The sequence below is a fragment of the Massilia eburnea genome (assembly GCF_050709955.1).
Classification (GTDB): Bacteria; Pseudomonadota; Gammaproteobacteria; order Burkholderiales; family Burkholderiaceae_D; genus Rugamonas; species Rugamonas eburnea_A.
The window spans coordinates 223,135-278,823 of the sequence record NZ_JBNZFX010000032.1; the positions used below are offsets into that span (position 1 = coordinate 223,135).

At 61.4% G+C, this 55,689-nt stretch carries 51 protein-coding genes, 1 tRNA gene and 3 pseudogenes (1 of these 55 only partly in view); 21 read left to right on the forward strand and 34 right to left on the reverse strand.

Translation table 11 applies throughout. The features are described 5' to 3' along the window. The first annotated feature begins 24 nt into the window (after positions 1-24). From ACQ4MM_RS19490 to ACQ4MM_RS19500, 3 genes are all read left to right on the forward strand, one after another. Positions 25-885 (forward strand): DMT family transporter, encoded by an 861-nt coding sequence (locus ACQ4MM_RS19490; protein ID WP_431478898.1) that lies wholly within the window; start codon positions 25-27, stop codon positions 883-885. 9 nt (positions 886-894) lie between these two features. Beyond that, positions 895-1,590: a nitroreductase gene (locus tag ACQ4MM_RS19495; RefSeq protein ID WP_431478899.1), complete on the forward strand. Its 696-nt coding sequence runs from the start codon at positions 895-897 to the stop codon at positions 1,588-1,590. 153 nt (positions 1,591-1,743) lie between these two features. Beyond that, positions 1,744-2,790, forward strand: a complete 1,047-nt coding sequence (locus ACQ4MM_RS19500; protein WP_431478900.1) for a serine hydrolase — start codon at positions 1,744-1,746, stop codon at positions 2,788-2,790. On the opposite strand, the gene ACQ4MM_RS19505 is transcribed toward ACQ4MM_RS19500, so the two are convergent. Continuing rightward, entirely contained in the window at positions 2,775-3,557 is a 783-nt protein-coding gene (locus ACQ4MM_RS19505) for an IclR family transcriptional regulator (protein ID WP_090441755.1), read from the reverse strand. The genes ACQ4MM_RS19500 and ACQ4MM_RS19505 overlap by 16 nt on opposite strands. An 87-nt stretch (positions 3,558-3,644) precedes the next feature. Here ACQ4MM_RS19505 and ACQ4MM_RS19510 point away from each other — a divergent pair, with 87 nt between their 5' ends. From ACQ4MM_RS19510 to ACQ4MM_RS19525, 4 genes are all read left to right on the forward strand, one after another. Then, entirely contained in the window at positions 3,645-4,028 is a 384-nt protein-coding gene (locus tag ACQ4MM_RS19510; RefSeq protein WP_431478901.1) for a diacylglycerol kinase, read from the forward strand. A gap of 93 nt (positions 4,029-4,121) precedes the next feature. Next, entirely contained in the window at positions 4,122-5,135 is a 1,014-nt protein-coding gene (locus ACQ4MM_RS19515; RefSeq protein WP_431478902.1) for a sulfate ABC transporter substrate-binding protein, read from the forward strand. 19 nt (positions 5,136-5,154) lie between these two features. Continuing rightward, positions 5,155-5,790: an RBBP9/YdeN family alpha/beta hydrolase gene (locus ACQ4MM_RS19520; RefSeq protein ID WP_431478903.1), complete on the forward strand. Its 636-nt coding sequence runs from the start codon at positions 5,155-5,157 to the stop codon at positions 5,788-5,790. After that, the gene (locus tag ACQ4MM_RS19525) at positions 5,717-6,355 is read left to right on the forward strand and encodes a peroxiredoxin (protein ID WP_431478904.1); all 639 of its coding nucleotides are present in this window, start codon (positions 5,717-5,719) and stop codon (positions 6,353-6,355) included. The genes ACQ4MM_RS19520 and ACQ4MM_RS19525 overlap by 74 nt, the downstream gene beginning before the upstream one ends. 70 nt (positions 6,356-6,425) lie before the next feature. Here ACQ4MM_RS19525 and ACQ4MM_RS19530 read toward each other — a convergent pair whose 3' ends face one another. After that, a complete protein-coding gene (locus ACQ4MM_RS19530) occupies positions 6,426-6,752 on the reverse strand; it encodes a hypothetical protein (RefSeq protein ID WP_431478905.1) in 327 nt (108 codons plus the stop codon). Positions 6,753-6,954: 202 nt separating this feature from the next. Between ACQ4MM_RS19530 and ACQ4MM_RS19535 the strand changes: the two genes are divergently transcribed. The 6 genes from ACQ4MM_RS19535 to ACQ4MM_RS19560 all read left to right on the forward strand — a co-directional run bounded on the left by ACQ4MM_RS19535 (position 6,955) and on the right by ACQ4MM_RS19560 (position 14,132). Then, entirely contained in the window at positions 6,955-9,366 is a 2,412-nt protein-coding gene (locus tag ACQ4MM_RS19535) for a TonB-dependent receptor plug domain-containing protein (protein WP_431478906.1), read from the forward strand. A gap of 120 nt (positions 9,367-9,486) precedes the next feature. Next, positions 9,487-10,260 (forward strand): sulfite exporter TauE/SafE family protein, encoded by a 774-nt coding sequence (locus ACQ4MM_RS19540; protein ID WP_431478907.1) that lies wholly within the window; start codon positions 9,487-9,489, stop codon positions 10,258-10,260. Between the two features lie 189 nt (positions 10,261-10,449). Then, positions 10,450-11,256, forward strand: a complete 807-nt coding sequence (gene cysT, locus ACQ4MM_RS19545) for a sulfate ABC transporter permease subunit CysT (RefSeq protein ID WP_431479056.1) — start codon at positions 10,450-10,452, stop codon at positions 11,254-11,256. Further along, the gene (cysW, locus tag ACQ4MM_RS19550) at positions 11,253-12,137 is read left to right on the forward strand and encodes a sulfate ABC transporter permease subunit CysW (protein WP_431478908.1); all 885 of its coding nucleotides are present in this window, start codon (positions 11,253-11,255) and stop codon (positions 12,135-12,137) included. The genes cysT and cysW overlap by 4 nt, the downstream gene beginning before the upstream one ends. Position 12,138: 1 nt before the next feature. Next, complete coding sequence (locus tag ACQ4MM_RS19555) at positions 12,139-13,203, forward strand: sulfate/molybdate ABC transporter ATP-binding protein (protein ID WP_431478909.1); 1,065 nt, start codon at positions 12,139-12,141, stop codon at positions 13,201-13,203. Next, complete coding sequence (locus ACQ4MM_RS19560) at positions 13,200-14,132, forward strand: CysB family HTH-type transcriptional regulator (protein ID WP_431478910.1); 933 nt, start codon at positions 13,200-13,202, stop codon at positions 14,130-14,132. Before ACQ4MM_RS19555 ends, ACQ4MM_RS19560 begins: the two co-directional genes overlap by 4 nt. On the opposite strand, the gene ACQ4MM_RS19565 is transcribed toward ACQ4MM_RS19560, so the two are convergent. From ACQ4MM_RS19565 to ACQ4MM_RS19580, 4 genes are all read right to left on the reverse strand, one after another. Beyond that, entirely contained in the window at positions 14,129-15,763 is a 1,635-nt protein-coding gene (locus ACQ4MM_RS19565; RefSeq protein ID WP_431478911.1) for a methyl-accepting chemotaxis protein, read from the reverse strand. The genes ACQ4MM_RS19560 and ACQ4MM_RS19565 overlap by 4 nt on opposite strands. Positions 15,764-15,904: 141 nt before the next feature. Beyond that, a complete protein-coding gene (locus ACQ4MM_RS19570; protein WP_431478912.1) occupies positions 15,905-17,341 on the reverse strand; it encodes a Tar ligand binding domain-containing protein in 1,437 nt (478 codons plus the stop codon). 164 nt (positions 17,342-17,505) lie between these two features. Next, on the reverse strand, positions 17,506-18,552 hold the full coding sequence (locus ACQ4MM_RS19575) for an aldo/keto reductase (RefSeq protein ID WP_431478913.1): 1,047 nt from the start codon (positions 18,550-18,552) through the stop codon (positions 17,506-17,508). 2 nt (positions 18,553-18,554) lie between these two features. Then, a complete protein-coding gene (locus tag ACQ4MM_RS19580; protein ID WP_431478914.1) occupies positions 18,555-19,595 on the reverse strand; it encodes a quinone-dependent dihydroorotate dehydrogenase in 1,041 nt (346 codons plus the stop codon). Between the two features lie 60 nt (positions 19,596-19,655). Between ACQ4MM_RS19580 and ACQ4MM_RS19585 the strand changes: the two genes are divergently transcribed. Beyond that, positions 19,656-20,969 carry an amidohydrolase gene (locus ACQ4MM_RS19585; RefSeq protein ID WP_431478915.1) on the forward strand — a complete coding sequence of 438 codons (1,314 nt, stop codon included), beginning with the start codon at positions 19,656-19,658 and terminating at the stop codon, positions 20,967-20,969. Here ACQ4MM_RS19585 and ACQ4MM_RS19590 read toward each other — a convergent pair. From ACQ4MM_RS19590 to ACQ4MM_RS19600, 3 genes are read right to left on the reverse strand one after another with little or no spacing between them, the layout of a single operon-like run. Next, positions 20,935-21,687: an arginyltransferase gene (locus ACQ4MM_RS19590; RefSeq protein WP_431478916.1), complete on the reverse strand. Its 753-nt coding sequence runs from the start codon at positions 21,685-21,687 to the stop codon at positions 20,935-20,937. The two genes, ACQ4MM_RS19585 and ACQ4MM_RS19590, sit on opposite strands and share 35 nt — an antisense overlap. A gap of 26 nt (positions 21,688-21,713) precedes the next feature. Beyond that, positions 21,714-22,421, reverse strand: coding sequence for a leucyl/phenylalanyl-tRNA--protein transferase (gene aat / locus ACQ4MM_RS19595; RefSeq protein ID WP_431478917.1), 708 nt, complete (start codon positions 22,419-22,421; stop codon positions 21,714-21,716). Next, positions 22,418-22,996: an NUDIX hydrolase gene (locus ACQ4MM_RS19600; protein ID WP_431478918.1), complete on the reverse strand. Its 579-nt coding sequence runs from the start codon at positions 22,994-22,996 to the stop codon at positions 22,418-22,420. The genes aat and ACQ4MM_RS19600 overlap by 4 nt, the downstream gene beginning before the upstream one ends. A 124-nt stretch (positions 22,997-23,120) precedes the next feature. Here ACQ4MM_RS19600 and ACQ4MM_RS19605 point away from each other — a divergent pair. Next, positions 23,121-23,197, forward strand: a tRNA-Met gene (locus tag ACQ4MM_RS19605). A gap of 55 nt (positions 23,198-23,252) precedes the next feature. Here ACQ4MM_RS19605 and ACQ4MM_RS19610 read toward each other — a convergent pair. Further along, positions 23,253-24,266, reverse strand: coding sequence for a MerR family transcriptional regulator (locus tag ACQ4MM_RS19610; RefSeq protein WP_431478919.1), 1,014 nt, complete (start codon positions 24,264-24,266; stop codon positions 23,253-23,255). A gap of 116 nt (positions 24,267-24,382) precedes the next feature. On the opposite strand from ACQ4MM_RS19610, the gene ACQ4MM_RS19615 reads away from it, so the two are divergent. Further along, positions 24,383-25,123 (forward strand): hypothetical protein, encoded by a 741-nt coding sequence (locus tag ACQ4MM_RS19615; RefSeq protein ID WP_431478920.1) that lies wholly within the window; start codon positions 24,383-24,385, stop codon positions 25,121-25,123. Between the two features lie 2 nt (positions 25,124-25,125). On the opposite strand, the gene ACQ4MM_RS19620 is transcribed toward ACQ4MM_RS19615, so the two are convergent. The 19 genes and pseudogenes from ACQ4MM_RS19620 to ACQ4MM_RS19710 form a co-directional block, all read right to left on the reverse strand. Beyond that, on the reverse strand, positions 25,126-26,037 hold the full coding sequence (locus ACQ4MM_RS19620; protein ID WP_431478921.1) for a DNA-3-methyladenine glycosylase 2: 912 nt from the start codon (positions 26,035-26,037) through the stop codon (positions 25,126-25,128). Then, entirely contained in the window at positions 26,034-26,933 is a 900-nt protein-coding gene (locus ACQ4MM_RS19625) for a DMT family transporter (RefSeq protein ID WP_431478922.1), read from the reverse strand. The genes ACQ4MM_RS19620 and ACQ4MM_RS19625 overlap by 4 nt, the downstream gene beginning before the upstream one ends. 148 nt (positions 26,934-27,081) lie before the next feature. After that, complete coding sequence (locus tag ACQ4MM_RS19630; protein WP_431478923.1) at positions 27,082-28,089, reverse strand: XdhC family protein; 1,008 nt, start codon at positions 28,087-28,089, stop codon at positions 27,082-27,084. A 20-nt stretch (positions 28,090-28,109) separates the two neighbouring features. Next, the gene (locus tag ACQ4MM_RS19635) at positions 28,110-28,499 is read right to left on the reverse strand and encodes a surface-adhesin E family protein (protein WP_431478924.1); all 390 of its coding nucleotides are present in this window, start codon (positions 28,497-28,499) and stop codon (positions 28,110-28,112) included. Then, a complete protein-coding gene (locus tag ACQ4MM_RS19640; protein ID WP_431478925.1) occupies positions 28,496-29,605 on the reverse strand; it encodes a M48 family metalloprotease in 1,110 nt (369 codons plus the stop codon). The genes ACQ4MM_RS19635 and ACQ4MM_RS19640 overlap by 4 nt, the downstream gene beginning before the upstream one ends. Positions 29,606-29,615: 10 nt before the next feature. Then, positions 29,616-30,065, reverse strand: coding sequence for a dUTP diphosphatase (gene dut, locus ACQ4MM_RS19645; protein ID WP_431478926.1), 450 nt, complete (start codon positions 30,063-30,065; stop codon positions 29,616-29,618). Continuing rightward, on the reverse strand, positions 30,062-31,282 hold the full coding sequence (gene coaBC, locus ACQ4MM_RS19650; protein ID WP_431478927.1) for a bifunctional phosphopantothenoylcysteine decarboxylase/phosphopantothenate--cysteine ligase CoaBC: 1,221 nt from the start codon (positions 31,280-31,282) through the stop codon (positions 30,062-30,064). Before coaBC ends, dut begins: the two co-directional genes overlap by 4 nt. A 10-nt stretch (positions 31,283-31,292) precedes the next feature. Beyond that, positions 31,293-31,805, reverse strand: coding sequence for a signal peptidase II (lspA, locus tag ACQ4MM_RS19655; RefSeq protein ID WP_431478928.1), 513 nt, complete (start codon positions 31,803-31,805; stop codon positions 31,293-31,295). Between the two features lie 50 nt (positions 31,806-31,855). Next, a complete protein-coding gene (gene ileS / locus ACQ4MM_RS19660) occupies positions 31,856-34,720 on the reverse strand; it encodes an isoleucine--tRNA ligase (RefSeq protein ID WP_431478929.1) in 2,865 nt (954 codons plus the stop codon). Between the two features lie 11 nt (positions 34,721-34,731). After that, positions 34,732-35,682, reverse strand: a complete 951-nt coding sequence (locus tag ACQ4MM_RS19665; RefSeq protein WP_431478930.1) for a bifunctional riboflavin kinase/FAD synthetase — start codon at positions 35,680-35,682, stop codon at positions 34,732-34,734. Between the two features lie 102 nt (positions 35,683-35,784). Further along, on the reverse strand, positions 35,785-36,996 hold the full coding sequence (locus ACQ4MM_RS19670) for a tetratricopeptide repeat protein (RefSeq protein ID WP_431478931.1): 1,212 nt from the start codon (positions 36,994-36,996) through the stop codon (positions 35,785-35,787). 84 nt (positions 36,997-37,080) lie between these two features. Further along, positions 37,081-37,503 (reverse strand): ExbD/TolR family protein, encoded by a 423-nt coding sequence (locus ACQ4MM_RS19675; protein WP_200953793.1) that lies wholly within the window; start codon positions 37,501-37,503, stop codon positions 37,081-37,083. 55 nt (positions 37,504-37,558) lie between these two features. Further along, complete coding sequence (locus ACQ4MM_RS19680; RefSeq protein WP_090441649.1) at positions 37,559-37,984, reverse strand: ExbD/TolR family protein; 426 nt, start codon at positions 37,982-37,984, stop codon at positions 37,559-37,561. A 4-nt stretch (positions 37,985-37,988) separates the two neighbouring features. Beyond that, positions 37,989-38,909, reverse strand: coding sequence for a MotA/TolQ/ExbB proton channel family protein (locus ACQ4MM_RS19685; protein ID WP_431478932.1), 921 nt, complete (start codon positions 38,907-38,909; stop codon positions 37,989-37,991). 87 nt (positions 38,910-38,996) lie between these two features. Then, on the reverse strand, positions 38,997-39,659 hold the full coding sequence (locus ACQ4MM_RS19690) for an energy transducer TonB (protein ID WP_431479057.1): 663 nt from the start codon (positions 39,657-39,659) through the stop codon (positions 38,997-38,999). 366 nt (positions 39,660-40,025) lie between these two features. Continuing rightward, positions 40,026-41,555 (reverse strand): SpoVR family protein, encoded by a 1,530-nt coding sequence (locus ACQ4MM_RS19695; RefSeq protein ID WP_431479058.1) that lies wholly within the window; start codon positions 41,553-41,555, stop codon positions 40,026-40,028. 5 nt (positions 41,556-41,560) lie between these two features. After that, positions 41,561-42,829, reverse strand: a complete 1,269-nt coding sequence (locus tag ACQ4MM_RS19700) for a YeaH/YhbH family protein (RefSeq protein ID WP_431478933.1) — start codon at positions 42,827-42,829, stop codon at positions 41,561-41,563. A 49-nt stretch (positions 42,830-42,878) separates the two neighbouring features. Continuing rightward, a pseudogene (locus ACQ4MM_RS19705) lies at positions 42,879-44,525 on the reverse strand (PrkA family serine protein kinase). A 31-nt stretch (positions 44,526-44,556) separates the two neighbouring features. After that, positions 44,557-44,808, reverse strand: a pseudogene (locus ACQ4MM_RS19710) (PrkA family serine protein kinase); the annotation flags it as partial. Positions 44,809-45,150: 342 nt separating this feature from the next. Between ACQ4MM_RS19710 and ACQ4MM_RS19715 the strand changes: the two are divergent. Together ACQ4MM_RS19715 and ACQ4MM_RS19720 are read left to right on the forward strand one after the other, a co-directional pair. Continuing rightward, positions 45,151-46,166: pseudogene (locus tag ACQ4MM_RS19715) on the forward strand (adenosine deaminase). Between the two features lie 16 nt (positions 46,167-46,182). Then, positions 46,183-48,708, forward strand: coding sequence for an ABC transporter permease (locus ACQ4MM_RS19720; protein WP_431478934.1), 2,526 nt, complete (start codon positions 46,183-46,185; stop codon positions 48,706-48,708). 126 nt (positions 48,709-48,834) lie between these two features. Here the strand turns inward: ACQ4MM_RS19720 and ACQ4MM_RS19725 are convergent, their stop codons facing one another. Both ACQ4MM_RS19725 and ACQ4MM_RS19730 read right to left on the reverse strand, forming a co-directional pair. Beyond that, positions 48,835-49,830, reverse strand: a complete 996-nt coding sequence (locus ACQ4MM_RS19725) for a response regulator (RefSeq protein ID WP_431478935.1) — start codon at positions 49,828-49,830, stop codon at positions 48,835-48,837. 3 nt (positions 49,831-49,833) lie between these two features. Then, a complete protein-coding gene (locus ACQ4MM_RS19730; RefSeq protein WP_431478936.1) occupies positions 49,834-51,063 on the reverse strand; it encodes a sensor histidine kinase in 1,230 nt (409 codons plus the stop codon). A 91-nt stretch (positions 51,064-51,154) separates the two neighbouring features. Between ACQ4MM_RS19730 and ACQ4MM_RS19735 the strand changes: the two genes are divergently transcribed. From ACQ4MM_RS19735 to ACQ4MM_RS19745, 3 genes are read left to right on the forward strand one after another with little or no spacing between them, the layout of a single operon-like run. Next, positions 51,155-51,547 (forward strand): group II truncated hemoglobin, encoded by a 393-nt coding sequence (locus ACQ4MM_RS19735; RefSeq protein WP_431478937.1) that lies wholly within the window; start codon positions 51,155-51,157, stop codon positions 51,545-51,547. Further along, positions 51,547-52,797 (forward strand): DNA recombination protein RmuC, encoded by a 1,251-nt coding sequence (locus tag ACQ4MM_RS19740; protein ID WP_431478938.1) that lies wholly within the window; start codon positions 51,547-51,549, stop codon positions 52,795-52,797. The genes ACQ4MM_RS19735 and ACQ4MM_RS19740 overlap by 1 nt, the downstream gene beginning before the upstream one ends. A 3-nt stretch (positions 52,798-52,800) precedes the next feature. Beyond that, a complete protein-coding gene (locus ACQ4MM_RS19745) occupies positions 52,801-53,136 on the forward strand; it encodes a hypothetical protein (protein WP_431478939.1) in 336 nt (111 codons plus the stop codon). Positions 53,137-53,171: 35 nt separating this feature from the next. Here ACQ4MM_RS19745 and ACQ4MM_RS19750 read toward each other — a convergent pair whose 3' ends face one another. The 3 genes from ACQ4MM_RS19750 to moeA all read right to left on the reverse strand — a co-directional run. Continuing rightward, positions 53,172-53,570: a hypothetical protein gene (locus ACQ4MM_RS19750; protein WP_431478940.1), complete on the reverse strand. Its 399-nt coding sequence runs from the start codon at positions 53,568-53,570 to the stop codon at positions 53,172-53,174. A 142-nt stretch (positions 53,571-53,712) separates the two neighbouring features. Further along, positions 53,713-53,961: a hypothetical protein gene (locus ACQ4MM_RS19755; protein WP_431478941.1), complete on the reverse strand. Its 249-nt coding sequence runs from the start codon at positions 53,959-53,961 to the stop codon at positions 53,713-53,715. Continuing rightward, a protein-coding gene (gene moeA, locus ACQ4MM_RS19760; protein ID WP_431478942.1) for a molybdopterin molybdotransferase MoeA crosses the window boundary here: on the reverse strand, positions 53,961-55,689 show its 3' portion. Its footprint extends 161 nt past the window's final position; the window shows 1,729 of its 1,890 coding nt (coding positions 162-1,890); its start codon lies off the right edge, out of view; its stop codon occupies positions 53,961-53,963. Before moeA ends, ACQ4MM_RS19755 begins: the two co-directional genes overlap by 1 nt.

Genomic DNA, 55,689 nt, shown 5'->3' on the forward strand with positions numbered 1-55,689 from the left:
GATGCGCGGTGCTAGAATCGTTCGATGCGCTCCCTCTTTTCTCCTATCCCACTGTTCTTCGTCGTCCTTTGGAGTACCGGCTTTATTGTGGCGCGCTACGGCTTGCCCTATGCGCCTCCGTTAACCTTCCTGCTGCTGCGCTTCCTCGGTGTGCTGGCGATCCTCGCGCCGATCGTATTGCTGTTGCGTGCGCCATGGCCGAAGGGGAAGGTGGGGCATGTGGCTGTCGCTGGCTTGCTGCTGCAAGCGGGATACCTTAGCGGAGTCTGGTGTGCGATTAAACTGGGCATGCCGGCCGGCTTGTCGGCCTTGATTGTCGGCATGCAGCCTATCCTGACAGCCTTCGCGGCGCCCTTGATTGGCGAGCGGGTGCATCCACGCCAATGGATCGGACTGGCCTTTGGACTGGGCGGCGTAGCCTTGGTTGTTTACGCGAAGATCACATTGGTTGGCCTTAGTTGGCAGGCGATCGCGCTAGCGGCGTTCGCGCTGTTATCGATTACCACCGGCACGCTCTATCAAAAGCATTTTTGTCCCAAGTTCGACCTGCGCACCGGCACCGTGATCCAGTTCGCTGCCTCGTTCATAGTGGTGCTGCCGTTTGCCTGGCTGCTGGAAGACATGGGTTCGATCCAGTGGACGCCGCAATTCCTTGGCGCCTGGGCCTGGTCAGTGTTCGCCCTGTCCATCGGTGCGATCTTCCTCCTGTTTGCGCTGATTCGTCGCAGCGACGCGACCCAGGTCACCAGCCTTCTTTATTTGACGCCGCCCACTACCGCCATCATGGCCTGGGCCATGTTTGGGGAAGTCCTGAACTGGATGGGTATTGCCGGTATGGGGCTGGCGGTGATTGGAGTAATATTTGTGGTTAAGCAACCCAAATAGGCCACAACCATGATCAGCTCCTCAGCACAGCAGGCCGTCGACGCGGCCATCACCTCGCGCCGTTCGATTCGCGCCTTCCTGCCAACCCCGGTAGCGCATGAAGATATCGAAGCGATTCTCGAAGTGGCGTCCCGCGCACCTTCCGGCACCAACACCCAGCCGTGGAACGTCTACGTGCTGACTGGCGCCATGAAGGACGCCTTGTCTTCCAAGATCCTGGCCGCATATACAGATCCAGAACTGAACAAATTGCATACCGAGGAATATGCTTACTATCCGCGTGAATGGGTGTCGCCTTATATCGACCGCCGACGCAAAGTGGGCTGGGATTTGTACGCGCTGCTTGGCCTGACGCGGGAGAACAAGGTTGGCATGGCCGCCCAGCATGGCCGTAATTTTGAATTCTTCGGTGCGCCGGTAGGAATGATCTTCACCATCGACCGCATCATGGAGCAGGGCTCCTGGCTCGATTACGGAATGTTTTTGCAAAATATCATGGTGGCGGCACGTGGCCGCGGCCTCGACACCTGCCCCCAGGCCGCTTTTACCCAGTACCACCGCATCATCAGCGAGGTGCTGGGCCTGCCCGCCAGCGAAACTGTTGTATGCGGGATGTCGCTTGGTTTCGCAGATAGTGGCAAAATTGAAAACACGCTGGTAACGGAGCGCGAGCCGATTGCCAAATTTGTTAAATTTATGGAGTGAACAAGCTTCCGTTGTCGTCACGCGTCACTATAGGAAATGTGTATTGTGGGGCTGAAAACATTGGTGAAGAAAAGTTTGATTTAGCTTGCGCAGGAATCTTATTTTGCTACACTGCAACTAGCGATTCTGCTGTTTCACACCGGGGAATGACGAATGAACAAACTTGCTATCAGCGTGCTTGTGTCCTTGCTTTGTGCATCGGCTTCAATGGGATCTGCACAAGCGGCCGTCAAGAAAGCAGGTACCCGCTATGCCGCCCCGGCTGCGAAAACGCAGATGGTCAAGCGCACGATCAGTCTGCGTGGCCGTAACAAGATCGTTTACCAGCGCGTGACCAAGGTGGCGGACTTCAATCGTCCGACCATGGGCGACCTCGCTGGCCTGAACCTGGTGCGCGATCCGCTGGACCTGAAATCCAATGTGGCCCTGGTCCTGGACCAGGCCAATTCCGAAGTCCTGTTCGAAAAGAACGCCGGCGTAGCTTTGCCTATCGCCTCGATCACCAAGATGATGACCGGCCTGGTGGTGGTGGAAGCCAACCAGGACCTGGATGAACTGCTGACCGTGACCGACGAAGACGTCGATCGCGAGAAATTCAGTTCCTCGCGCCTGAAAGTAGGCGACCGCCTGACCCGCCGCAATATGCTGCACATCGCTCTCATGAGCTCGGAAAACCGGGCCGCATCGGCGCTCGGCCGCAACTACCCGGGCGGCTTGTCGGCCTTCGTGCAGGCGATGAACGAGAAGGCGCAGTCGCTGGGCATGGGCGACACCAACTATGTCGATTCCAGCGGCCTGTCCAAGATGAACGTGGCCAGCGCACGCGACCTGGCCAAGCTGGTGCAGGCTGCCTATGAGCACCCGATCCTGCGCGAATTCTCCACCGACCCGAAAGCCGTGGTGGAAAACAGCGGCCGTTCCGTCACCTTTGGCACCACCAACCGTTTGCTGGCGCCGAATTCCGGCTGGGAGATCGGCCTGCAGAAAACCGGCTTCATCAACGAAGCTGGCCGTTGCATGATCATGCAGGCAATGGTGGAAGGCCGCGCCGTCATCATGGTGCTGCTGGATGCCAAGGGCACCGCAGCACGCGTGGCCGACGCGACCCGCATGAAGAAGTGGCTGGCCGCGCTCAAGCCAACCTTCGGTGACAATGTCAGCGGCGCCAGCACCAGCGCCCAGTCTTACTCGGGTATGTAACCCAGGGTTGCGGAGATCTGGTTGGCAGTATTGACCAGGTCTTCCAGCCAGTCATCCTGCAGCCGGTCCGCCGGTGCGGAAATCGACAAGCCTGCCACCAGTTTGCCGGAATCGTCGCGGATGCCGGCCGCCATGCAGCGCACCCCCAGTTCCAGTTCCTCATTGTCGCGCGCATAGCCGCGCGCACGCACCAGGCTCAGCTCGCGCTCCAGGCGCGCCAGGTCGGTAATCGAATTCTTGTTGTGGCCAGCCAGCCCGGTGCGGGTGGCATAGGCGCGGATCGCCTTTGGTTCGTCGACCGACAGGAACAGCTTGCCGGTCGAAGTCAGGTGCAGCGGGCCGCGGGCGCCAATGGCGCGCACCACCTGCATGCCCGAGCGCTCGGAGTAAGCGCGGTCGATATAGACGATCTCGTCGCCCTGGCGCACCGACAGATTGATGGTCTGCTGCGTCTTCTTGTGCAGGGCGCGCATCGAGTCCAGCGCGGCTTCGCGCACGGACAGGCGGCTCTTCACCACATTCCCCAGTTCCAGCAGGCGCATGCCAAGGCGGTAGGTGCCAGGCTCGACGCGGTCGACAAAGCGGGTCACCACCAGGTCGTTCAGGATGCGGTGGGCGGTGGAAGGGTGCAGGCCCGAAACTTTTGAAAGTTCCTTCAGGCTGACCGGATCCGGATATTTTGCCAGGGCATCAAGCAGGGCCGTCATGCGGTCGATAACCTGGATCGTCGTTTTTGGTTCCTGCGGGGGCAGGGTTTCGCTTTTCATAATGTGGTTGGTGCAGTGCGGTATAGGCAGACTTATTTATACCATGATGTGAAAAAAATAGGAATTCTGTCGCTATAATCCGTGTCCATGGAACCTACTAGTGAATTTAAGAGCAAGAGCGGCCTGAAACGTATCTATTCGGCCTTTTTCTACTCCATCGAAGGCCTGCAGACCGCCATCCGTTCCGAGCACGCCTTCCGCCAGGAGCTGGTCGTATTCGTGATCGGCACCATCGCTGCACTGTTGTTGCCAGTTTCTGCTTTTCAGAAACTGGTGTTGATCGGTAGCATGGTCATCGTGCTGATCGTCGAACTTATCAATTCCGCAATTGAGGCCGTGGTGGACCGTGTTTCACTGGAGCGCCACCCTTTGTCCAAGAACGCCAAGGATTTTGGCAGCGCCGCTGTACTGTTGGCTTGCCTGCTGTCGGGGGCAAGCTGGGCTGTCGTGCTGGTCAATCGCTTCCTTTAATTACTTTCCGGTATAACGAACGTCGAAAGTATTCGTTCGTCTTTATATAAGAGGCAGTTAATCTGGCATCTCCAAACATAAAGGGGAAACCAGATGCTGTCCAAGAAACTGATTGCCGCTGCCTTGTTCGCCACCGCCGCAGTGGCGCAAGCAGCCGACGTGAGCTTGCTCAACGTCTCCTACGATCCAACCCGCGAGCTGTACCAGGACGTCAACGCCGCCTTCGCCAAGGAATGGAAGGCAAAGACTGGCGACAACGTGAAGATCAAGCAGTCGCATGGCGGCTCGGGCAAGCAGGCACGCGCCGTGATCGATGGCCTGGAAGCTGACGTGGTGACCCTGGGCCTGGCCTACGACATCGATGCAGTCGCCGAGCGCGGCCTGGTGGGCAAGGACTGGCAAAAGCGCCTGGCCCATAACGCCACCCCGTACAGTTCCACCATCGTGTTCCTGGTCCGCAAGGGTAATCCGAAAGCCATCAAGGACTGGAACGACCTGGTCAAGCCGGGCGTGGCGGTGATCACCCCGAATCCGAAAACCTCCGGCGGCGCACGCTGGAACCATCTGGCCGCTTACGGCTATGCCTTGCGCCAGCCAGGCGGCAGCGATGCCACCGCGCGCGAATTCCTGAAGAAGCTGTACAAGAATGTGCCGGTGCTGGATTCCGGCGCGCGCGGCGCCACCACCACCTTCGTGGAACGCGGCATCGGCGACGTGCTGATCGCCTGGGAAAACGAAGCCCTGCTGGCGATCAAGGAATTGGGCCCGGACAAGGTTGAAATTGTCGCGCCTTCCGTCTCGATCCTGGCCGAACCTCCGGTGGCCGTGGTCGACAAAGTGGTCGACAAGCGTGGCACCCGCAAGGTGGCCGAGGCTTACCTGAACTTCCTGTACACCGACCAGGCCCAGGCCATCATCGCCAAGAACTACTACCGTCCGAGCATCGAGAAGGAAGCGAAGAAGTATGCCGCTCAATTCCCGAACGTGAAGCTGTTCAAGATCACGGACGTCGCCGGCGACTGGACCACCGCACAGAAAACCCACTTTGCCGACGGTGGCGTGTTCGACCAGATCTACCAGCCTGGCGCGAAAGTCGCAGGCCAATAATCACGCAACGGAGGGCCGCATGGCGATCCAACAACTGAACCAATTCCGCGTCCTGGTCGCACCAGGCCTGCATAACAGCGGGCCCGATCACTGGCAGTCCCGCTGGCAGCGCCTGTACCCGCGTTTCGAGCGGGTAGAGCAGAAACGCTGGAGCGATCCGGTCCTGCTGCGCTGGGCCGACCGCCTGGATGAAGTACTGGACCAGGACCGCCGTCCGACCCTCATCGTTGCACACAGTTTCGGCTGCCTCACCACAGCATTAAGCCTGTCACGTTCAACCTCCCCCCACGTGGCGGGGGTAATGCTGGTGGGGCCTGCCGATCCCGATAAGTTCCAGGTCAGTTCCTTGCTGCCGCACGGCGAACTGCCTTGCCCATCGATCATGGTGGCCAGCACCAACGACCCATGGATGACGGCGAAAAGCGCCGAAACCTGGGCGCAGCGCTGGGGCAGTGACTTCGTCAACGCGGGCGCGCTGGGACATATCAACGCTGAATCGGGATTGGGCGACTGGCGCTTCGGCCAGCGCCTGCTGCAAGTCCTGGCGCAGCGCGCATCGAATTTAACTTTGGAGAAGAAGAATGAGTTTACGCCTTGGCGACACCGCACCGGACTTCGAACAGGATTCCAGCATTGGCAGCATCAAGTTTCATGAGTGGGCCGGCGAATCCTGGGTAGTGCTGTTCTCGCACCCGGCCGACTTCACGCCGGTCTGCACCACGGAACTGGGCCTGACCGCCAAGCTGAAACCGGAATTCGACAAGCGCAACGTCAAGGCAATCGCGCTGTCGGTCGACCCGGCCGACAAGCACAAGGAATGGATCAAGGATATCGAAGAGACCCAGCAGACCGTGGTGGGTTTCCCGATCATCGCCGACGCCGACCGCAAAGTGGCCGAGCTGTACGACATGATCCACCCCAACCAGTCGGCCACCGCGACCGTGCGCTCGCTGTTCGTGATCGACCCGGCCAAGAAGCTGCGCCTGCAAATCACCTATCCGCTTAGCACAGGCCGCAACTTCGACGAAGTGCTGCGCGTGATCGATGCCTTGCAACTGACGGACAAGTACACCGTCGCCACCCCCGGCAACTGGAAAGATGGCGATGACGTGATCATCCCGCTCACCGTGCAGGATCCGGAGGTGATCAAACAGAAGTACCCGGCAGGCTTCAAGGCCCCGCGTCCTTACCTGCGCATCACGCCGCAACCGAACAAGTAACGGTTCTAGGAACGGCGCGCGCGCCTATGCTGGCCAGGAAGGGGAGAAGATCACCAGGTCCCTGGAATGGCTAGTGCAGATGTTCTTGCAGGCGCCCTTCGGGGCGCTTTTTTTCTTTCAGCATTTCGCGCAGCGCGGCGATCTCGTTGCGCGCGGCGACGATGCACTGCGGATTGTTCTTGCCGCCGGGTGGGGCGAATTCGACAGCCGCCAGGATGGCCACCTGGATCGTCGACAGCTTGTCGAAGGCAGCTAGCGGTAGTCCCGCATTTTCGAAGTCTGCCATCAGGTGCTTGGCGGTGCAGTAGACAGTGGCTTTTTCGAACTTGGTATAGGCCTGCAAGGCCATTTCGGTCAGGTCGCACAAACGGTCGGTCAGCAACAGAGCATCAGTCATCACACTTCCTCCCATGAATCGCTTGCAGACAATGTAGCACTTGGTTGAATACAAGCCAATAGCCTTGGGTCTGTTCCATTCATGCAACGTTGGCAGGAGATTCACTTGTCATAAATGAATTATTTCTTTGTGAGTTCAATTGTGCGAGGTTAGTATTTTTTTGCGGCACCAAATAAAAATCGTTAAAGAGATCGGAATACCTATGAAACGCACCCTTATCGCCAGTGCTGTTTTGCTGGCCACCTCGCAAGCTTACGCGCAAACCGCCGCGCAACCCGCCGCAGAAGAACAGCAGACCGTGGTCGTGCTGGGCTCACGCGCCACTGCCAAGACCGCGCTGGATACCGCGGCACCGGTGGGCCTGATCAACGCCAAGGATTTGCAGACGGCCGGCCCGCTGGAACTGGGCAAGCTGCTGCAAACCCTGGACCCGTCGTTCAACTTCTCCACCACCTTCATCAGCGACGGTACCGATATCATCCGCCCGGCGACACTGCGCTCGCTCGGCCCCGACCAATTGCTGGTGCTGGTGAACGGCAAGCGCCGCCACCAACAGGCGCTGGTCAACGTGCAGCAAACCATCGGCCGCGGTTCGGCCGGTACCGACATCAATGCGATTCCGCTGTCGGCTATCCACCACATCGAAGTGCTGCGCGATGGCGCGGCCGCCCAATACGGCTCGGACGCGATTGCCGGCGTGATCAACATCGTGCTGAAGTCGAATGTGAACGAGACCGCCATCAGCGGCCAGGTCGGCACCACCAAGGAAGGCGACGGCGACATGGTTTCCGCCAGCGTGAACCGCGGCTGGTCGCTGGGCGAAGATGGCGGCTACATCAACCTGTCGTTGGAAGGCCGCAAGCGCGATGAAACCAACCGCGCCGGCCCTGACTCGTTGCGTGTCGATCCGCCGCGCGTGACCCAGCGCATCGGCGACAGCGATGCCAAGGATGCCTACCTGTGGTGGAACGCGGCCCTGCCGGTCGATAAAGTGGGTGAGTTTTACAGCTTCGGTGGCGTGTCCAAGCGCAGGGGTGATTCGTCCGGCTTCTTCCGCTCCAAAGGCGATGGCCGCAATGTGCCGGCCGTGTATCCGGAAGGCTTCCTGCCGAATATCCGCACTACCGTGAAAGACGCATCGTTCGCCTTTGGCTACCGCCGCGACCTGCCGAATGACTGGAAGGCCGACATCAGCATCAACCACGGCCGCAGCGAGCTCGATTTCCACGAGAAGCAGACCATCAACGTCTCCTACTGGTATGAGCCGAAACCAGGCGGAGGCATCTATGCCGAGTCGCCGTTCGAAGCCGATACCGGCAAGCTTAAATTTGACCAGACGACCTTTAACGCCGACGTGAAGGGCCCGGTCAAATTCGGCAGCGAAGAAGTGTTCGTGGCCACCGGCTTCGAATACCGCCGTGACAACTACCAGATCGTCGCTGGCGATCCGGTGTCCTACCAATACGGCCGCACCAACAACCCGGCCATTCCGATCATCAACCAGACCGGCGGCGTAGCGGCATCCGGTACCCAGGGCTTCCCTGGCTACACCCCGGCCACTGCGGTGGACGAAGGCCGTCACAATATCGCCCTGTTCCTGGATACCGAATACCATCCGGTCAAGGACCTGCTGCTGGCTGCTGCCGTGCGTTACGAGAAGTACTCCGACTTCGGCAACACCACTACCGGCAAGCTCAGCGCACGCTGGGACCCGACCAAGGAATTCGGCCTGCGCGGCAGCGTGTCGTCCGGCTTCCGCGCGCCGGGCGTGCAGCAGAAGTTCTACAGCTCGGTTTCGACCAACCTGAACCAGGCTGGCCAGCTGACCGAAACCCTGACCGCGCGTGAGGGCAGTGCCGTGACCACCGCGCTGGGCATCAAGCCGCTGAAAGAAGAAACCTCGCGCAACGCTTCGATCGGCATGGTGCTGCGTCCAGCGAAGAATATGTCGCTGACCGCTGACCTGTACCAGATCAAGATCAAGGACCGTATCGTGTTCTCGAGCGAGATCTCGCCGGAAGCAGGCGGCGGCCCGATCGCCGACGTGCTGAACCCGCTGAAGGTAGGCCAGGCCCAGTTCTTCACCAACGCCGTCGATACCAAAACCAAGGGCCTGGACATCGTTGCCGACCACACCACCAAGTTCACCTCATCGACCCTGGTGCTGTCCGGCCAGTTGGGCTTCAACAAGACCGAAGTCACCAAGCGCCACTCGCCATCCAGCCTGCTGACTGGCGAACAGCTGTTCAACCAGGCACAGGTGACCCTGATCGAACGCGGCCAGCCACGCAAGCACCACGTTGTTGCGGCTGACTACACCATCGGCCAGTGGAACGTGAATGCCCGCGCCAACTACTACGGCGAAGTGCAGGGCGAAGGCTTCAGCCCGCTGCAGACCTGGGATGCAAAATGGATCGTGGATTCGAGCATTCGTTACAGCTTTAGCAAGAAAACCACCGTGGCCTTTGGCGTCAACAACCTGTTCGATACCTACCCGTCCGAGTGGACCAATGGCGGCGATTTCCCGAAACTGGGCTTCAAGTATTGCTGGGAAACCTGCCCATTCGGCGTGAACGGCCGTTCCATGTACCTGAAGTTCGATACCGCGTTTTAAGTAGTTACTCCCCCTTTGAAAGCGCCCATCCGGGCGCTTTTTTTCATAAGCAAATAAGGAATTCGTTGTTTGGATTTCATGCTCAACTGGATACCCTAGCGGATCTTGGAAGGATTTCGCATGGATTTGTCGTTCATCGTTTCTGGTTTTGTCGTAGGCGCGCTGGTTGGCCTGACCGGCGTGGGCGGCGGTTCGCTCATGACGCCCATCCTGACGCTGGTGTTCGGCGTTTCGCCCTCGGTAGCCGTGGGCACCGACCTGGCATTTGCCTCCGTGACCAAGACTGCCGGCACATTCACCCATCGCCTGCGCGGCACCGTACGCTGGGACATCGTGCGCCTGCTTTGCTATGGCGCCTTGCCGGCGGCTCTGGTAGCGACCTTGGGCCTGAAGTATTTCGGCGCCCTGGACAAGCAAATCGGCCATCTGATCCGCATCTGCATCGCCGGTTCCGTCATGCTGACCGTGGTGGCCATCCTGTTCCGCGGCAAAATGCTGGCATGGATGCTGGCCCACCCTGAGCGCCAGCTGCAGGGCAGGGCGCTGGAAACCACTACCGTCGTTGCCGGCGCCGTGCTCGGCACACTGGTGACCATTTCCTCCATCGGGGCCGGCGCGGTGGGCGCTACGCTGTTGGTGCTGATGTATCCCCGCCTTACGCCCGCCGAAGTGGCCGGCACCGATATCGCTTATGCCGTGCCCTTGACGGCGATTGCCGCTGCGGGGCATTGGTGGCTGGGTTCCATCGATTGGTCGCTCCTGTTGACCTTGCTGGTGGGTTCGGTGCCCGGCATTACCATCGGCTCCTGGTTTGCGCGTTCCATGCCGGAGCGCTTCCTGCGCGGGGTATTGGCTACGGTGCTGGTTTCCGTGGCTGCCAAACTGGTCGCATGACTGCCGTTTTACCATCTAAGCAAATGAAAAAAGGGTAGTTTGGTTTATAACGCGTGAATGCGAACATGCGCTCCTATTAGTCGAAAATGTAATAAGGGAGCAAGCATGTCTGCAGTTGCTGCATCAGTGCCCACCCCGGCGACAGCGCCGGGAGGAGAGGTCAAGGCCCGCAAAGCGCCATACCGCGTGATGCCCGGCTTTAACCTGTCGCTTGGTTTCACCATCCTGTACCTGACCCTGATCGTCCTGATCCCGCTGTCGGCGATTTTTCTCAAGACCTTTACCATGACCTGGGAAGGCTTCTGGAGCGCCGTCACCTCGGAGCGCGTGATCGCCTCCTACAAGCTGACCTTCGGCGCCTCCTTCATCGGCGCCGTATTCAACGTCTTCTTCGGCGGCATCGTGGCCTGGGTGCTGGTGCGTTACAAATTCCCGGGCAAGCGCATCGTCGACGCGCTGGTCGACCTGCCGTTCGCACTGCCGACCGCCGTCGCCGGCATCACCCTGACCGCCCTGTATTCCTCCAACGGCTGGTTCGGCCGCTTTATTGAAGGCGTGCTTGGCATCAAGGTCGCCTTCACCCCGCTGGGCGTGGTGGTGGCGCTGACCTTCATCGGGCTGCCTTTTGTGGTGCGTACCGTGCAGCCGGTGCTGGAAGACGCCGAGCGTGAACTGGAAGAAGCCGCCGCCAGCCTCGGCGCCTCTGCCTTCCAGACCTTCCGCCGCGTGGTATTCCCGACCATCTTGCCATCGCTGCTGACCGGTTTTGCGCTGGCCTTTGCGCGCGCCACCGGCGAATTCGGTTCGGTGATTTTCATCGCCGGCAATATGCCGCTGGTCTCCGAAATTACGCCGCTGTTCATCATCACCAAGCTGGAACAATACGACTATGCCGGCGCCACCGCCATCGCGGTGGTCATGCTGGTGTCTTCGTTTCTGATGCTGCTGGCAATTAACCTGCTGCAGGCCTGGTCGCGTGGGAGGAATGCGAAATGAGCGGTTCTGCGACTCCAATCCGCCGCGGCGAACTGCCGCAGCGCCATGAAGGGCTGGAACCGCGCTGGGTGCGCTATGTCCTGATCACGGTGGCACTGACCTTCCTGACCTTGTTCCTGTTCGTGCCGCTGGTGGCCGTGTTCACCGAAGCGCTGAAGAAGGGTTGGGACGTGTATGCCAACGCCATCGTGGAAGAGGATTCGATTGCCGCCATCAAGCTCACGCTGCTGACCGCTGCCGTCGCGGTGCCGTTCAACCTGGTGTTTGGCGTGGCTGCCTCCTGGGCCATCACCAAGTTCGAGTTCCGCGGCAAGAGCCTGTTGCTGACGCTGATCGATCTGCCGTTCTCGGTGTCGCCGGTGATCTCGGGCCTGATCTACGTGCTGCTGTTCGGTGCCCAGGGCTGGTTCGGCCCGTGGCTGGCGGAGCACGACATCAAGATCCTGTTTGCCGTGCCGGGCATTGTGCTGGCCACCGTGTTCATTACCTTCCCGTTCGTGGCGCGTGAACTGATTCCGCTGATGCAGTCGCAAGGCAGCGAGGAAGAGGAAGCGGCCGTGGTGCTGGGCGCGAACGGCTGGCAAACCTTCTTCCGCGTGACGCTGCCGAACATCAAATGGGGCCTGCTGTATGGCGTGATCCTGTGTAACGCCCGCGCCATGGGCGAGTTCGGCGCGGTGTCGGTGGTGTCCGGCCATATCCGCGGCGAGACCAACACCATGCCGTTGCAGGTCGAAATCCTCTACAACGAATACAACTTTGCCGCCGCCTTTGCCGTGGCCTCGCTGCTGGCCTTGCTGGCGCTGGTGACCCTGGCAGTGAAAACCTTTATCGAATGGCGCCTGCACGAAAACTACGGCGACGACGCCAAGGAGCATTGAGATGACGATCGCAGTCAAGAACATCAACAAGCGTTTCGGCGACTTCGTCGCCCTGGACAATGTATCGCTCGACTTCCCGCAAGGCGAGCTGACCGCGCTGCTGGGCCCATCGGGCTGCGGCAAGACCACGCTGCTGCGCTGCATCGCCGGCCTGGAACACCCTGATTCGGGCCAGGTGCTGCTGGATGGCCAGGATGCCTCCGATCGCCACGTGCGCGAACGCCAGGTCGGCTTCGTGTTCCAGCACTACGCGCTGTTCAAGCATATGACCGTGTTCGAGAACGTGGCCTTCGGCCTGCGCGTCAAGCCGCGCAAGGAGCGCCCGTCGGAAGACCAGATCCGCCGCAAGGTGAAGGAACTGCTGGAACTGGTGCAGCTGGACTGGCTGGCCGACCGCTACCCGCCGCAGCTGTCCGGCGGCCAACGCCAGCGTATCGCCCTGGCGCGCGCGCTGGCCGTTGAACCGCGCGTGCTGCTGCTGGACGAACCGTTCGGCGCGCTGGACGCCAAGGTGCGCAAGGAACTGCGCCGCTGGCTGCGCCGCCTGCACGACGAACTGCACGTGACCTCTATCTTCGTGACCCATGACCAGGAAGAAGCACTGGAAGTGGCCGATCGCGTGGTGCTGATGAACAAAGGCCACGTCGAGCAACTCGGTTCGCCGGACGAGGTGTACAACCATCCTGCCTCGCCGTTCGTGTACGGCTTCCTCGGCAACGTCAACGTGTTCCACGGCCGCGTGCATGAAGGCGTGCTGGCCAGCGACGGCGTTGAATTCGATGTGGCAGGCCATGGCAGCGGCAAGGGCACGGCCTATATCCGCCCGCACGATCTGGAAGTCGAGCGCTACGTACAGGGAGCGGAAGGCATCGTGGTCAAGCTGCGCCGCGCGCACGCGATCGGTCCGTTGGCCCAGCTCGACCTGGAACGCACCGACAACGCCCAGATCATCGAGGCCACGATTTCCAACGAACGCTATATCCAACTTAACCTGCAAGACGGCGAAACGCTGGTGGTGCGTCCCAAGCGCCTGCGCGTCTTCGTCGATGAAGGGGCACACGCATGAACTTCCAACAACTGCGCTCCGTGCGCGAAGCCGCGCGCCGCAACTACAACCTGACCGAAGTGGCGAATGCGCTGTTTACCTCGCAGCCGGGTGTGAGCCGCCAGATCCGCGAACTGGAAGACGAACTGGGCGTCATCATTTTCGAGCGCAACGGCAAACGCCTGACCGGCCTGACCGAGCCTGGCAAGGGCATCCTGAAGATCGTCGACCGCTTGCTGGTGGAAGCGGAAAACCTGCAGCAGGCCAGCCTGGAGTTCACCGGCCAGAAAAGCGGCACGCTGACCATCGCGGCGACTCACACCCAGGCGCGCTATGCGCTGCCGAAGGCGGTTTCGCATTTCCGCAATGAGTTCCCGGATGTGCGCATCGCCTTGCAGCAAAGCGCCCCTGACCATATCGCGGAATGGGTCCTGTCGGGCAAGGCCGATATCGGCATCGCCACCGAAGGCCTGTCGCAATTCCCCGACCTGGTGTCGTTCCCGTGCTACCGCTGGAGCCACCTGGTGGTGGTGCCGGATGGTCACCCGTTGCTGACGCGTTCCCCGATCCGCCTGGAAGACCTGGCCGAATACCCGCTGATCACTTACGACGTCGGCTTTACCGGCCGTGGCCACATCGACGCCGCCTTCGACAAGGCCGGCGTGCGCCCCGACATCGTGCTGACCGCAATGGATTCGGACGTCATCAAGCAGTACGTGACACTGGGCCTGGGCGTTGGCCTGGTGGCGTCGATGGCCTTCGACCATGGCCGCGACAAGGGCTTGCGCGCCATCGAAGCCTCGCACCTGTTCGCAGCAAATACAACAAGACTGGCATTGCGCAGAGGAGCGTACCTGCGCTCGTACGCCTACGAGTTCATTGCGCAGTTTGCTCCTGACTTGACGCGAGCCGAAGTCGAGCAGGCCTTGCAGGGCGGGGAAGCTGCCTAAGCAAGCTTAAAATTCTTGCCACCCGTCGCGGCGCTTGACGCGCTGCGCGGCTTGAGCCGGGTAACGGTGGCCTGAAGCGCCTCTTCCGGCGCCGAAAGACGGAACACGCTGACAGCTTGCGACAGCGACGCCGCCTGCTCCTGCAGGGCGCCTGCCGCGGCCGCTGCCTGCTCCACCAGCGCCGCGTTCTGCTGCGTCACGTTATCCATCTGTACCACGGCTTCATTGATCTGTTCAATGCCCGAACTCTGTTCGCCGCTGGCTGCGGAGATTTCGGCGATGATATCCGTCACTTGCTGGACGCTGTTGACGACATCGCGCATGGTGCTCCCGGCTTGGTCGACCAGGCGGCTGCCTTCTTCCACTTGCGCTACCGAGCTGTCGATCAACTGCTTGATCTCCTTGGCCGCACCGGCGGCGCGCTGCGCAAGGTTGCGTACTTCCGAAGCGACGACGGCGAAGCCTCGGCCCTGTTCGCCGGCGCGCGCCGCTTCCACTGCGGCGTTCAGCGCCAGGATATTGGTCTGGAACGCAATGCCGTCGATCACCGCAATGATTTCCACGATCTTGTAAGCGGATTCATTGATGGCGCTCATCTTGTCGACCACCTGCGTTACCACATCGCCGCCGCGCCGTGCCACTGCCGACGCGTTGCCGGCCAACTGGTTGGCCTGTTTGGCATTGTCGGCATTCTGGCGTACGGTCGACGTCAGTTCTTCCATCGACGACGCGGTCTCCTCCAGCGAGCTGGCTTGCTGCTCGGTGCGCGAAGACAAATCCAGGTTGCCGCTCGCGATCTCGGAGGACGCCGTGGCAATGGAGTCGGTTGCGTGGCGCACATCGCCGACGATGCCTGCCAGGCTGTTATTCATCTCGCGCAGGGCGGACAGCAGCTTCCCGGTTTCGTCCTGCGAGCCGGACTCGATCTGCTGCGTCAAGTCGCCCGCCGCAACGCCTTGCGCAATGCGGACGGCGCGATTGAGCGGCACGGTAATGCTGCGCACCAGCCACCAGCCTATGCCCGCTGCCAACGCCAGGCCGCCAGCCAGCAATCCTGCAACGATCAGGCGGAAGCTGGCATAACTCGATTGCGAGGCCTGGTATTCCTGCTTGCCGACATCCATTTGAAGCTGGATCAACTCGTTCATGATTTCGCGCACAGCCAGATAGCGTTCATTCATGCGGCCGTGCAGCAGTTCCTTCATTTTTTCCACGTTGGCGGAGCGGGCGGCATCCAGCGCCGGATTCAAGCCTTCGTCCAGGAAAGCTGCGCGCGCAGCAACGAAGCGCTCGACCAGGACTTTTTCTTCCGGCGTCAGCTTGGTCATGGCGTACTCCTGCCATACCTTGCTTACTTTGGACCGCGCTTCCTCCACCGCCTTGACGGCTTCCGGGAGCTTGGCGGGATCGTCACTGACAGCCTTGGCGATCGTGAGCTGGTTACGGTTGATGGTGCGGATTACTTCCTGCAGTTGGCCCAATGCGACGAGACGGTCTTCGTACACCGTCTGCAGCGAAGCATTGGAGTTGGACAGGCTGGTGATGCCGGCCGCACCGATGATCGTCATGGTGACGCAAAGGATTGCCAGGACCGCTACCAGGCGGGTTTTGATTGTCAGGTTGTTCAGCATGCACGGCTCCAGCCCGCGCAAGCGCGGGCAAATTTCGGGATTTGGGAGTTGATCGTGCCGCGTGGGCGGGGCGGCGGGATTTCAGGGCTGGAGGGCCGCCACGCGGCACCCTGGACCACGATGCTAACAATAAGGTTCCCGCTAAGCAAGTGAGATTTGGTGAGTATGTGGCGTATTTAGCGATTGCGCCGAGTGGTGCTTGGGCGCTGTCGTTTTCGCATTCAGCCGGAAAACGCTGACTGCTTTGGACAGTTCAGCCGCTTGCTGCTGCATCAGGGCCGCTGCTGCCGCTGCCTGCCCGGCCATCGCGGTATTCTGCTGCGTTGCCGAATCGATCCGGATCACCTCCGCGTTGACCTGGTCGATGCCGACGCACTGTTCGTGGCTGGCCGCCGTGATCTCGTTGATGACTTGGCTGACGCGGTGAACCGCCTGAACGACTTCGTTCATCGTGGCATGCGCTGCTTCCGCAGAGGCGTTCAAGTCCTGCAGGTGGGTTTGCGAAAGCGTGCCGTTCCGCGACCAATCGGTAACGGCACCGATCTTCTCGATCAACTGGAATACCGCTGCCCCGCCACGCGTCGCCACGTGCGATGCTCCTTGCGCGAACTGGTTGGCCTGCCACGCATTCCCTGCATTGCGCCGCACTGTGGCGGCCAGCTCCTCCATCGATGCGGAGATTTCCTCCAGCGAAGCGGCTTGCACTTCGGTGCGCTCGGACAGGACCATGCTGCCCCTGGCGATGCGCGACGATACGCCGGTGACGGTATCGGCTGCATGCAATACATTGCCGACCATAGCCGCCAGGCTGGAATTCATGTCCTTCAATGCAGCAAGCAGTTTGCCCGTTTCGTCATTGCTGCGGACATCGATGCGCAGCGACAGGTCGCCTTTCGCCACCGCTTGCGCAATTCCTAGCGCATGGTTCATCGGTAGCGTGACGCCGCGTACCAGCCACCAGCCGCTGCCCGCGGCCAGCATGACGCCGATTGCCAGCAGCACAAGCACAAGCGCATGCAGCCTGGCGTAGCTTTTTTCCGAGAGCCCGTACTGTGCCTTGGCGTGATCGAGCTGATAAGCAATGAGTTTGTCCATTTCTAGCCGAATGCGGGGAAACATCTGCGCCACAGGGCCGTGCACCAGTGCGCGCATGGCATCGGCATCGCCGGCCTTGCCTGCAACGAGCGCCGGTGCCAGCGCATCGAGCATGAAATGCTTGCGCGCCGCGTCGAAGCGTTCGGCCATTTCCTTTTCTTCATCGGTAATGAATGACACGCTGTATTCCTGCCACAGCTTGCTGGCCAAGTCGCGATCACGTTCGATCTGTTCGATCGCCACCGGCAATGTGGCGGGATCGGAATTCGCGGCCTGGTAAATGGCGAGCTGATTTCGCAGCAGGATGCGCATCATGTGGTCAAGATGACCTAGCGACAGGAGGCGTTCTTCGTAGACGGTGCGCAGCGCAGAGTGGGTTTTGCCGAGGCTGGCGAGGCCGGTGCCGCCAACCGCCAGCAAGAGAAGGGCAAGCATGGTCAGGACCGCAATCAGCCGCATCCTGATGGTCAGGTTTTTGCACATGTCGGATTCATATCAAGGGGATTAACCAGGCCGCGGGGAGGGGGCGGCAAAGAATCAGGAAAGACATGGCCCGCTGGAGCGGGCAACCTGAGTGGGAAATAGTATCAACAACATTCCCGCACGGCAATTGGATTGATGGTCAGGCACGCGCCTGACCTTGCCGGTTACTGGCCGGGGTTGGGCAGTTTGGCGTGGATTGCGTCGACCGCTGCCATGACTTCCGGCGACAGCCGCACGTCGAAGGCATCGATGTTTTCTGTGAGCTGCGCCAGAGTCGTGGCACCGATAATGGTGGAGGCGACGAACCAGCGCGAATAGCACCACGCCAGCGCAAGCTGGGTGGGCGTCATGCCGTTGTCGCGCGCAAGTTTGGCGTACTGCGCCACCGCCTCCAGCACCCCAGGGCGCAGGTAGCGCGGGCTCCAGGTCGGCGGGAAGATCGTCAGGCGGCCATGTGCCTTCGGATCGTCGTGGTACTTGGCCGTGAGCTGACCGAATGCCAGCGGGCTATATGCCATCAGGCTTACCTGCTCGCGGAAGCAGGTCTCGTCCAGGAAACTGGTTTCGAAGTGACGTGCCGTCAGGTTGTACAGGTTCTGGATGGTGGCGATGCGCGGCAAACCCTTCATCTCGGCTTGCTTGACGAATTCGGCCACGCCCCAGCTGCTTTCGTTCGATACGCCGATGTGGCGGATCTTGCCTTCCTTGATCAAGCCGCCCAGCACGGCCAGCGTTTCTTCGACGGCGATGCTGTGGCGTTCCTTTTCGGGATCGAACTGGCTGGCGCCGAAGATCGGCACATTGCGGCTTGGCCAGTGCAACTGATAAAGGTCGATGTAGTCGGTTTGCAGGCGCTGCAGGCTGGTTTCCACCGCAGCGCGGATATTGACCGCGTTGTGGTTGCTCTTGCCCTTGCGGATCCAGTGCATGTACGGATTGGGGCCGGCGACCTTGGTCGCCAGCACCACGTCGGCACGGCGGCCGGACTTTTTCAGCCAGCTGCCGATGAAGCGCTCGGTGTCACCCTGGGTCGCAGCGGACGGCATCACCGGATACAGCTCCGCCGTATCGATGAAATTGATGCCGCGTTCCAGCGCATAATCGAGCTGGGCGTGCGCATCCGCTTCGGTATTCTGCTGGCCGAAGGTCATCGTGCCGAGGCAGATTTTGCTGACCTTCAGGTCGCTGCGGCCGAGGGTGATTTTCTGCATGCTCAGCCCCGCAGCGCGTCGGCGCAATCGCGCACCAGCGCCGGGCCGGCGTAAATCAGGCCGGAGTAGAGCTGCACCAGCTGCGCGCCGGCTTCGATCTTGGCCTTGGCGTCCTTGCCCTGCATGATGCCGCCGACGCCGATGATCGGCAGCGCGTCGCCCAGTTCCGCTTTCAGCAGGCGGATCACATTGTTGGACAGCTCAAACACCGGTGCACCGGACAGGCCGCCCGCTTCCGCGCCATGCTGCATGCCTTCGACCGCGCTGCGGCTCAGGGTGGTGTTGGTGGCGATCACGCCGTCGATCTTGTGGCGCAGCAGGGCGTCGGCGATGTTCTTCACCTGGTCGCCATCCATGTCCGGTGCGATCTTCAGGGTCATCGGCACGTAGCGCTTGTGCTGGTCGGCCAGGCGCAGTTGCGCTTCCTTCAATTGCGACAGCAGTCCATCGACTTCCGATGCACCCTGGAGCTGGCGCAGGTTCTTGGTGTTCGGAGAGGAGATGTTGACGGTCACATAGCTGGCGTATGGATAGACCTTGTCCAGGCAGTGCAGGTAATCGTCGACCGCGCGTTCGATCGGCGTGTCGGCGTTCTTGCCGATGTTCAGGCCCAGCACGCCCTCGCGGTTCTGGTAGAAGCGCGACGACTGCACATTGGCCACGAAGGCTTCGACGCCGCCATTGTTGAAGCCCATGCGGTTGATGATGCCGTGCGCCGCAGGAAGGCGGAACATGCGCGGTTTCGGGTTGCCCGCCTGGGCGCGTGGAGTCACGGTGCCCACTTCGATGGAGCCGAAGCCCAGGTCCGCCAGCGCATCGATGAAGGCGCCATCCTTGTCCAAGCCAGCGGCCAGGCCGACCGGATTGCGGAAGGTCAAGCCCATGACGGTGCGCGGGTCGTCTTTCGGGCGGCGCACCATGGCGCGCGTCAGGCCCAATGCGGACAGGCGCTTCAATGCAGGCAGGGTGAAATGGTGGGCGGATTCCGCGTCCATCGAGAACAGGATAGGGCGGGCGAGGGAGTACAGGAATTTATCGGACATGGTGGGCAGCTTTGGTGTATTTTTGTAGCATTTTACACCGCGCCCCCTGGAGGACCTTCCGTGATCAAGCCTGGACTCGCCTTGCTGGCCTGCCTTTCGCTACCTGCCTTTGCCGCCGAAAACCAGCTCTCCGCCGCCATCGCGCGCGATTACAAAGCCAGCCTGGAGCCCTTGTTCAACCACTTGCACGCCAATCCGGAGCTGTCTTATATGGAGGTGCAGACGGCGGCGCGCATGGCGAAGGAGCTGCGGGCTGCAGGCTTTGAGGTGACGGAAGGCGTCGGCAAGACCGGCCTGGTGGCGATTATGCGCAACGGCAAAGGCCCGACCGTGATGGTGCGCGCCGACATGGACGCGCTGCCGGTGGAAGAAAAGTCGGATGCGCCGAACGCCTCCAAGGTCAAGGTCAAGGATTTAAGCGGCAACCTGGTGCCGGTCATGCACGCCTGCGGCCACGACGTCCACATGACCAGCCTGGTCGGCACCGCGCACCAGATGGTAGCTCACAAGGGCGAATGGAAGGGCACCCTGATGCTGGTCGGCCAGCCAGCCGAGGAACGCACCGGCGGCGCGCTCGACATGCTGGCCGACGGCATTTACAAACGTTTCGGCAAGCCTGACTATGCGCTGTCCCTGCACGTGGGCGCCGATATCGAAGCTGGCAAGATCGAGGCCAGCGAAGCGCCATTTTCCGGCGCCGACCTGATGGAGATCGTGGTGCACGGGGTTGGCACGCACGGCGCCAGTCCGCATACAGGCAAGGACCCGGTGGTCATCGCATCGCAGATCGTGCTGGCGCTGCAAACCGTCGTCACGCGCGATATCGCGCCGCGCGAAGCGGCCTTGATTACCGTTGGCTCCTTCCATGCCGGCACCAAAGGCAATGTGATCAGCGACACGGCACGCCTGGAGCTGACGGTGCGCTCGGAAAGCGACGAAACGCGCGCCAAGCTGCTGGAGGGTATCAAGCGCGTGGCCGAAAACACCGCACGCGCTGCGGGCATACCGGAAGACAAGCTGCCGGAGATTCGCCACACCGACCGTCCGGTGCCGCCAACACTGAACGACAAGGCCATGCTGCAGCGCCTGCGCACCGTCTGGTCCAACAAACTGGGTGACGGGATTTTCGACAAGGGCTACCAGCGCGGCAGCATGGTGGGCGAGGATTATGCCCATTTCATCTATGGCCAGGGTATTCCGAGCGTGTATTTCATGGTAGGCGGCACGCCGCCTGCGCAGGTAGAAGCAGCGCGTGCCGGCAAAGCCGCGATCGCCTACAACCATAGCCCGCTATTCCGCGCCGATGCGGAGCAGTCGATCCGGACCGGCGTGCTGGCCACTACGGTTGCGCTGCTGGACCTGATGAAGAAGTGAGGGGGCCCCATACGCCCTTGATGCGCGCCTGCAGTGGCTGGAACTTGATCTTGTAGTTCATCTTCGGGCTGTCTTCGATCCAGTAGCCCAGGTAGACGAATTCCAGTCCCAGTTCGTGCGCCTGGGCGATTTGCCACATCACGTTATAGGTGCCGAAGGAAGCACCCTGCAGGTCGGGATCGAAGAAGGTGTAGACCGACGACAGGCCATCGGACAGCACGTCGATGATGGACACCATGCGCAGCGTGCCATCCGGCTCGCGGAATTCCACCAGGCGCGTATTGACCCGGCTTTGCAGCAGGAACTGCGCATACTGGTCGCGCGAATCCTGGTCCATGCCGCCGCCCGCGTGGCGGGTGCTTTGGTAGCGCAGGTAAAGATCGTAATGTTCGTCCGAGAAGGACAGGCTGGCGACGCCGGCTTCCAGGTTGCCGTGGCGCGCCCATGCCCGGCGCTGGCCGCGTGTCGGCGTGAACCCGGCGGCCACGACGCGCACCGGGATGCAGGCCTGGCATCCATCGCAATATGGACGATAAGTAAAGATGCCGCTGCGGCGGAAGCCGTTCTTCACCAGTTCCGAATACACGTCGGCATTGATCAGGTGCGACGGCGTCGCCACCTGCGAGCGGGCCTGTCGTGCATCAAGATAGCTGCACGGATAAGGTGCCGTTGTATAAAACTGCAACGTTGCGAAGGGAAGGTCGTTAAGCTGCGTCATGAGTCATATCATAACGCGTCCGCGGCTTAAAACGGTGCGATAGGGCACCAATCGCGTATCTGAGGCATCACGATAGAATTCTGCAAGTGGGCGATGAAGTCCTTGCGCGGTATAGGGCGCGCACCTAGTGAAGCCAGGTGGCCGGTCTCCTGCTGGCAATCGATCAGCTGCACGCCATGCTGTCGTAAAAAATGCACGAGATAGGCCAGCGCCACCTTGGAACCATCGGTGACGCGCGCAAACATCGACTCGCCATAGAACATGGTGCCGATCGACACGCCGTAGGCGCCGCCCACCAGCTCGCCGTCCAGCCATAGCTCGGAGGAGTGGGCAAAGCCCTGATCGTGCAGTCCGCTGTAGCCGGCGATGATGTCCTCCGATATCCAGGTGCCGGGACCGTCGCGCCGCGGTGCGGCGCAGGCGCGCATCACCTGTTCAAAGGCGCTGTCGAAGCGCACTTCCCAGCGCTCGCCGTCGCGCGCAATCTTCTTCAGTGTTTTACGCAGGCTGTCGGAAATCTTGAAGTCGGCGGTGCGCAGCACCATGCGCGGATCGGTGCTCCACCACAGGATCGGCTGGCCCTCCGAAAACCACGGGAAGATGCCGCGCTGATAAGCGGCCAGCAGGCGCTGGGGCGATAAGTCAGCGCCGGCAGCCAGCAGGCCCGGCGCGTCCGTGGTCAGGGCTTCGGAGACGTCGGGAAAGGGCGTGTTGACGTCAAGCCAGGGAATCATGTGTCGGACGGTTGGCGCATTGGCTGGGTAATGTCCTGCGTGTGGAAGCCATAGCTGCCGCCTTCGCGCAGTTTGGCGCGGTCGGCGAAGAAGTACTCCAGCGTGGTGCGGATGGTCGGGAAGGCCAGGTCATCCCAAGGGATTTCCGCTTCCGTGAACATTTGGACGTCCAGGCTCTCTTCGCCCGGTGCAAAGTCGAGGTCGCGCAGGGTGGCCAGGTAAAACATATGCACCTGGTGCACGCGCGGCACGTTGAGCAGGGTATACAGCTTGCCAAGGTCGATATTGGCGCCGGCTTCCTCCTCGGTTTCGCGCTGGGCCGCTTCGGCCGTGGTTTCATTGTTTTCCATGAAACCGGCCGGCAGGGTCCAGAACCCGCGGCGCGGCTCGATCGCGCGCTTGCAGAGCAAAACCTGCAATTCACCGTCGCGCTCCCATACTGGGACCGTGCCGATCACCATCTTGGGATTTTGATAATGGATTGCGGAACAGTTGACGCAAACATAACGCGGCCGGTTGTCACCGGCCGGCACCATCAACTCCACAGGGTGGGCGCATTCTGAGCAAAATTTCATGGGGTTTACTTTACACCGAACGGCCCATTGCCGGGCTGCGGTGAAATATATTCGAGCTATCGTCAGAAGGAGTGGGATAAATATTGCCTAAATCGGCGCGCTGCCCTATAATACTCGCATCAGACGCGGGGTGGAGCAGTCTGGCAGCTCGTCGGGCTCATAACCCGAAGGTCACAGGTTCAAATCCTGTCCCCGCAACCAGAATTCAGAAGAAACCGTCATCAGCAGCTAGCGATGACGGTTTTTTTTCGCCTGTCTAGCCCGCAGCGTGTGCCTGGCGCAGGAAATTCAGCACATCATCGCTCATCATGCGGCCGGCATTCAGGGCCGGCTCATTTTCCAGCGCTTGGCGGAAGCGCTCCCGCACATCCGGCGCATTGCCGACCATATCGGTGAACAATTCATACCAGCGTTGGGCCAGGACGCGTGCTGCCGGCGCCAATGGCGAGGGATTGGCGGCCATTTGCTGGCGGATTTCGGTGATCAGGGCCGGCCACTCGTGGGCTCGGGTGCGGAAGTGCCTGTGCATGGCCTGCATTTCTTCCGGCCGCATGTATTTGGCATAAATCGCCAGCTTGCCTTGGCCGCTGGCCGCCGCAATGTAGTTGCGCATCTCGAGCGTCACGCCGCTTTGCTTGCGGTACGCGTCCTCGCGCGACCACATATTGTCGAGCCGCTGCATCATGTCGAGACTGTGGCCGGCCTGGCGGCTGAAGGTTGCCATCCATTTCTCAGCCAGCTCCTGCACCGATGGATCTGACGGCGGCACGCCTGCCGCCATTTTCTGCCCCACCGCCTCGATCAGTGTTGTCCATTCTTCGGGCGCAGCCGGATCGTTGTAGATCGGCAGTTGTGCCAGTTCTTCCTTGGTAAAGTATTTGTCGTACACGGTCATTTGCTCCAGTGTGGTTAGCCAGGTAGCCAATTCCGGTTCCTCGCCTGCCAGCAGTTGTCCGCGCAGGGCCGTGAGCTGCTCGCGCAGCTTGGCGGCTTCGGCGATTTGCCGATCGAGCGAGTCGATCTGGCGGGCAATCAGGTCGGGCAGGGAAGTGCCGGGCTTGGCCAGGAATTGACCGATATCGGCCAGCGCCATGCCGAAACGGCGCAGCGCCTGCACCTGGTGCAGGCGTGCCACGTCGTCGCGGTTATACAGGCGGTAGCCGGCATCGGAACGTCCCGAAGGCTTGAGCAAGCCGATGCTGTCGTAATGGTGCAGGGTGCGCACAGTCAGGCCTGAACGGCGCGCCAATTCACCTACTTTCAACATCATGCCGAGCTCCTTCTTTTCGTTACGTTGGCTACATGCTGGAGCCTGACGTAAGGTGAGGGTCAAGCGCTGCGTGCAAAAACGTGATGGTAAGCGATCCATCCTTTAAGATGTTGGACATGCAACGCCTGCTTATACTTGTCGCCCTCTTGCTGCTGGTCCGCGCCGACAGCAGCCGCCTGCCGAATGCGCATCCGGCACTGGCCCTGCTGCCGCTGAAAATGGCCTGGGCCTGGGAACGGCCGGAAGATCTGCGCTGGCTGCCGGGCGACGCCGGGGTGGCGTTCGTGGCGTCCAGCATCATGCTGCAAGGCGAGGAAGCGCTGTTGCGCCCGCGCACGGCCCGCCTCCAGGTGGAACCCGAAACCGCACGCGTGCCGGTACTGCACGTCGACCTGTCATGGCGCGAGGCGCCGGCGTTGAACGAGGCGCAGATGCAGGCCATCGTGAAGGAGCTGCTGCGCATTGCACCGGGCGCCAACCGGCAGGTAGTGCAACTCGATTTTGAAGTGCGTCGCTCGCAACGCCCCTTCCTGGCGCGCACTGTCGCAGCCATCCGCCGCGTGTTGCCGCCCGAAACGGCGTTGTCGGTGACGGCGCTGGCCTCCTGGTGCCTGGACGATGCCTGGCTGGTTGAGGGCATGGCCGACGAAGTGGTACCGATGGCATTTCGCATGGGACAGCAACAGCACGAACTTCGCCAGCGCCTGCGCTGGCAAGGCTTCACCCAGCCCTATTGCCGCCAGGCTGCCGGCTACGCGACCGACGAACCGCGGCTGCGCCGCCTGGCGCCACGCAGCTACTACTTTTCCCCCAAGTCCTGGACGGCTGCGCAATGGCAGGCCCTCCATTCCCATTGAGCTCAGGCCTCGAAAGCCAGGCTAGCCCACAGGTGGGCCGCCGCCATCGTGCGGTGCGGTGAGTAGCGCTGCAGCAGGGCTTCGGTGCGCGCCATGTCCGGTTTGCTCTCTTCACCCAGCAAGCGTTGCAGCGCTGCGCGAATGGCCACGTCGCCGTGCAGCGAGCAGTCGGCGAAGCCATAGCCGCGCAACAGGGCGTAGTTGACGGTCCAGGGGCCGATGCCTTTGACCGCCAGCAGGTTGTGGCAGATGGTTGCGATCGGGTTGTCTGCGCGCTCCTCGATATCGAGTTCGCCGGCAGCGACCAGTTGGGCGAAGCGGATCAGGGTTTCAGCCTTGGCGCGCGAGAATTTGCGCGTTGTCAGGTCTTCAACGGCAAGCTTCGCCACATCGGCCGCCTCCGGATAGCACCACAGCCCATCCTTGTGCTGGCGGCCGGCCTGCAGGATGAAGGTGCGGCGCAGGGCGATCGCGAAGGTCAGGTTGATTTGCTGGCCGATGATGGCCCAGGTCAGGGCTTCGAACACGGTGGCGGACTGCACGATCCGCAGGCCCGGTTGGCGCGCAACCAGGGGGCCGAGCAGCTGGTCCTCGCGTGCGAACGCAACAAAAGGTGCCGGGTCGATGTGCAAGCCCAGGATGTTGCGCGCAGCAGCTTCGATTTGCATTGCCAGCGCAGGTGGAACTTTGCGGGCACGCGGCAGGTCGATCTCGGCCTCACAGTCGACCGAGCGTGCGCGCCCCTTCGGCAGCGCGACGGCCAGTATCACCGGCACCCCATCCAGCAGCATGCCCTTGCGGATCGCCTCGGCACTTACCTGTTCCGCGACGCTTTCGGCATCGCGGCCATGAAAGGCCAGGACATCCTGCACCCGGTACGCGGTGGGCAGGGCAAGCGAAAAAGTATGCTTCATGCGGCCTCGGTCTTTTGCGCCCAGGGCAGCTTGACCTTGTAGCCGGTAACCAGCATGGTGCCGGTGATAACGATGGCCGCGCCGGCCACCGTGTACCAGCCCACCACCTCATGCAGGAACAGCGCGCCCCACAGGATGCCGAACAAGGGGTTCAGGAAGGTGACCGTCAGGGCCGAAGTCGGCCCCACGTCGCGCACCAGCCCGAAGTACAGCAGGTAAGCGATGCCGCTGCACAGCACACCCAGCGCCAAAGCCGCCCCCATGATGCCAATGGTCGGTTCGCCCGGCTGCGGGAAGATGGCCAGGGACGGGATAGTCAGCAAGGCAGCCGCCCACATGCTGCCATGGGCGTTAGCGAAAGGCTCCACGCCCTGCGCCGCTTTGGATACCTTGGTATAGGTGGTGGCGATGCTGTAGCTGAAGGCGGCCAGGGTGGCGGCCGCGATGGCCAGTCCCGCGCCATCCTTGCTGCTGACGTGGTCGAAGCCGACCAGCATCGCCACGCCCGCCGTGCCGAGCACCAGTCCCAGCATCACGCGCCCGGAAACCATATGGCGATGCCACACGGCGCCGACGATGGCGCCCCAGATCGGCGCGGTCGCATTCAGCACCGACAGCACGGAAGCGGTCAGCGTCTTTGCCGCAAAGGCGAACAGCAGGAAGGGCAGGGCAGAGTTAAAGAAACCCAGCACCAGGTAATGCTTCCAGTGCCGGCCCAGGTCCAGCGGTTTGCGCAGCACCAGCGCCACCACTGCCAGGAAGACAGCCGCAAACGTCACGCGATACTCGATCAGCACACCCGGCCCCAGCACCGGCGCCGCAATGCGCATGAACAGGAAAGAGCCGCCCCAGATGGCAGCCAGCAAGATCAATTTGAGAAGGTTCGAAGTATTCATACGGTTCAGTTCGTGTCACACCTTGGGGTCACACCCCAAGTGGGACACGTGCTCATCTGTCATGCGGTTGAGGCCGTGTCTCATTTCGGGTGTGACCCCATGGTGGGACACGGGCTGGGCTGTTGCAAGCTGCTTCTTGCGATTGAATTCATGTCGGGCAGGCGGGGCCGGGGGGCGTTGCCAGGGCGGCGGCATGGTTGATCTGCAGCACTTCGGGGACGCCGTTCTTGACCGCTGTCATTTCGGCCAGGATGGAAATGGCGATTTCGGGCGGGGTCTTGCTGCCGATGTACAGCCCGATCGGGCCGTGCAGGCGGGCGATCTGCTGTTCCGTCAGGTCGAATTGCAGCAGCCGTTCGCGCCGTTTCGTATTGTTGGCGCGCGAGCCGATGGCGCCGATGTAGAAGGCGTCGGATTTGAGGGCCTCCATCAGGGCCATGTCGTCCAGCTTGGGGTCGTGCGTCAATGCCACCACCGCGCTGCGGGAGTCGAGCTGCATTTCAATGACCAGGTCGTCCGGCATGGCGTGCACCAGCGGTACCTCGGGCAGGGCCCAGCCGGCACGGTATTCTTCGCGCGGGTCGCACACGGTGACGTGGTAATCCATGGCGGTGGCAATCTGCGCCAGCATGCGCGATAACTGGCCGGCGCCGATGATCAGCAACCGCCAGCGCGGGCCGTGCTGGGTGACCAGCAGCCCGGCGCTGTGCTCCAGCTGCGCGCCGGCACGCGCGCGTTCCAGCGTGACGGCACCGTTGCCCAGGTTGAGCGTGCGTGCCACCAGTTCATGCGCGGCCAGACGTCCCAGCAACTCGTCGATGCGGCTGTGCGGGCCGAGGGGCTCGAGTGCCAGCTCGATGGTGCCGCCGCAGGGCAGGCCGAAGCGGTGGGCTTCGTCGGCGGTGATGCCATAGCTGACCACCTCGGGCACTTCGCGCACAATGCCTTGTTTGCGTACGCGCTCGATCAGGTCGTCCTCGATACAGCCGCCGGAGACCGAGCCGACCACGCGGCCGTCGTCGCAGATGGCCAGGGTGGCGCCGACCGGGCGCGGGCTGGAGCCCCAGGTGCGGATGACCGTGACCAGTTCACAGCGGTGTCCCGCTGCCAGCCATGCTGAGCAAGTCTTGAGTACTTCGAGGTCGATGCTGTCCATGCACCGCACTATAGCAAGGGTCAGCGCTTTTTGCAGACGGCCTGCAAGGCCTTGTCGGGCGGGCTGTCGGGCGCGATCGTTTCGGGATCGTAGGCTTCGTATTTGAAGGTGCCGACCGGCTCACCCTTGCCCAGGACATCGGCGTGGAAGGTCTGGCTGAGCAGGGTACGGGTGCCGGCGTCGCAGGCATACAGGTGCAGCGAGCGCACCGAGAGATACATCTTGGCGTCGGGCGCAGTCTGCGGCTTGCGGAAGGTTTCCATGGTCCAGGCCTTGCGCCCTTCCGCAACGCTGCGCACGGACTTGCGGTCCAGCAGGAGGGTGCTGTCCTTGTCCTTGGAAACCGTGGTCCAGGGTCCCGCCAGTGCCATGCCAGGCGCCAGGGCGAGCAGCAGGACCGCCGTTTTCATGGCAGCAGCGGGCGCTTGGCGGCCTGCTTGGCCTTGATTTCGGAAACGCTGCGGTCCATCGCGGCCAGGCGTGCGGTGACGTTCGGATGGATCGCGGTGTAGCCGTTCAGCGCCGTCGCAGGATATTGGCCGGACAGGCGTTGCCAGAAGCTATGCGCGTTGCCGATGTTGTAGCCGGCACGCGCCAGCATGTACAGCGCCAGGTTGTCGGCAGCCACGTCGTAATCGGCCGGCATCGGCCGCACGCCGGCGGTGCCGACCAGCATGGTCAGGTCAGGCCGCACCGCCGCCAGGTTGTCGATGATGCTGGCCATGGTGGCGGTGCTGCGCATGGTGCCGGCGTGGCCCAGGATGTTATGCGCCAGTTCCTTTGCCATCACATAAGCCACCGCTTCATCGCTCTGCGCGAAGTTGATCATGCCGCGCGTCAGCATGACGCGGCTGCCATCGTTGTAGGCGTTCACATTGTCGGAGTTGCCCAGGTCGACGCGGAACGCACAGGCACGGGTCACCGGTACGTTCAGGGTCTGGTTGTTGCCGCTGCGGGCAATGGTCATGCTCAAGGTGGCGCTGTTGGCGGTCAATGGACCAAAGACGGCAGCGGCCTTGCTTTCGGCATCGTGGCCTTTCGGCAGCGGCTTGCCGCCGGCGGCGATCAGGTCGTCGCCCTTGCGCAGGCCGGCCTTGGCGGCGCCGCTGCCGGCCAGTACGCTGGACACTTGCAGCACGTCGTCGTAACCGAGTACGGCGCTCGAAGCGTCGGCGTATTCGCCCGGGTAGGAGTACTTGTTCTTGGCGGTGAAGCCGAGCAGGTTGCGCGCCTGTGCCTTGCACAAGTCGGCGTTATTGATCAACAGCGGGGCGGCGATGCGGTACAGCCGTTCCTGCAGACCGGCGATCACTTTCAGGTTGTCGCGTGCGGCCTGCATTTGCGGCGTCACCACCGGCGCGGCAGGCGCGCTTGGCGGCATCGGCTGCGCCGGTGCGGCGGGTTCGCTGCCGGGCTGGATGGTGGAGCAGGCGGAGAGCAGGAGCGCGGCCGCAATCGCGGGCCAGGTCAGCCGGCGCGCCGGCGAAGAGATGTGATTGCGTTGCTCTACTGCCATAGATATTTCCTCAGTGCTTGCCTGTGCTGCCGAAACCTCCGGCGCCGCGGTCGCTGGCTTCGAAGTCGTCGACCACATTGAAGCCAACCTGCAGCACGGGCACGATGATCAATTGCGCCAGGCGCTCCATTGGGTTCAGCGTAAACGTGTTGAAGCCCCGGTTCCAGGTAGACACCATCAATTGTCCCTGGTAATCGGAGTCAATCAAGCCTACCAGATTCCCCAGAACAATGCCGTTCTTGTGGCCCATGCCGGAGCGCGGCAGGATCATGGCGGCGTAGCCTGGATCGGCAATGTGGATGGCGAGGCCGGTCGGCACCAGCACGGTCTGGCCTGGCTCGATCACCAGCGGTGCGTCGATGCAGGCGCGCAGGTCGAGGCCCGCGCTACCAGGCGTTGCATAAGCCGGCATCAGTTCTTTCATGCGCGGGTCGAGGATCTTGACGTCTACAGTTTTCATTGGAAGAGAGAGTTCTTGTCGATGCGTTTGGCGATTTCGGAGATCAGTTGGCGCGCCAGCGTGAGCTTGTCGGCGCGCGGCAGGATGGTATGTCCGTTTTCGTCAAACAGGATGATGGTGTTGTCGTCCTGGCCGAAGGTGTTGTGGCCGATGTTGCCGACCAGGAGGGGAATGCCTTTGCGTTCGCGTTTGCTGGCGCCGTACTCGATCAGGTTTTCCGATTCGGCGGCGAAGCCCACGCAGTAAGGCCAGCCGGCCAGGCTGGTGCGGGTGGCCACGCTGGCCAGGATGTCCGGATTCTGTTCGAACTTCAGTTCCGGCACGCTGCCGTCGCCGGTTTTCTTGACCTTCTGCGCGCTCGGATTCACTACCTTCCAGTCCGCCACGGCGGCGACGGAGATGAATACGTGCTGGCCGCCGATCTGGTCCATCACGGCGTCGAACATCTGCTGCGCGCTCTTGACGTCGTGGCGCTCGACGCCGAACGGCGTGGCCAGTGCGGTCGGGCCGGACACCAGGGTCACTTCCGCGCCGGCTTCACGCGCGGCGCGTGCCACCGCGTAGCCCATCTTGCCGGAAGAGAGATTGGTAATGCCGCGCACCGGATCGATGGCTTCGAAAGTCGGTCCGGCGGTAATCAGGATGCGCTTGCCGGCCAGGACTTTCGGCTGGAAGGCGGCGATCATTTCCGCCAGCAGTTGTTCCGGTTCCAGCATGCGGCCCAGGCCAACCTCGCCGCAAGCCTGGTCGCCGGCCGCCGGGCCGAAGACGGTGATGCCGTCCGCCTGCACCTGCTCCACATTGCGCTGGGTGGCCGGGTTGGACCACATTTCAACGTTCATGGCGGGGGCAACCAGCAGCGGCACGCGGCTCGGACGGGCCAGGCACATGGTCGACAGCAGGTCGTCGCACACGCCGTGCGCCAGCTTGTAAATAAAGTCGGCGGAGCAGGGCGCGATCAGGATGGCATCGGCGTCGCGGGTGACGTCGATGTGGGCCATATTGTTGTTCACGCGCGGATCCCACTGGCTGCTGAACACCGGCTTGCCGGACAGCGCCTGCATCGTCACCGCTGTGATGAAGTGGGTGGCGGCGTCGGTCATCACGACCTGCACCGAAGCCCCTTCCCTGGTCAATGCCCGGCACAGTTCGGCGGCTTTGTAACAAGCCACGCCGCCGGACAAGCCTAAGACGATTTTTTTGCCAGTCAGTTCCATATTACTGCTCCTACTTGTTCACGCGGCGCAGTTCGTCCAGTACGAACAGTGCGGCACCAATGCAGATGGCGGTGTCGGCGATGTTAAAGGCCGGGAAGTGGCCGAAGCCGCTCCAGTGGAAATCCAGGAAGTCGATCACGTGGCCGTGCCAGATGCGGTCGATCACGTTGCCGACAGCGCCGCCCAGGATCAGCGACAGGGCCCAGCAGAACATGCGCTGGCCGCTATGGCGCATCAGCAGGTAGATGATGTACAGCGCCGCGAAGACGCCGATCGCGGTGAACAGGTGGCGCTGCCAGCCGCCTTCGTTGGCCAGGAAGCTGAATGCGGCGCCCTTGTTATAGGCCAGGACCAGGTTGAAGAAGCTGGTGACGACTTTCTCCTCGCCGTACACGAACAGCTTGCTGATCGTGATCTTTGAAAGCTGGTCCAGCAGGATGATGATGAAGGCGATGCCCAGCCAGGGGGCCATGCTGCCGGAGGCGGGTTTGCTGCTGAAGGTGTTGGTCTTTTTGGTGGCCATGAAGATTCGAGGTGAGGGCCGCCGCGCAGCAGCGCGGCGGCAAAGCCTTATCAGGCGAACTTGCGGGACTCGCCGGCGCCGAACAGGTTGGAGTGGCAACGGCCGCACAAGCCCGGGTGGTCGGCGTGCGAGCCTACGTCGGCGCGGTAGTGCCAGCAGCGCTCGCACTTCTGCGCGGTCGAGGCGGCGACGTTGACCGCTTCATCCGTTTCGGACGCCACTTCGATGGCCTTGGCCAGCGAGGTGATGAAGATGAACTTCAGGTCGTCATCCAGCGAGGACAGCGCCCTGAACTTGTCGCCGGACGCCTTGATCTCCAGTTCCGCCTGCAGCGAAGAGCCGATCGCGCCGGAGCCCCGCAGTTCTTCCAGTTGCTTGGTGACGTCGGCACGCACGGCGATGATGGTCGCGTACTTGGCCATCAGGGCTTCTGCATCCGCCAGTTCCGGCAGCTGCCACCAGGTCTGGGTGTAGATGGTTTCGTCGCTGGCCTTGAAGCTTTCTTCGCCGGCGAACGATGCCCACGCCTCTTCGGCGGTGAAGCACAGGATCGGGGCCATCAGGCGCAGCAGCGACTGGGTGATGTGCCACAGTGCGGTCTGCGCGGAACGGCGCGCCTTGGAGTCCACGGCGGTGGTGTACAGGCGGTCCTTCAGGATGTCCAGGTAGAAGCCGCCCAGGTCTTCGGAGCAGAAGTTCTGCAGCTTGGACACGACTGGGTGGAACTCGTAACGCTCATAGTGAGCGGACAGCTGCGCCTGCAGTGCCGCCATATTGGCCAGCGCATAGCGGTCGATTTCCAGCAGCTCGGCGACCGGCACGGCGTTCGCCTTCGGATCGAAGTCCGAGGTATTGGCCAGCAGGAAGCGCAGGGTGTTGCGGATGCGGCGATACGATTCGGTCACGCGCTTCAGGATCTCGTCGGAGATCGACAGCTCTGAAGTGTAGTCGGTGGCGGCAACCCACAGGCGCAGGATGTCGGCGCCCAGGGTATCGGACACCTTCTGCGGTGCGACGGTGTTGCCGATCGACTTGGACATCTTCTTGCCTTCGCCGTCGACCACGAAGCCGTGGGTCAGCAGCTGCTTGTACGGCGGACGGCCGTTCAGCATCGAAGAAGTCAGCAGCGAGGAGTGGAACCAGCCGCGGTGCTGGTCCGAACCTTCCAGGTACAGGTCGGCCGGGAAATGCGACTGCTCAGGGTGCGAGCCGCGCAGCACGGTCTGGTGCGTGCAGCCGGAGTCGAACCACACGTCCAGCGTGTCCTTGTTCTTTTCGTAGTGGGCCGCGTCGTCTCCCAGCAGGGTGGCGGCGTCCAGCGCGTGCCAGGCGTCGATGCCGCCTTGCTCGATCAGCTTGGACACCTGCTCCAGCAGTTCCGGCGTGCGCGGGTGCAGCTCGCCGGTTTCCTTGTGGATGAAGACGGCCATCGGCACGCCCCACTGGCGCTGGCGCGACAGGGTCCAGTCAGGACGGTTGGCGATCATGCCGTGCAGGCGCGCCTTGCCCCAGTCGGGGAAGAATTCAGTGGCTTCGATGCCTTCCAGCGCGGTTTCGCGCAGGGTGGAACCGCCGTCCAGCGGCTGGATGTCCATGCCGGCGAACCACTGCGAAGTGGCGCGGTAGACGATCGGGGTCTTGTGGCGCCAGCAGTGCATGTAGCTGTGGTCGAACATCTTCAGTTCGAACAGGGCGCCCGCTTCGCGCAGCGCTTCGCAGATCGGCTTGGAGGCTTCCCAGATGCCCATGCCGCCGAACAGCGGCAGGGAAGGGATGTATTTGCCGTCGCCCATCACCGGCTTCAGGATCTCGTCATCCTTCATGCCGTGCGATTTGCAGGAGACGAAGTCGTCCTGGCCGTAGGCCGGCGCCGAGTGCACCACGCCGGTGCCGCTTTCAGTGGTCACGTAGTCGGCGATATACACCGGCGACAGGCGGTCGTAGAAGGCGTCGCGAGCGTGCAGCGGGTGCTTGAAGGCGATGCCGGCCAGCTTGTCGCCAGTGGCGGTGGCAATGATGCTGCCTTCCAGTTTATAGCGTTCGAGGCAGGATGCCACCAGGTCCTTGGCCAGGATCAGCAGCAGCGGCTTGCCTTCGCGTTCGGTCTGCACCAGCGCGTAGGTCACCTCGTGGTGCATGTTCAGCGCCTGGTTGGACGGGATGGTCCAAGGCGTGGTGGTCCAGATCACCACGAAGCCGTCGCCGGCCGGCAGGACAGGCAGGCCGAAGGCTGCTGCCAGCTTGTCGTGTTCGTGGAAGGCGAAACCGACGTCGATCGCCGGGTCGCGCTTGTTCTGGTATTCCACTTCCGCTTCCGCCAGGGCGGAGCCGCAATCGAAGCACCAGTTGACCGGCTTCAGGCCGCGATAGACGTAGCCTTTTTCCAGCAGCTTGCCCAGGGCGCGCAGCTCGTCGGCCTCGTTACCGTAGTTCATGGTCAGGTAAGGATTGTCCCATTCACCCAGTACACCGAGGCGGATGAAGTCCTTCTTCTGGCGCTCGACCTGCTCGTGCGCATAGGCGCGAGCCTTGGTCAGCACGTCGGCGGTCGGCAGGTTTTTGCCGTGCAGTTTTTCGATCTGGATCTCGATCGGCATGCCGTGGCAATCCCAGCCCGGCACATAAGGCGCGTCGAAGCCGGACAGGGTGCGCGACTTGACCACGATGTCCTTCAGGATCTTGTTGACGGCGTGGCCGATGTGGATGTCGCCGTTGGCGTACGGAGGACCGTCATGCAGCACGAACTTCGGGCGGCCGGCGGCAGCCTTGCGCACGCGTTCATAGATCTTCTTGTCCTGCCATTGCTTGACCCAGCCCGGTTCGCGCTTGGCCAGGTCGCCGCGCATAGGGAATGGGGTTTCGGTCATATTGACCGGGTATTTGCTCTCAGGCTTCTTTGCTTTGTTGTCGGACATGATAAATAACGTTAGTTTTTGTTTCGGGTGGCGAAGAAGGCGCGTGCTTGGTCGGCGTCGCGCTCGATGGCTTTGACCAGGGTAGGCAGGTCAATGAACTTTTCTTCGTCACGTATCTTTTGCAGGAATTCGACGCGCGCCACCTTGCCGTAGCAGTTCTGGGCGAAGTCGAAGACGTGGACTTCCAGCAGCACGCGCCCGGCGTCTTCCACCGTCGGGCGTACGCCCAGGCTGGCCACGGCCGGCAACGGCTGGTCGCCCAGGCCATGCACCTGCACGATGAAGATGCCGGCGAGGGCAGGGCGGTGCGGCACGCGCAGGTTCAGCGTCGGGAAGCCGATATCGCGCCCCAGCTTGGCACCGTGGATCACGTGGCCGGAAATCGAATAAGGATGGCCCAGCAGCGCCTGCGCATGCGGGAAATCGCCCTCGGAGAGCGCACTGCGCACGGCCGAAGAGGAAATGCGGGTCTCGCCATTGCGCACGGTCGGCAGCACTTCGACTTCAAAGCCGTACTGCCGGCCTGCCTCGGCCAGCAGGGCCACATTGCCGGCGCGCTTGGCGCCGTAGCAGAAATCGTCACCCACCATCAGCCATTTGACGTGCAGGCCTTCCACCAGCACTTTCTCGACGAAGGTTTGCGGCGACTGGCCGGCAAAGGCGTCGCAGAAATGCTCGACGATTACGCGGTCCACGCCATTGTTCTCCAGCGCCTGCAGCTTGTCGCGCAGGTTGGCGATGCGGGGCGGGGCTTTCGACAGGTCGCCCATCTTGCGGGCAAAGAATTCGCGCGGATGCGGCTCGAAAGTCATCACGGCCGATTCCAGTCCAAGGCGATCGGCTGCAGCGCGCACGCGTGCCAACAACGCCTGGTGGCCGCGGTGGACACCGTCGAAGTTGCCAATCGTCAAGGCGCAGGGCGCACGCGCCGCTGCATTGGGAAGTCCGCGAAATACCTTCATGCTGGTGTTGTTTGGCGTAAATGCTTGATTATACGTGCTGAAAGACAAAAAGCGCTGCCTGCGGGTGCAGGCAGCGCTTTTCTTGGCTCAGCCCGGCTTTGCTTAGACCGGGTTGTTAATGTACATGGTCCAGTAGCGGGCCAGTTCCGGCTCGCCAGCGCTGCCTTTGACCGACTTCAGGGTGCTGATGGCGGCAGATTTCTTGCCGGCAACATACTGAGCTACGCCGTAATGCAGCTTCATTTCTTCCGGCTTGCGGCCAGTGCCCAGCTTGATCGCTTCTTCCATCAGCTTCAGGCCATCGGCCTTGCCGTCGGTAACCATGGCATAGCCCAGGTTGGCCAGGCCGTCAGCATCCTTTTCCTTGCGGAAGTTGGCTTCCTGGGTGGCAGCGTTCTTCTGCTGGTCGGCCAGGGTCTTGGCTGCCAGGTCCTTCAGGCGCTGGTGGCGGCCGGCGTCGGCGCCGGTGCCCAGGGCACCTTTCTTGTAGCCTTCGTCGACGATCTTCAGGGCTTCGGCAGCATTGCCTGCTTGCAGGGCGAGCTGGCCCATTTCCATGAATTCAGCCGGCTTGGCGATCTGCTTCAGGGCCAGCTTGAGGCGCATCACGTCCAGGTTCAGGGAGGAGGAGAAACCTGGCTTGCCTATCACGCGGTTCAGCAGGTCAGCCCAGTAGGATGCCTTTGGATAGGAAGCCGCCAGTTTTTCCAGGGTCTGCACGTAGCCGGCCTTGTCGTTCTGCTTCAGCTGGATATTGGCCAGCATTTGCAGGCTGCCTTCAGATTTGGCGCCTTGCAGTTCCTTGGCCGCTTCGTTCAGCTTGCCGCTCTGGTAGTAGGTCTGGATCAGTTGCTCGCGCATCTGGCCGTTGTTCGGATTATCCTTCAGGACCTTCTGGATGTAGGTGATCGCTTTTGGATAGTCACGCGCGCGCAGGTAGATGCTGGCCAGGGCTTCGGTGATCTTTGGCGCTTGCGCGGAAGACAGCTTAGGCGAAGCCAGCACTTGCTCGAATGCGCGGGCCGCGGTTTCATTCTCGCCAGCAGCGGTTGCGGCCGAGCCACGGGTGTATTCGATCTGGAATTTTTCCAGTTCGGACTTGCCGCCGACGGCATCCGCTTCCTTCAGTTTCGCCAGGGCTTCCTTGTAACGGCCGGAGGAGGCCAGTTTCTGCGCTTCCTGCAGTGGCTTGCCCACTTCAGCGCGTACGTTCTCGGCATAGGCGATGGACGAAACGCCCATCATTGGAACGGCAGCATTGAAACCGATTGCGGCCATTACCAGGCCAAAATGTGCGAGACGAAACTTAATCATGGGGTGATTTTCTTTCTTCAAAATGCGAAATAGGCAGGATAACCTGCCTATTTGGGAAAATAAAGGGTGTGTTGGCCCAATTATTTACTGGAACTGCTCGTTGCCGACCAGACCAATCTTGGTGACGCCCAGACGCTGGGCCGAAGCCATAACGCCTGCAACCACGCTGTAGTTAACCAGCTTGTTCGGGCGCAGGTGCACTTCAGGCTGGTCAGCCTGTGCCGCTACGGCGATCAGCTTGTTTTCCAGGGCAGGGCGGTCAGGTACGACCACATTGTCCCACAGGATGGTGCCGTCGAAGTCAACGTCGATGGTCACGACCACAGGTTCCTTGGTTGGCGGTGGCGGGGTGCCGACCGGCATATTCAGGTTGACCGAGTGATTCGCTTTTGGAATGGTGATGATCAGCAGAATGATCAGTACCAGCATGACGTCGATCATCGGCGTCATGTTCATTTCCATCATCGGTTCCGACTCACCGCCGGAACTGCCTACGCTCATACTCATGAAATGTGTTCCTTTTCAGAAGGCCGCCCCCGATACAGCCGGGGGCGGCTTGTTCTTACATCTTATCAGGTGGTTCGGTGATGAAACCGACCTTCTGGATGCCAGCGCGCTGGGTGGTGTAGATTACACGGCCGATCGATTCATATTTCGCGTCTTTGTCGCCGCGGACATGAACTTCAGGCTGAGGCACCTTCACAGCTTCCTCTTTCAGAAAATCGAACAGCTCATTCGCGTCGCGCATTTTCTTCTGGTTCCAGTAGATGTCGCCATCTTTGTTAACAACGATGTTGACGTTCTCTGGCTTGGTCTGGATTGCCTGGTTGATCTCTTCCGGCAGGTTGATCTTCTGCAGTTTGAGAACGACCGGGCTCGTGATCAGGAAGATGATCAGCAGAACCAGCATGATGTCCACGAGCGGAGTCGTGTTGATCTCACTGTTAAAGCTGTCGTCTCCGCCTTCGGAGCCTACGGACATCGACATGGTATTAACCTACTTTTTTCGACGAAGCAGCAGCGTTCGAGGTGGACATTGCGCCGGAGATCAGCACGGAGTGCACGTCAGCGGAGAACGAACGTACATCTTCCATTGCGGTCTTGTTACGACGCAGCAGCCAGTTGTAACCCAGAACTGCAGGAACTGCGACCAGCAGACCGAAAGCGGTCATGATCAGCGCTTCACCGACTGGACCTGCAACTTTGTCGATCGATGCGTTACCGGTCATACCGATGTTGGTCAGCGCGCCGTAAATACCCCAGACGGTACCGAACAGGCCGATGAACGGAGCGGTGGAACCAACGGTTGCCAGGAAGGACAGGCCATCGGACAGGCGGGACTGCACTTTGTCAACAGCGCGCTGGATGGACATGGTCACCCAGGTCGACAGGTCGATTTGTTCCAGCAGGGCGCCGTCGTGGTGAGCGGTTGCCTTGGTGCCGGATTCAGCGATGAAGCGGAATGGGGAACCTTCGGTCAGGGTCGCGGTACCGGCAGCGATCGAGGATGCTTTCCAGAACTTGGCAGCGGTTTCTTTCTGCTGTTTGAAGATCTTCTGTTGGTCGAAGATCTTGGTCACGATGATGTACCAGGAACCGATCGACATGATCGACAGGATGATCAGGGTAGCACGAGCAACGAAGCCGGCTTCCCACACAGCGGCGATACCGAATGGGTTTTCGACTTCTTCTTTAGCAGCTGGAGCAGCGGCGGCAGCTGGAGCGGCTGCTTCTGCTGCTGGAGCGGCTGCCGCGTCGGCTGCTGGAGCTGCAGGTGCGTCAGCGGCTGGAGCCGTAGCGGCTGCCGAGGCAGGCGCGTCAGCCATGGCTGGGGCGCTTACCAGGGCGGTAGCTGCGGTCACCGAGAACAGCACAGCGGCCAGTACAGCGGACAAACGGGTATTCTTAAACATGCTTCCTCCAAATTTGAAAAATAATCAGTTCGCTGGCTTAAACGACAACGGACTTACTTAGTTGCGAGACGGTGCTTTGTCTCAGGTTTATTCCAGCGTCCAGACGTATTGCATCTGTTGCCAGGTTTCTTGTGGATGGCCATCCACCGTGGCTGGCTTGAATTTGCACTTGGCGATACCGACGACGGCAGCCTTGTCCAAATCACGGAAACCACTAGATTTCACTACTTTCGAATCGCCGACACGGCCGTCCGCACTGATCAGGAACGACAGGGTCACAGTACCGGTTTCTTCGTTACGCAGCGACGACTTCGGCCATTCTGGCTTGGCGCAGGTACCAAAGTCGACCACAGCCGGGGTCTTCACACCAGTGGCCGGAGGGGCTGTCGGTGCTGGTGCCGCTGGAGGGGCTGGGCGAATATCGGTGGATGTTGGCTTCACGCTGGTCGCGTTAGCGATCACGTTCTGCGCTGGCGGCGGTTGCTGCACGTTCACTTCAACCGGAGGAATGAATGGCGGTGGTGGTGCCTTCATCTCTGGTGGCGGTGGCGGTGGTGGCAGTTCTTTTGGCGGAGGCGGGGCTACCTCCTCGATGATCTTGGTCTCCACCGGTTCGATCATCTTGCTAATCATTTTCTTGCCCAGGCCAGATACGATGCCGTAACCAGCTACAAGGTGCAGGACTACGACGAACGCGATGCCCGTATAGTTCTTCTTCCCGGCAATTTTCTCGTTATCACTGAAATTCATGCCTGCTTTCTCCAATACCAACTCTTGTGTTGCTACCTTTTAAACCCCCAAAATGGCGACACAAAGCTACAGCCGCATCCGGGACGTCGGCGAATTATACATACGAATTTTGGATTTTTGCATAGAATTTTGTCCCGAAAACCGTTTAAATTTCATGCCCTTAGCCCCATATTGGCAGGCCGTGACCAGACGACTGCAAAGTGGTCTGGCAGAAAAAGCAAGAGAAAATTGACCAATCTTTCGCCCCTGCGATTGATCTTCATCACTTTTTCTTCATGACAAAAGATTGCTCGCCAACAGCGTCGGCGAGCCTGAGGAAATTCGGTGAAGTGTGTTGCTTCGACGTAACTCTGTCAAAAGCGGCGCTCAGATCACCCGGTTGCGCTTCTCGCGCTTGCACTCGATGGTGCTGATCACCTGGCCATCCGGCGAGACCGTATCCAGGTGAACGTCGAATCCCCAGAGCCGGGCCACGTGCTTCAGTACTTCATTGGCCTGCTGGTTGAGGGGGCGGCGGTTGTACTGCGTGTGGCGCAGTGTCAGGGCGCGGTCGTCGCGGGTGTTGACCGACCATACCTGTATATTAGGCTCGCGGTTGCCCAGGTTGTACTGGTCGGCCAGCATTTGCCGCACATAGCGGTAGCCCAGTTCGTCGTGGATGGCAGAGACGGCCAGCTTGTCGTTCTTGTCGTCATCTAATACAGCAAAGAAATGGAACTCGCGGATCAGGCGCGGCGAAAGGTATTGGGCGATGAAGCTTTCGTCCTTGAAATTACGCATCGCGAAGTCGAGCGTCTTCTTCCAGTCGCTGCCGGCGATATCGGGGAACCATTCGCGGTCTTCTTGCGTGGGGTTCTCGCAGATTCGTCGGATGTCTGACATCATGGCGAAGCCCAGCGCATAAGGATTGATCCCGTTGTAATACGGGCTATGCACCGGCGGCTGGTACACCACATTGGTATGGCTCTTCAGGAATTCCATCATGAAGCCATCGCTGATCACGCCCTCGTCGTACAACTGGTTGAGGATGGTGTAATGCCAGAAGGTGGCCCAGCCTTCGTTCATCACCTGGGTCTGGCGCTGCGGGTAGAAATACTGGCTGATCTTGCGCACGATGCGCACGATCTCGCGCTGCCACGGTTCCAGCAGCGGCGCGTACTTCTCTATAAAGTACAGCAGGTTTTCTTCCGGCTCGGGCGGGAAGCGCAGTGCCGGCTTGTCGACCGCTTCTTCTTCGCGCCGCGGCAGGGTGCGCCACAATTCGTTGATCTGCGATTGCAGGTAGGCTTCGCGCTCCTTCTGCTTCATCGCTTCCTGCGCCAGCGAGAGCTTGGCCGGCCGCTTGTAGCGGTCGACGCCATAGTGCTGGATCGCGTGGCAAGAGTCGAGCAGCAATTCAATGGCATCGATGCCATGCCGCTGTTCGCACTCGGTGATGTAATTCTTGGCAAACACCATGTAATCGATGATGGCGTCGGCATCGGTCCAGGTCTTGAACAGGTAGTTGCCCTTGAAGAAAGAATTGTGGCCATAGGCAGCGTGGGCAATGACCAGCGCCTGCATGGTCAGGCTGTTCTCCTCCATTAGATAGGCGATGCAGGGATTGGAATTGATGACGATCTCATACGCCAATCCCATCTGCCCGCGCTTGTAGCCTTTCTCGGTGGCCAGGAAATGCTTGCCGAACGACCAGTGCGCATACGATACCGGCATGCCGACCGAGGTGTAGGCATCCATCATTTGCTCGGCAGTAATGATCTCCAGCTGGTTGGGATAGGTATCCAGCCCGAAGTTGTGCGCCACGCGGCGGATTTCCTCGTGCGCCTGCTCGATCAGTTCAAACGTCCATTCGGATTGCTCCGGCAGGGCCCGGGGATGAGGTGGGCGCTTGGTCATCTGGTTCATTTTGGTTGCTTCTTGAACAGTTCGCGGAACACCGGATAGATATCGGCCGGCGTGACTATCTTCTGCATGGCGAAGTGCTGGTGGTATTCGGGAATCTGGGCGTACTGCTCCCACAGGTTCTGTGGCGGGCCATCGGTGATTTCGACATAAGTGTAGTACTGCACCTTGGGCATGATGGTGTTGACCAGCAGTTGCCGGCACAGCACCGAGTCGTTGTCCCAGTTGTCGCCGTCGGATGCTTGCGCCACGTACGCGTTCCAGCTGCCGCTGCCAAAGCGCTCGTCGATGACCTTGTTCAGCAGGTGCAGGGCGGAAGACACCACGGTGCCGCCCGATTCGCGCGAGTGGAAGAATTCATTCTCGTCCACTTCCGACGCGGCCGTATGGTGGCGGATGAACACCACTTCAATCTTGTCGTACACGCGTTTGAGGAACAGGTAAAGCAGGATGAAGAAGCGCTTGGCCGTATCCTTGCGCTGCTCGTCCATCGAGCCGGACACGTCCATGATGCAGAACATCACGGCCTGGGTCATCGGCTTCGGCACCTTGATGCGGTTGGAGTAGCGCAGGTCGAAGGGATCGATGAAGGGGATCGCCAGCAGCCGGGTGTGCAGGTGGTGGATCAGTTTCTTCAGTTCGATCACCTGCGGGTCGTCGAGCGGGGCGCCGGCTACCAGCAGTTCCTCCAGCTCGCGTTCGGCCTCGATCAGGCGCTTGCGCGAACTGCCGCCCACCGCGATGCGGCGGCCGAGGGCGCCGCGCAGGGAGCGCAGCACGTGGATGTTGGACGGCGTGCCGGACACCGTGTACCCGGCGCGCTGCGGCTTGAATTCCGTGGTCGCCGTGAGCTGGGTCTTGATCATGTGCGGCAGTTCCAGGTCTTCGAAGAAGTAGTTCATGAATTCTTCGCGCGACAATTCGAAGATGAAATCATCCTCGCTGGTCTGGTCGCTATTGCCTGCACGGCCGCGGCCGCTGCCCCCGCCGCCCTTGGGACGGTTGATCTGGTCGCCTTTCTGGTATTCCTCGTTGCCGGGGTTGACCACTTCCCACACACCGCCGTGGGCGTGGCCGAACGAGGGCTCGTTCACGTCCTTGACGGGGATCGATACTTTTTCGCCGTTTTCGATGTCGGTGATCGAGCGCCCCTTGATGGCGCGCCCGACGGCATCCTTGATCTGGCCCTTGTAACGCCGCAAAAACCGTTCGCGGTTGACCGCGGACTTGTTCTTGCCCTGCAAACGACGGTCGATGAGGTAAGTCATGTGCCTCCTGCCTGCTTGATTGGCGCGTCCTGATTATCCCACTTCTCGATCAGGACGACTTCCGCACGCGCAGATACCATTCGCACAGCAGCCGGACCTGCTTGGCCGTGTAGCCTTTTTCCACCATGCGCGCCACGAAGTCGGCGTGCTTGTTGGCGTCCTCGGCGCTGGCCTTGGCGTTGAAGGAAATCACCGGCAGCAGTTCCTCGGTGTTGGAGAACATTTTCTTTTCGATCACGGTGCGGAATTTCTCGTAACTGGTCCAGGCCGGGTTCTTGCCGCCGTTATTGGCACGCGCCCGCAGCCCGAAGTTGACGATCTCGTTGCGGAAGTCCTTCGGATTGGAAATCCCGGCCGGCTTCTCGATTTTCTCCAGTTCGTTGTTCAGCGATTCGCGGTCGAAGCTCTCGCCGGTATCCGGGTCGCGGTATTCCTGGTCCTGGATCCAGAAGTCGGCAAAGGTCACGTAGCGGTCGAAGATGTTCTGGCCGTATTCGGAGTAGCTCTCCAGGTAGGCAGTCTGGATTTCCTTGCCGATGAACTCGACATAGCGCTGGGCCAGGTGCTCTTTTATATAGGAGAAGTACTTTTGTTCGGTCTCCGGCGGAAACTGTTCGCGTTCGACCTGCTGTTCCAGCACATACAGCAGGTGCACCGGGTTGGCCGCCACCTCGGTCGAGTCGAAGTTGAAGACCTTGGACAGGATCTTGAAGGCGAAACGCGTCGACAGCCCGCTCATGCCCTCGTCGACCCCGGCATAGTCCACGTATTCGTGGATGGACTTGGCTTTCGGATCGGTATCCTTGAGATTTTCACCGTCGTACACCAGCATCTTGCTGAAAATACTCGAGTTTTCCGGCTCCTTCAGGCGCGACAGGATGGCGAACTGCGACATCATGCGCAGCGTGCCGGGGGCGCAAGGCGCCTTGTCGAGCGAGGAATTGTGCAGCAGTTTCTCGTAAATCTTGATTTCGTCGGCAACGCGCAGGCAGTACGGCACCTTCACTATATAGATACGGTCGAGGAATGCCTCGTTGTTGCGGTTGTTCTTGAAGCTCTTCCACTCCGACTCATTCGAGTGCGCCAGGATGATGCCTTCGAACGGGATGGCGCCGAGGCCTTCGGTACCCTTGTAGTTGCCTTCCTGGGTGGCGGTCAGCAGCGGGTGCAGCACCTTGATCGGGGCCTTGAACATTTCGACGAATTCCATCAAGCCCTGGTTGGCCAGGCACAGGCCGCCGGAATAGCTGTAGGCGTCGGGATCGTCCTGGGCATAGTCCTCCAGCTTGCGGATATCGACCTTGCCGACCAGGGGAGGAAATGTCCTGGTTGTTTTCGTCGCCCGGCTCGGTCTTGGAGATGGCGGTCTGTTTCAGCACGGAAGGGGTAGCGCTTGACCACGCGGGAACTGGTTGATATCGCCATTGAACTCATGCAGGCGCTTGACCGCCCATGGTGACGGGATGTTGCGCAGGTAGCGGCGCGGAATGCCGTAATCCTCTTCCAGGATGGTGCCATCTTCCCCCTCGCTGAACAGGCCGAGCGGCGACTCGTTCACTGGCGAGCCTTTCAGGCAGTAGAACGGCACTTCTTCCATCAATTGCTTGAGCTTTTCCGCAATCGAGGACTTGCCGCCGCCCACCGGGCCCAGCAGGTAGAGGATCTGCTTGCGCTCCTTCCAGCCCTTGCGCGGCATGGCGGAAGTAGGCGACCACCTGTTCGATGACGTCTTCCATGCCGTAGAACTCGCGGAAGGCGGGATAAATCTTGATGACCTTGTTGGCGAAGATGCGGGACAGGCGCGTATCGTTGCGCGTATCAACCAGGGTCGGTTCGCCGATTGCAGAGCCAGCATCCGTTCCGCCGCCGAAGCGTAGGTCAGGCGGTCCTTTTTGGCAAAGCGCGAGATATTCGGAGAGGGACATTTCCTCTTCCTTGGTGCGCTCGTAGCGTGCTGCGTAGTTGTCAAAAATGGTCATGTGAATGTCCTTTAATGAAAAATCTACTCGTCACATGGTCGGCAGTCGAAGCTATGGGCTGCAGGCCTGCTCAATGCTTTGCCAGCTTGCCTGAGGTGCCAGGGATTGCCCGAGGCTCGGAGCTGGATCATTATTAGCCGGCAGGGGGATGGTTGCCGGGCTCGAAACGCATCTTACGTTGATGAAATTTATTATTGCTCTATTGGATCTAGAAGTAAAGCCAGTAGTAAAGCCAGAGCGGATCCCCTCGCCTATGGCACCACAGTAGCACGGCTGGCTGCACTCTGCAGCACACTTGTGAAGTAAGATGCCAATCCATGTCCATCGCGAGAGAGATAAAAAATGACTACCCAAATGCGCTCGATCGTGCAAAACATGCCGAAGGCGGAATTGCACATCCATATTGAAGGTTCGCTGGAACCGGAGCTGATTTTCGCGCTGGCGCAGCGCAATGGCGTGAAGCTGGCTTACCCGTCGGTTGAAGCGCTGCGCGCGGCATATGCCTTCAGCAACCTGCAATCCTTCCTCGACATCTATTACGGCCGGCGCCAGTGTGCTGCTGACTCGAGCAGGATTTCTACGACATGACCATGGCCTACCTGCAGCGCGCCAAGGCCGACCATGTGCGCCACGCCGAAATCTTCTTCGACCCGCAGACCCATACTGCGCGCGGCGTGCCGATTGGCGATGTGATTAATGGTATCCACCGCGCCTGCGCCGAAGGCCCGATCAGCGCGAAGCTGATCCTGTGTTTCCTGCGCCACCTGAGCGAGGAGGATGCGCTCGCCACGCTGGAAGCGGCGCTGCCGTACCGCGACAAGTTCATTGGCGTCGGCCTCGATTCTTCGGAAGTCGGCCATCCGCCGGAAAAATTCGCCCGCGTGTTCGCACGCGCCCGCGACCTGGGGCTGCACCTGGTGGCGCATGCCGGCGAAGAGGGTCCGCCGGCCTACATCGAAACCGCGCTCGACCTGCTCCAGGTGGAGCGCATCGACCACGGCGTGCGCTGCCTGGAAGATCCGGCACTGACACGGCGCCTGGCGGCAATGCGCATGCCGCTGACCGTATGCCCGCTGTCCAACACCAAGCTGCGCGTGTTCGACCAGATGAAAGACCATAACCTGCTCGAGCTGCTCGACGCGGGCCTGGTGGCGATGGTGAACTCGGACGACCCGGCTTACTTCGGTGGCTATATGAACGACAACTTCGTTGCCCTGTTCGATGCGCTGCCACTGGGACTGGCCCATGCACACCAGCTGGCGCGCAACAGCTTCGAAGCGGCCTTCCTGCCAGCGCAGGAAAAGCAGAAGTTCCTGGACGAAGTGGATACCTATTTCTCCGCCTTTAACGTGGTTTAACCTGGCCTGACAATCAATGTTTCGACAAGCCCTGAGGATGACGGCGCGCGACTGGCGCGCCGGGCAGTTGCGCTTCCTGTTGGTGGCGCTGGTGGTGGCAGTAGCGGCGCTGTCGGCGGCCGGTTTCTTCATCGATCGCCTGCGCAGCGGGCTGAATCGCGATGCGCACCAGTTGCTGGGCGCCGACCTGGTGGTCGTCGCCGACAACCCGGTGCCTGCCGCCTGGCGCGAGGAGGCGCAGAAACGCGGCTTGCTGGTGGCCGATACGCTGGCTTTCCCCAGCATGGCGCAGGCCGGCCAGGGCGATGCAGCGCGCTCGGTACTGGTGACGCTGAAAGCGGTCAGTCCTGGCTATCCGCTGCGCGGCCGCGTCAAGGTCAATACCGATATCGCACAAGCCAATGAAAGTATCGGCAAGCCGGCGCCGGAGGCGCCGCAGCCGGGCACGGTGTGGATCGACCCGGCGCTGGCTACCTCACTGGACGTGGCTGTCGGCGCAACGGTGCAACTGGGCGACAAGCAGTTCCGCGTGACGCAGCTGATTGCGGCGGAACCGGATCGTGGCGGCGGTTTCATCAACTTTGCTCCGCGCGTTTTCCTCGCACTGTCGGATATGCCGGCGACCAACCTGGTGCAGGAAGGCTCGCGCGTCGGCTACCGCCTGCTGGTGGCCGGTCCCGGTGCCAGTGCCAAGCCGACGCAGGAATATGGCGACTGGCTGAAAGCCTTGATCAAGAAGGACAATGTGCGCGGCGTGCGCATCGAGTCGCTGGAAGAAGGGCGCCCGGAAATGAGCGCCACCCTCGAGCGCGCCGACCGCTTCCTGTCGCTGGTCGGCCTGCTGTCGGCCATGCTGGCCGCCGTGGCAGTGGCGATGGCCGCGCGCCGCTTCATGCAGCGCCACCTGGATTCCTGCGCCATGCTGCGCTGCCTGGGACTGACGCAAAACCAGGTGACGGCGATTTACCTGGTCGAATTCCTGCTGGTCGGCCTGGCGGGCAGCTTGCTCGGCGTGCTGGTCGGATTCGGGGCCCACTATGTGCTACTGCAGCTGCTTGGCAGCCTGGTGGCCAGCGATATCCCGGCGCCGAGCATGCTGCCGGCGCTGCAAGGACTTGCCACCGGCATGATCCTGCTGGCCGGTTTTGCATTGCCGCCGATCCTGCAATTGCGCAACGTGCCGCACAACCGCGTCATCCGCCGCGAAACCGCGGCTCCCAAGCCCGCCGCGCTGGCGACCTACGGCCTTGGCATCGCCGCTTTCGGCGCGCTGTTGCTGTGGCAATCGAATGACGTCAAGCTGGCGGGCGTGACCGGCGGCGGCTTCCTGCTTGGCTTTGCGCTGTTTGCCCTGATCGGCTGGCTTGGCCTGCAGGCCCTGCGCCCGCTGCGCAACGCCTTCCCGCACCAGGCATGGCGTTTCGCGGTGACCTCGCTGCGCCGCCGGCCTGGCGCCACCGTGGTGCAGGTAGTGTCGCTGTCGCTTGGCCTGATGGCCTTGTTGCTGCTGACCGTGGTGCGCGGAGACCTGATGTCGGCCTGGCGCAATACCATGCCGCCGGATGCGCCGAACCGCTTCATCATCAACATCCAGCCGGACCAGAAGGACGCCATCGCGGCGCGCCTGAAACAAGCCGGCGTGAAGGACGTGCCGATGTTCCCGATGATCCGCGGCCGCCTGGTGGCGGTAAACAACAAAGCCATCACCAGCGAGACTTATACCGAAGAGCGCGCGAAAGGCCTGGCCGAACGCGAATTCAACCTGTCGACAATGACCGTGCTGCCGGCGCAGAACCAGGTCACTGCCGGCAAATGGGCGATGGACGGCACGGCGGGCGAAGCCTCGGTGGAGGAGGGCATCGCCAAGACGCTGGGCCTGAAGCTGGGCGACACGATGCGCTTCGATATCGCCGGCTCGCCGGTCGAGGCGAAGATCACCAGCCTGCGCAAGCTTGAATGGGGCTCGATGCGGGTGAACTTCTTCGTCATCATCAACCCGGCAGTGATGGCCGAGACGCCGCAAACCTGGATCACCTCCTACCACCTGCCCAAAGAAGCGCTGGTTGCCGGCAATGCCGTATTGCGCGAATTCCCCAACCTGACCATCATCGACGTGGGCGGCATTCTGCGCCAGGTGCAAGCGGTGCTTGACCAGGTGATCCAGGCCGTGGAATTCCTGTTTGCCTTCACTTTATTGTCCGGCGTGCTGGTGTTGTATGCGGCTTTGATGGGCTCCCAGGACGAGCGCCGCCGCGAAGCGGGCCTGCTGCGCGCCCTTGGCGCCACCCGGCGCCAGCTCTCGCAAGCGCAACTGATCGAGTTCATGCTGGTTGGCGGCCTGGGCGGCTTGCTGGCCGCCACCGGAGCCGGCCTGATGGGATGGGGACTGGCAACCTACCAGTTCAAATTTGCCTGGACCTTCAGTCCCTGGGTCTGGCTGGCAGGCCTGCTGGCAGGCGCGCTGTGCGCCGTGATCGGCGGCTGGCTCGGCCTGCGCAACGTGCTGAACCACCCCCCGCTGCAAACGCTGCGCGAAGCTTAAGGTTAAGGATGTGTTCGTGTCACACCGTGGGGTCACACCCCAAGTGTGACACAGACTCTGCTGCGGAATGCTTGAGGCCGTGTCCCATTCAGGGTGTGACCCCATGGTGTGACACGGACTGGGCCGTTATGCGGCCAGCGGCGGCGTATGCTGGCGCAGGAATTCCGCGTAGGGGGTGGGCTGGATATCGAGCAGGGCCGGTTCGACCTCGAACAGGGCCCAGTAATAGGTTTCCAGCCCTTTGCACACCTGCGGCGCCTTGCAGTAGCGGTGCCAGTGCTGGCCCACTTCATCCGAATACATGCCGTCCGGCGGGAAGAACGGCAGCATGCGCTTTTCTTCCAGCGCTTCCAGCAGCGATGGCGGGGCGCCGCTGTCGCGCGCCATTTCCACCTGCGACTCGTAGCCGCGCTGGGTTTCCACCACCATCAGTTGTGCCGAGCCGTCGGCCTTGAAGAACAGGATGCCGCTCGGGCTGGGGAAGGGGTAGTGCTCGACGAAGCCGTGTTCCCGGTACAACTGCTGCACGACCTTGGCCAGCGCACCGCAGCGCAGGAAGCTGAATTCGTGCAGGACCAGCATATCCAGCAGGGTTTCCGACTGCTCCTGGAAGAAGGCCTTTTGCAGCGCCGCCACTTCCTCTTCCAGCCGGTCAAGCGCGTCGTCCGCGCTTTTCTTGATGTAGCGGTCGATCAGGCCGCGGTTGAACGCATCCACCGCGATCTTTTCGTCGGCCTGGCCGGTGAACAGGATCTTCTTGCAGGGCAGGTGCTGAATGGCCTGGCAGAACGCCACGCCGTTCATTTGCGGCATCGAATAATCGACCACCAGCACGGAAGGAATGGAAAAACGCTGGCGCTGGCCGGAAATCCGGTAGATCTGCTCCAGGTCCACCGCCACATTGCGCTGCTCGGCCGACTGGTTCGGGTTGTCGAAATCCACCTGCAGCGGCAATTCGCTGCTCTGGGCATTGGTCTTGAACCATTCCAGGGCCTGCAGTGGGTCGTGGAAGCAAACGCTGGCCTGCATGGGATCGAGCTGGAATACCAGGCTATGCAGGAAGGTATCGCTGTCGTCCACCAGGACGGTCATGGTTGGGTGGGCGTAAACGGGCAGTTTCATGGTTCAACGGCTTGCTTTTAAGGGGAATTCAAGCACAAAGATAGCATATGCGTGCTGGCGGGAGACACAATGTAGTTTCGCTTGCCACGCTTGCATCACCTGGCGGCACAAAGCCAGGCCGATGCCGGCGCCATTATGCTCTGGATAAGTGAAGAATCGTTGGAAAATCATCGGTAGGTGTCGCGGTGCAATGCCGCAGCCGGTATCGATCACCAGTACGCGCGGCACCGGCCGGCAGCCGTCGATCACGATCCTGACCCGTCCCTTGCCGGCGCGCTGCACCGCCTGCATTGCGTTGCGCAGGAGATTCAACAGCAGCATGATGGCCAGTTCGTTCTGGCCGCCGAAGCGGAAGTCGCTGCGCACCTGCAGCGCCACGAGCTGGCGCTGGGCCTCGCCGGTGAAAGGATAGCGGCGCAGCGCCGATTCGACCGTATCGAGCATGGACACCGTTTCATGCGGGTCGAGCTTCTGCCGCACTGCCTGCGCGCTAAGCAGGAACAGGTCGATCATATGATTCATGTGGCGCACCTCGTACTGCATGCGTCCCAATGCCTGGCGCACCGCGGGATTTTCCTGCCCGGCGCGCTGCTGGATGCGCGTCAGGCCGCGCACATTGGCATCCAGGCTGGCGAGCGGGGTGCGCATTTCGTGCGCCACGGCGCCCAGGCCGTCGCCCAGGCCGTCCAGCTTTTCTTCTTCCAGCGCCTTGCGGCTTTGCGAGAACACCCACATCCAGCCGACCAGGAACAACTGCACCGGCAGCAGCTGCAGCACCGAAACGGAGAACAACACGCCGCCCGCGCCGAGTGTGATTGCCAGCAGCATGGCCGCGCTGATGCCGGCTGCGCCTGAGCGTAAAGCCAGGCGGGGCTCGAAATGGAACAGCGCCACCAGCATCACGAGCATCACCTGGGCCCAGGTGACGTTAGCGTGGTTCATCAGGAACATGAAAGTACAGAAGAATGGCAGCTCGTAGGTCACCAGCATCACGGTGTAGCGATCGCGCCAGCGCGGCGGCAGGCGGCGTGCCAGCAGGCCGCCGATCCCGAGCGCGGTACCGATCGCGCGCGCCGCCAGGCTTTCGTAAGGCTGCGGCACCAGCCAGCCGAAAATCGCGTAATACAGGGGAAAGCAGGTGATTCCGAGCCAGCTCAAGGCGGCCAGGCGCAGGTTGGCGATCTCCTCGGCACTGCGGGCACGCAGGCGGGTTCGGATAAGGCGTCGGATCATCAGGCCATCATGGCGGTTTGTTGGCGCATTTTGCGCAGAATCAGCACTATGCTTGATCCACATCAATACGTCCATGCGCTATCATTGCCTTATGAATGATGAAGCACGCACCCTTTACGAAGTCATCGGCGGCGAAACCAAACTGCGCGAGATGGTAGACCGTTTTTACGACCTGATGGAGCTGGAGCCGGAATTCGCCGGCATCCGCGCCATGCACCCGCCGAGCACCGACGGCTCGCGCGACAAGCTGTTCTGGTTCCTCAGTGGCTGGATGGGCGGTCCGGACCTGTTCGTTGAACGCTTCGGCCATCCGCGCCTGCGGGCCCGCCACCTGCCTTTCGCCGTCGGCTCCAGTGAGCGCGACCAGTGGCTGCGCTGCATGGCCTGGGCGATGCAGGATGCCGGCATCGAGGAAGACCTGCGCCTCAGGCTGATGGAATCGTTTTACCAGACCGCCGACTGGATGCGGAACAAGGCTGATTGATGGAATTGACCATCCTGCTGGCGCTGGCCGCCGTCATCATCGTCCTGCAAATTGTCTCGCTGCTGCGCAGCCGCGGCGGCGACGTGGCCGATCAACTTGACCGGGTCGAACGTGAAGTGCGCCTGCAATTGCAGGCTACCGCGCAGGCACAGCGCCAGGAAATGGGAAATATGCTCGCGCAGTCGCATGCGGCCACCGTGCAGCAGCTCGAAACCATGCGCCGCCAGATCGAAGTGCTGACCGAGTCGAATACCCGGCGCCTGCTGGAGGTGCGCGTGGCGCTGGAAACCAAGATGCGCGAGCTGCAGGCCGATAACGGCGCGCGGCTGGAGGAAATGCGCAAGACGGTCGATGAGAAGCTGCACGAAACGCTGGAAACGCGCCTGACCGAATCGTTCCGCCAGGTGTCGGAGCGCCTGGAGCGTGTGCATCAGGGCTTGGGCGAGATGCAGCAGCTGGCGCTGGGCGTCGGTGATTTGAAGCGCGTGCTGACCAATGTGAAGACGCGCGGCACCTGGGGCGAAGTGCAGCTGGAAATGCTGCTCGAGCAGATCCTCACGCCGGAGCAATACGCCAAAAACGTCGAGACCATCCCGGGTAGCAACGCGCGCGTGGAATTTGCACTGAAGCTGCCGGGCCAGAAAGAGGGCGGGGCGCCGGTGTGGATGCCGATCGACGCCAAGTTCCCGAAAGAGCAATACGAACGCTTGCTGGAAGCGGCTGACCGCGCCGACGCCGACGCCGTGGCCGCAGCCGGCCGCGAGCTGGAACGCGCCGTGCGCGGCGAAGCGAAGACCATCGCCGAGAAATACGTCTCGCCGCCGATGACCACCGACTTCGCCATCCTGTTCCTGCCGACAGAAGGCCTGTACGCGGAAGTGATGCGCCGGCCGGGCCTGGCCGATGAACTGCAGCGCGTGAACCGTGTCAGCATCGCCGGCCCGTCCACCCTGACTGCCTTGTTGAACAGCCTGCAAATGGGATTCCGCACGCTGGCGCTGGAAAAGCGCTCGTCCGAAGTTTGGCAAGTGCTGGGCGCTGTGAAGACCGAGTTCGCCAAATTTGGCGACGTCCTCGCCGCGACCAAGACCACGCTGGAACGTGCCGCCCGCAATATCGAAAACGCCGAAGTGCGTAGCCGCCAGATGGCGCGCAAGCTCAGATCGGTTGAAGCGCTGCCGTCGGACGAAGCGCTGCTCATGCTGGGCGCGGACGACAGCGCCGAAGCGGACGCTGATAGCCCCACCTAAGCGATGAAAATCGCCGCCAGCCTCGCGTTGATATTGCTGCTGCCAGCATCGTTCAGCGCGCTGGCCGACGAGCCCGAACTCCCCACCGCAAGACCCACACTGCCCCTGCCGCTAGACGTTGTCGCCGCACGCGACAACTTCGGCCGTCCACTAGGCGCCCCGCGCGCCCAAACAGCCGTTGCGCGTGCAATGCAGGAAGCGTGGAAGAAGGACGCGTCCGAGGCGAATGTGAAGGCCTGGTCAGAAGTCCTGGTCAAGTGCCAGCAAGCCACCAATCCCGCCTGGACCACAGCGCTGGTGCGCAGCGAGCCGCAGCAAGCCCATTGTTACCGTTATTGAATTGGCCAGGTCGCTGGAGGTCAATTCGGTGAACATTATCCCGAGCACGTGTAAAACACGACTGTCAAGTCGTGCTCCTGCGCAAACCGAAACACGATCAGCAATGCTGCAAACGCGGTAAACATAAACAGGGGACTGTCACCATCATCGCCATCCGAAACAAGTTCAGGCAATTCCTGCATCGCTAGGGCCGAAGACAATGCGTCGCGAAAATATTCTTCAGTGAGGCCACTAGCTTCAATGCTATTGGCCAGTAAATCTATGTGGCCTTTGCATTCCGCCACCAGGCTTTCGAGTTGCTTGGTTGCTTCGGCAAGGACATCGCCGTTCAGAACTGTCCAGAAAGATCTAAAGTATTCTTTCTCAAGTCGACCAGAACAAGGCGTTTCGTCATAAATGAAGCGCAGTGCATCGTGGCCAGGCAAGATATCCAACAGGGCCTCGCATTACCATTGGAACCAGCCACTGCGCGAGGCGCCTCCCGTCGCAATCAGCGGCTCGGGATAGTGAGGAGGATCTTCTGCAGACTTGGGGACTGCATATGCTGAGAAAAATAATGACCAGGACATCTGAAAACTAGCGCCCGCCGATGATTTCGTAGGCTTCTCGCCAGGTTGAGATCCTGTTGTGGTCAAGCATGATCTCTTCAGTGGAAAACGTGAACCTTGAGTACAGGAGTTCCCAGTCAATCGGTTTGGCAAGCAGCAGATGATAGCCTTCTTTATCAACGCCCCAGCCCGGCCCGACGATGGAGTTGCCATTCTCGACCAGCACCGCGACGACGGCGTCGAAGCTTTCCTTCGTTCCATCAACCAGGCGAGACATCAGATCAAACCCTCGAAGACGATGACGTCGACCAGGTCACCCTCGGCCACATTGCCTTGCTCGTCGTGCAATACCACTATGCAGTTCGCCTCCGACATGGAGCGCAGGATGCCGGAGCCTTGCGAGCCGGTGATCCGTGCTTCGCGCGTGCCGTCCAGCGCGGTGGAAAGGACGCCACGCTGGTATTCGGTGCGGCCCGGTTTTTTGCGGATCGATTGCGCGGAGCGCACGCGCAGCAACTGGTCGCCAGGCGCGTCAGCTCCCATCATGCGCAGCAGGGCGTGGCGGGCGAAGAAATAGAAGGTGACCATCACGGCCACCGGATTGCCCGGCAAGCCAAACAGGTAGGCGCTGCGGCCATTGGAGCGGATGCGGCCAAAGGCCATCGGGCGGCCCGGGCGCATGCCGATCTTCCAGAAGTGCACGTCGCCCAAGGTGGCCATGACCTGCTTGGTGTAGTCCGCCGCGCCTACCGAGACACCGCCGGAAGTGATCACGGCGTCGGCGCATTCGCAGGCCGTGCGCAAGGCTTCTTCGAGGGACGCCGCGTCATCCTTCACGATACCCATGTCGACGATGTCGCAGCCAAGGCGCTGCAGCATGCCGAACAGGGTGTAGCGGTTGCTGTCGTAGACGCAGCCTTCGGCCAGCGGTTCGCCGATCGAGCGCAACTCGTCGCCGGTGGAGAAGAAGGCTACGCGCAGCCGGCGTTGTACCGGCACTTCGGCCAGGCCCAGCGAGGCGAGCAGGCCCAGGTCGGCCGGACGCAGCACCTTGCCTTGTCGCAGGGCGGGGGTGCCGGCCGCCAGGTCTTCGCCCTTGAAGCGGCGGTTGTCGCCGGTGCGTAGTGTATTCGGTGCAATCGTCACGGCGACGTCGCTCAGGTCGGCCGCCAATTCCTGCGGCAGCACGGTGTCGCAGCCATCGGGCATGACGCCGCCGGTCATGATGCGGACGCATTCACCGGGACCTGGCTTCAATGCGGAGGGGCGGCCGGCGTAAGCGGTGCCGATCACCTTCAGCGTGGTATTACCCTCGGCCTTGAGCTGGGCGCCGGCGAAGGCGAAACCGTCCATGGCCGAATTATCATGCGCCGGAACGTTGATCGGCGAAATGACGTCGGCCGCCAGCACGCGGTCCAGGGCGCTGCGCAGGGCGACTTTTTCCGTGCCGCGCACCGGCTGGATGAACTCGCGAATGATGCGCTGCGCATTGCGCACCGGCAGCGCGTCCGGATCGTAGCCGGACAGGCAGCTGGCAACGTCTTTCAGCGAAGGGTTGGCGGCAGCATCTTCCTCGTCCTGCAGTTCGATCAGCGTATTGATGTTGCGGAAGGCGGCCGCGTCATTGAACAGCACTTCGGCCACCTTGATCGATTTGTACCAGCCGTCCATCTTGCGCGAACCGGTTTGCAGGTAGTCGTCCAGCGCGGGCAGGGCGCTCTTGCGCACCAGGCAGAACACGGGATGCAGTTGCGTGCGCGCCGTGCCATCCTGGTCGGTTTCCAGCGTGGCGGCCACGGCAAGGTCGGCGCCCTGCGCATTCAATGCCTCGTACAGGCGCTGGGCCAGGTCGGGCGGCAGGAATGGCGAATCGCAGGGCGCTGTCAACAGCAGGTCGGTTGCGCAATGACGCAGGCCGGTTTGCAGGCCGGCCAGCGGGCCTTCGTAGCCTTCCAGTTCGTCCGGCAGGACTGCCGCACCGAGTGCGCCATAGGCGCCGATGTTG

Excerpts from the sequence above, each read along its gene's own strand:
- ACQ4MM_RS19490 (WP_431478898.1), top strand. The coding sequence starts at position 25 with ATGCGCTCCCTCTTTTCTCCTATCCCACTGTTCTTCGTCGTCCTTTGG.
- ACQ4MM_RS19495 (WP_431478899.1), top strand. The coding sequence starts at position 895 with ATGATCAGCTCCTCAGCACAGCAGGCCGTCGACGCGGCCATCACCTCG.
- ACQ4MM_RS19500 (WP_431478900.1), top strand. The coding sequence starts at position 1,744 with ATGAACAAACTTGCTATCAGCGTGCTTGTGTCCTTGCTTTGTGCATCG.
- ACQ4MM_RS19505 (WP_090441755.1), bottom strand. The coding sequence starts at position 3,557 with ATGAAAAGCGAAACCCTGCCCCCGCAGGAACCAAAAACGACGATCCAG.
- ACQ4MM_RS19510 (WP_431478901.1), top strand. The coding sequence starts at position 3,645 with ATGGAACCTACTAGTGAATTTAAGAGCAAGAGCGGCCTGAAACGTATC.
- ACQ4MM_RS19515 (WP_431478902.1), top strand. The coding sequence starts at position 4,122 with ATGCTGTCCAAGAAACTGATTGCCGCTGCCTTGTTCGCCACCGCCGCA.
- ACQ4MM_RS19520 (WP_431478903.1), top strand. The coding sequence starts at position 5,155 with ATGGCGATCCAACAACTGAACCAATTCCGCGTCCTGGTCGCACCAGGC.
- ACQ4MM_RS19525 (WP_431478904.1), top strand. The coding sequence starts at position 5,717 with ATGAGTTTACGCCTTGGCGACACCGCACCGGACTTCGAACAGGATTCC.
- ACQ4MM_RS19530 (WP_431478905.1), bottom strand. The coding sequence starts at position 6,752 with ATGACTGATGCTCTGTTGCTGACCGACCGTTTGTGCGACCTGACCGAA.
- ACQ4MM_RS19535 (WP_431478906.1), top strand. The coding sequence starts at position 6,955 with ATGAAACGCACCCTTATCGCCAGTGCTGTTTTGCTGGCCACCTCGCAA.
- ACQ4MM_RS19540 (WP_431478907.1), top strand. The coding sequence starts at position 9,487 with ATGGATTTGTCGTTCATCGTTTCTGGTTTTGTCGTAGGCGCGCTGGTT.
- cysT (WP_431479056.1), top strand. The coding sequence starts at position 10,450 with ATGCCCGGCTTTAACCTGTCGCTTGGTTTCACCATCCTGTACCTGACC.
- cysW (WP_431478908.1), top strand. The coding sequence starts at position 11,253 with ATGAGCGGTTCTGCGACTCCAATCCGCCGCGGCGAACTGCCGCAGCGC.
- ACQ4MM_RS19555 (WP_431478909.1), top strand. The coding sequence starts at position 12,139 with ATGACGATCGCAGTCAAGAACATCAACAAGCGTTTCGGCGACTTCGTC.
- ACQ4MM_RS19560 (WP_431478910.1), top strand. The coding sequence starts at position 13,200 with ATGAACTTCCAACAACTGCGCTCCGTGCGCGAAGCCGCGCGCCGCAAC.
- ACQ4MM_RS19565 (WP_431478911.1), bottom strand. The coding sequence starts at position 15,763 with ATGCTGAACAACCTGACAATCAAAACCCGCCTGGTAGCGGTCCTGGCA.
- ACQ4MM_RS19570 (WP_431478912.1), bottom strand. The coding sequence starts at position 17,341 with ATGTGCAAAAACCTGACCATCAGGATGCGGCTGATTGCGGTCCTGACC.
- ACQ4MM_RS19575 (WP_431478913.1), bottom strand. The coding sequence starts at position 18,552 with ATGCAGAAAATCACCCTCGGCCGCAGCGACCTGAAGGTCAGCAAAATC.
- ACQ4MM_RS19580 (WP_431478914.1), bottom strand. The coding sequence starts at position 19,595 with ATGTCCGATAAATTCCTGTACTCCCTCGCCCGCCCTATCCTGTTCTCG.
- ACQ4MM_RS19590 (WP_431478916.1), bottom strand. The coding sequence starts at position 21,687 with ATGACGCAGCTTAACGACCTTCCCTTCGCAACGTTGCAGTTTTATACA.
- aat (WP_431478917.1), bottom strand. The coding sequence starts at position 22,421 with ATGATTCCCTGGCTTGACGTCAACACGCCCTTTCCCGACGTCTCCGAA.
- ACQ4MM_RS19600 (WP_431478918.1), bottom strand. The coding sequence starts at position 22,996 with ATGAAATTTTGCTCAGAATGCGCCCACCCTGTGGAGTTGATGGTGCCG.
- ACQ4MM_RS19610 (WP_431478919.1), bottom strand. The coding sequence starts at position 24,266 with ATGATGTTGAAAGTAGGTGAATTGGCGCGCCGTTCAGGCCTGACTGTG.
- ACQ4MM_RS19615 (WP_431478920.1), top strand. The coding sequence starts at position 24,383 with ATGCAACGCCTGCTTATACTTGTCGCCCTCTTGCTGCTGGTCCGCGCC.
- ACQ4MM_RS19620 (WP_431478921.1), bottom strand. The coding sequence starts at position 26,037 with ATGAAGCATACTTTTTCGCTTGCCCTGCCCACCGCGTACCGGGTGCAG.
- ACQ4MM_RS19625 (WP_431478922.1), bottom strand. The coding sequence starts at position 26,933 with ATGAATACTTCGAACCTTCTCAAATTGATCTTGCTGGCTGCCATCTGG.
- ACQ4MM_RS19630 (WP_431478923.1), bottom strand. The coding sequence starts at position 28,089 with ATGGACAGCATCGACCTCGAAGTACTCAAGACTTGCTCAGCATGGCTG.
- ACQ4MM_RS19635 (WP_431478924.1), bottom strand. The coding sequence starts at position 28,499 with ATGAAAACGGCGGTCCTGCTGCTCGCCCTGGCGCCTGGCATGGCACTG.
- ACQ4MM_RS19640 (WP_431478925.1), bottom strand. The coding sequence starts at position 29,605 with ATGGCAGTAGAGCAACGCAATCACATCTCTTCGCCGGCGCGCCGGCTG.
- dut (WP_431478926.1), bottom strand. The coding sequence starts at position 30,065 with ATGAAAACTGTAGACGTCAAGATCCTCGACCCGCGCATGAAAGAACTG.
- coaBC (WP_431478927.1), bottom strand. The coding sequence starts at position 31,282 with ATGGAACTGACTGGCAAAAAAATCGTCTTAGGCTTGTCCGGCGGCGTG.
- lspA (WP_431478928.1), bottom strand. The coding sequence starts at position 31,805 with ATGGCCACCAAAAAGACCAACACCTTCAGCAGCAAACCCGCCTCCGGC.
- ileS (WP_431478929.1), bottom strand. The coding sequence starts at position 34,720 with ATGTCCGACAACAAAGCAAAGAAGCCTGAGAGCAAATACCCGGTCAAT.
- ACQ4MM_RS19665 (WP_431478930.1), bottom strand. The coding sequence starts at position 35,682 with ATGAAGGTATTTCGCGGACTTCCCAATGCAGCGGCGCGTGCGCCCTGC.
- ACQ4MM_RS19670 (WP_431478931.1), bottom strand. The coding sequence starts at position 36,996 with ATGATTAAGTTTCGTCTCGCACATTTTGGCCTGGTAATGGCCGCAATC.
- ACQ4MM_RS19675 (WP_200953793.1), bottom strand. The coding sequence starts at position 37,503 with ATGAGTATGAGCGTAGGCAGTTCCGGCGGTGAGTCGGAACCGATGATG.
- ACQ4MM_RS19680 (WP_090441649.1), bottom strand. The coding sequence starts at position 37,984 with ATGTCGATGTCCGTAGGCTCCGAAGGCGGAGACGACAGCTTTAACAGT.
- ACQ4MM_RS19685 (WP_431478932.1), bottom strand. The coding sequence starts at position 38,909 with ATGTTTAAGAATACCCGTTTGTCCGCTGTACTGGCCGCTGTGCTGTTC.
- ACQ4MM_RS19690 (WP_431479057.1), bottom strand. The coding sequence starts at position 39,659 with ATGAATTTCAGTGATAACGAGAAAATTGCCGGGAAGAAGAACTATACG.
- ACQ4MM_RS19695 (WP_431479058.1), bottom strand. The coding sequence starts at position 41,555 with ATGACCAAGCGCCCACCTCATCCCCGGGCCCTGCCGGAGCAATCCGAA.
- ACQ4MM_RS19700 (WP_431478933.1), bottom strand. The coding sequence starts at position 42,829 with ATGACTTACCTCATCGACCGTCGTTTGCAGGGCAAGAACAAGTCCGCG.
- ACQ4MM_RS19720 (WP_431478934.1), top strand. The coding sequence starts at position 46,183 with ATGTTTCGACAAGCCCTGAGGATGACGGCGCGCGACTGGCGCGCCGGG.
- ACQ4MM_RS19725 (WP_431478935.1), bottom strand. The coding sequence starts at position 49,830 with ATGAAACTGCCCGTTTACGCCCACCCAACCATGACCGTCCTGGTGGAC.
- ACQ4MM_RS19730 (WP_431478936.1), bottom strand. The coding sequence starts at position 51,063 with ATGATCCGACGCCTTATCCGAACCCGCCTGCGTGCCCGCAGTGCCGAG.
- ACQ4MM_RS19735 (WP_431478937.1), top strand. The coding sequence starts at position 51,155 with ATGAATGATGAAGCACGCACCCTTTACGAAGTCATCGGCGGCGAAACC.
- ACQ4MM_RS19740 (WP_431478938.1), top strand. The coding sequence starts at position 51,547 with ATGGAATTGACCATCCTGCTGGCGCTGGCCGCCGTCATCATCGTCCTG.
- ACQ4MM_RS19745 (WP_431478939.1), top strand. The coding sequence starts at position 52,801 with ATGAAAATCGCCGCCAGCCTCGCGTTGATATTGCTGCTGCCAGCATCG.
- ACQ4MM_RS19755 (WP_431478941.1), bottom strand. The coding sequence starts at position 53,961 with ATGTCTCGCCTGGTTGATGGAACGAAGGAAAGCTTCGACGCCGTCGTC.